The organism is Bacillus sp. DNRA2 (assembly GCF_012843265.1).
In the GTDB taxonomy this organism is placed as follows: Bacteria; Bacillota; Bacilli; order Bacillales; family Cytobacillaceae; genus Bacillus_BU.
In genome coordinates, this window is the sequence record NZ_JABAIT010000002.1 from 115,344 (window position 1) to 173,014 (window position 57,671).

The following is a 57,671-nucleotide window of genomic DNA, read 5'->3' on the forward strand; positions in this document are numbered from 1 at the left end:
AATAGCAAGTTTACGTTCAAGGTGAAGAACATTTTCATATACCTGACGCAGCTTACTTATCGGGTCGATCAACGCCCCTTCGTCAAGAAGGGTCACCTTCAAATAATCATCGCATTTTTGTTTTTCATAAAAACTCGGATCAAGCAATTCGTCGAGATGACCTTCAATCTCACGCATATCAAATTTCGGTGTTAACGAACGATATCGCTGAGTAAATTGCCCCAACTCGTTCATCTCAATTATTGAAATTGATTTTTGCTGTTTCGCTTCTGAAAAGGAATACTTCAGTAACGAACCTGAATATTTCACGGTATCATGACGAATCGCATCTGGGCTATGTAAATGGCCTAATGCTGTATAGGAAAACGGGGCAAATAACTCCGCACCAATACAACCTGATCCACCGACTGACAACGTCCGTTCTGAATCAGAGGTTTGTCCGCCTAATACAAAGGCATGTCCAACGAAAACATTCGGTTCATGGGGATTCATATTTTTCTCAATTTGATCGATGATAGCACGCATCGCTTCTTGATGCGAATGGATTCGATCATCATTTAATAACTGCCTTACAATTCCTGGCTCCGCGTATGGAACTAAATAAAAATTAACACCATTTATACGAACAGGCCGAAAATCATTCGCCAATTTACCTGTTAAGTAAAAATGGCTGTTTCGATACCATGAACTACCGAATGAAAGGCGTTCCGCACTATCATGGTTTCCAGCAATGGCAACAACCGGTGTATTTAATTCAACATTGAGTTTATATAGTACTTCATCTAGTAGGTCAACCGCTTCTGTTGGTGGCACTGAGCGGTCGTATAAATCACCAGCGATGATGATGGCATCAGGCTTTTCTTCCGCTACAAGTTCTATGAATTCATCCAGAACAATTTTTTGGTCCTCGGTCATATACTTGCCATGCACAAGCTTACCCAAATGCCAATCAGCAGTATGAATAAATTTCATGCCTATCAACCCTTTCTCGTAAACAATATGGAGCTTGCTTACTCGCTAAGTTCCATTATAGCAAACATCTATTCGTAATGATTTTTAAAAGTGGAGGATTTTCATGAAATTTTCTTTATTAGAAATGATTTGGAAGAGTAGCTACCTTCAATAAAATTTTTCGTCAAATTTCGCTATTTTAAGATAATGTTCGAATGTTTTGATCAGTCCTAAATGGCTGTTTTTATCATGAATGTTGATTTCCGCTCCAGGCACTTCGCTTTCCGCGGGGCGGGCGGTGAGCCTCCTCGGCGCATAGGCGCCTGTGGGGTCTCACCTGTCCCGCTGCTCCCGCAGGAGTCTTCGTGCCTTCCGCTTCAATCAACTAGGGAAAAGTCATTAGTCGATATACACAACAAACACAATAAAAAAACAGCTCAACCGATATGGGGTTGAGCTGTTTGGAATGTGTGAATTAGATTATTTCTTTTGAACGTTTGCAGCTTGTGGTCCACGAGCACCTTCAACAACTTCGAAAGATACTTCTTGACCTTCTTCTAATGTTTTGAAGCCTTCTGTTTGGATAGCAGAGTAATGAACGAAAACGTCATTTCCGTCTTCAGCTTCGATGAATCCGAAACCTTTTTCTGAGTTGAACCATTTAACTTTACCGTTTTTCATGTAAAAAAATCCTCCTATTGGCTGGTCTTCTTAGGAGAGACCATTTGTAAATTCACCAATTAACAACGTAGATAGCTTTACCTTCATTACTCATCCAAACGTATTTAATTAACATTAGAACAAGCTTTTACCATAAATCTAACACGGTGCAACGGCTAGGATAAATATAACATTTTTTCCCCAGAATGTCAATATTCTCAACGGTTTACAATCCCTCTTTCATGCGGTCTGGAAGGCTTTGAATCGATAGTACTACGGTATCTAATTTCGCTTCAATGCGATGCAATAAATACAAAGTGACTACGATGGGAAAGCCGACGTCGCTAATGAAAGGTATGAGTTGCTCCACAAGAAATCGCTCCTTTCTAAGTTGATCCTGTTCAAATCAAATTATTTTGTTGATATAATATCTCACTCGTAAAACAAGACCGGAATCATCATTGAAACCGGTCTTGTTTCTGAACATATTAAAGCTCGTATTCAGTCACGTTGCGATCAACTACTCTGGCGCCACTAATTTGTGCTAAATTTCCATTAGCTGTATAAAATGCATCTGTCGCGATAATTTGCTCCATCGCCTGTTTCACAGCAACTGGATCAATCGGTTCAATTGGACTTTCAAACGATAGTTTAGCGCTCTTGCCAATATCGGTAACGAATACTAGTTCCAAAGTTTTAGCCATCCTTTACACCTCCTCAAATTGAATTTGTTTAACCGAATTAGCCAATTACATCAAAGCTGTTATTTCGCTCAACTGTTGCTAGCGGATAGGAGCATAATGACGAAATCGCCAATGCCACTTGATAAAGATCGTCAACAGTCGCCTCCTTTTTCACATTGTTAAATGTTTTAGCTTTAAAAATTGGTTCTCCTTTTTCGTTCAGTCCCGTTTCAAACATTAAACGTAATTGTGTTTCTTTTAACATTTCCTGTGCCATGTTCCCTTCACCTCCTTTCACCCCTTATATAGAGAGTTAGGACGAAAAAAGACATGGTCATTTTTGTTTTTTTATGACAACCTTGTGAACGTCATCATAATCGATAGGTTCCTCACAAGTTTTTCCTATTTTTAAGGAATTAATGGTAGAATACCAAGAGAAACCCATCATAATTTGGATAGGGTTTTGTAAAAATAACAATTGTTGTTTGATTTCTAACAAAGGGAGCTGGTCTATTTGAGATGGCACAAAAGGGTATTATCCTTAATTCAGGAGCGTCAGGCGAGGAAAATTGCCTTAGCGATTGATACTTCGTCCGACCAAGTAAATACGATTTTAATTAATAATATTGTGAAATTATTTGAGCAACTTAAGCCTGATACGCTGCTGGTTCAGGCAGATTACAAAATCCGTAGTATTACGCCAATCAAATCTGATACCGTAAAATATTACAGCCATGGTAAATCATCTTATACATTGGTACTGGAATGGGCCAAAACTGAAGAGATTGATACATTATTCTATATTACAGATGTAACAGGGCATTTTTATGAGGACATGGAGAAGTTAAACTTTGATGTATTTTGGCTTGTTCCAAATGACTTTGTTCCAAAGGTGCCGTTTGGCAAAGCAATCAAGGTGGCCTAAAGGTCGCCTCTCTCACTAGTAATTATTTTAATCAGGATAGATACTAGTCCAATCCACTTCACCTCTCTTCCATATCATGCTAGTAGAATGATTGGAGGTGAATAAATTGGACCTACTAAATGCTTTAAATGAGAATTATTTAATGCTCGTTCCAGCGTTATGGGTGTTAGGTTTTGCGCTAAAACAAACACCAAAAGTTCCAAACTGGTCAATTATTTGGATTATAACAATCTTATCACTCGGCTTAGCTGCCTATTCCTATGGTTTTAGTATTGATGCAATTGTGAATGGGCTTGTTGCTGCCGGTATTTCAGTTTATGGTCACCAGCTCGTGAAGCATTCTTTTTTTTCAAAAGAAAAATAGTAGAATGAACAACCCCCGTTACAAGTTATGCTCATACAGAAACAATCAATACTAAAAAAAGAACGAGGCTAGATAATCTGCCTCGTTCTCTCCGTTTTGGGAAATTTCACTATGAATTGAGTGCCATGGTTTGGCCTGCTAATGATGTCAATTGTACCATTCATCGCTCTAATAATACTATGAACCACCATCATCCCAAGACCCGTACCGTTCCCTTCGTTGATATAATAAAAAGGTTCACCCAGTCGTTTTAAAATTTCCTCTGACATGCCCAAGCCTGTATCTGATATGGAAATGATGACTGACCCTTTTCGATCATAGGTTTGAATCGTCAGTGTTCCGCCTCCAGGCATTGATTCGATGCTGTTTTTAAGTAAATTATAGAAACAACGGTGCAGCATTTCTTTATCACCGGACAGTGTATGTTTCGAAGTGAACTTTTTTTCAATCTTAATATTCGTGTTTTCTAGAAACATCGATAAGTCCGTTAACACTTGAAGGAAAATCCAGTTTGCATTTATGTCCTCAATTTTTTCAAGGGAAGGCTTTGCAAAGGTCAAATAGTTTCCAATTACTTCCTCGGCTTGATCCAATTCAGAAATTGCTATATCAATATATGTTTTCTGAGATGCATCTAGGTTATTGCTCTCATTAAGAAATTGCAAAAATCCGCGTGCTGATGTTAAAGGATTTCGGATTTCATGTGAAATCGCAGCTCCCATTTGACTCACTGCTTCAATCCGCTTTGATTTCAGCAATTGTTCTCGTAATTTCATATTTGCGTGCATCGCTTCAATTGAATAGGAAATGATTCCGGTTCCCAGCGCAGCAATAATAAAATATGGAATCCAAACATCTATTCCGTAGTCTAATTGTGGAAATACTGTAGCGATTAGGAAAAAAATCATCGATGCGGTAATACTTAGAATAACCGAAACAAAGATTCTACTTTTTGAAGAAAGTTTCAAGAAAAATGGTTTTGCCAATAATAATAAGAGCGCGACAGAGAGATTTAAGTATATCGAGACCAAAAAGCCGGAGTCGATTCCAATCATGGCCCGAACGATAATGGCAACAACCGCGAATAGGAAACTCGATCCTAAGTACAAACCAGAAATGATTAAGGGTACTAATCTTAAATCAATTCGTAGGCCAGGATTTAAATATCTAGAAAAAATTATACAGAGGATAATTGCAAAGATACCGTAGACATAAGCAGCGACATTCGGCTTTTTACTAATAAAATTTTGATGAAACCACATTTGCATAAAAAACAATAATACCAAAAGTAACGACAAATTAAAAAGCAAATGCTTTGTCATTTCCAACTGAACTGATCACCACCAAACATAGACGCTGTTAAAATTTTAAAATATTTCCATCAGAATGGCAATGAAAAACAGCTGGAATTTTTATATAAATATAACTTTTCGACTGGTGAAAACGAGAAATTTCACAAAAAATTAAAACTATCCAAGTTAAGGATAGTTTTTCGAAATGAGTGAACAATTAAATTTTTTAAGTAGCCTAGCAAGGACTTGCCGTTCTTCTTCGGGCCAGTCGCTCAAAACCTCGTTGATAGCTTTTAACCGATTATTTCGATATAAGTTGAATTCTTTGACTCCTTGCTCGGTAATATGCAAAGTATAGGCTCTTCCATCAGATGGATCGGGCTTTCTAACTATGAATCCTTTATTCTCAAGCGCACTAGCTTGGCGACTTACCGTCGAAATATCCAAATGAAATTCATTTGCCAACTGTTTCACTCCGACAGTCCCGTGTGAAGTAAGTTGATGCAATAACAGAAAACCCGAGCGATCAATATTCCCAAACTTTTGTTTATTAGATACATATGTAATGCTTCGAATTAACACAGCCAATTCTAAGCTAATTAATTCTAAACCATCCTGTTCCATAACAATCCAACCTCACAATGCCGTAATATTGTTATGCTCATCATAGCATGGAGTCTTGAATTTTTGTATGATTTTTCGGATAAATGCCACAAATTAACCAACCTAAAAAATACTTGTATGACACAATTAGTTACATAGGTTAAAATAAAAGTAAATGATATTAAAAATAGGCTATGTTAATTCTGAATGTTGTTTTTTGGAAGTTGATTGAAGTGGAAGGCGCGAAGACTCCTGCGGGAGCAGCGGGACAGGTGAGACCCCACAGGCGCTATTGCGCCGAGGAGGCTCACCGCCCGCCCCTAAGGTGCGCGAAGCGCCTGGAACGGAAATCAACTGACACGTTTAACATAGACTCAAGATAAGGTGATAAAGTTTGAAAGCACATGAAATGATGATTCGTGAGGTTTACAAAGTAAAAGAAGATGATACTGTTAAAACAGTGATTGAAAAATTTATAAAGTATCGCATAAGCGGTCTACCTGTCGTAAATGACCGAAATGAAATAGTCGGCTATATTAGTGACGGTGATGTGATGCGTTACATTGGTAAACGCAAGGATATTTATTTAGATAACATCTATTATTCTTTTGTCATAAAAGACGATATGGAGGATTTTGAAGAACGCGAGCGGAGATTACTCGAGCTAAATGTCCTCGAAATCGCCAGAAAGAAAATCGTTACAGTTGATTGGCAGGAAACTATTGAGGAAATCGCTGCATTATTAGGAAACAGACAAATAAAAAAAGTACCCGTCATTCGGAAAGGTGTTTTGGTTGGAATTATCAGTCGTGGTGACATCATCAGGCACGCATTTAAATCATTAATTTAACGATCAATTCTCAAAAGAGGACCTGTCATATGAAAATCCGTCCTCTTTTGAAGTACCCGCAGGAGTCTTCGCACCTTCCACTCCAATCAATCGTACGATAATTTTACAATCGCGCCCGATCGTTGAACATTTATCTAAAACTACATTGAAGTACTATCAATACCCCAAAATTCAAAATCCCCATTTAAGTCTTTAGTATACAGAGCAACATTAATTCAAATTCATTCGTCCGATTATGGAAGGTCATTACTCAAACCTTATATGACACCCTTTACTTGTATATTGAAGAAGAACCCATTTATTGCATATTATTTCTCTCAAAGTAAATATTAGATTTATAACCCATGATAAGGAAAGTTATATGACTGATAAGTTTAGAAGCTATTCTGTGGAGTATAGCTCTACCAGGCTTTGCTCAATTATTAAATGTCATATTGGTTGGAAATTTTATAAAGTGTATATTAGCCCGTATTAAGGTTCAATGAAAATGGTAATTATTTGAGGAAATAAAAGATGGAGGCAAATATTATGACTCAAAAACATGCTTTAAGTTCGAGTGAATTAGGAACATTATGGATGACCTATCAGGAAAAAACAATGATACAAAGAATACTTGAATATTTTATAGAACAAGCAGATGACAATCGAGCGAAAGAGATAATGCAAAATACACATATGAAAATTATTAACTATCTTGAAGATATAAAAGGCATCTTTAAAAATGAGGGTGCTGTCATTCCTGTTGGATACACGGAACAAGATGTGAATGTTGGGGTGCCTAAGCTGTATGACAACATGTTTGATATTATGTTTCTTCGACTGCTCCAAGAAATAAGCATGGGGTTACATACTCTCCATTTATATATGGCATATCGTAAAGATATCGTACTTCTCTATAAGGAATTAACTGCATTTACTCAAAATGTTTACGATGAATGCGTGGATTATCTACAAGAAAAAGATGTTTTACCACGTCCTCCTGCAGTAACCATGCCAAAGTCTGTGGAGTTTGTAGAGGGAACCAATTATATGAGTGGTTTTAACTTATTTTCAGAAAAACGAGCATTGAATACAGTGGAAGTATCACATTTACATCATGCAATTGAATCAAATATTATTGGTATGCAATTAATTACGGGGTTCGCACAAGTGGCAAATGAATCCGAAGTAAAAAAATACTTCATAAAAGGTAAAGAATTGGCGAAAAAAATTGTAAGTGATAATACTCAATTATTTCTTCAAAGTGATATTCAACCGCCTTCAACATGGGGGGCAAATGCAACAGATTCTAAGGTGGCTCCTTTTTCAGATAAGCTGATGATGTACTGTACCAGCCTGTTTTGTAGCTTTGGTTTAGGAAGCAATGCATTAGGAACAGCATTTAGTTTACGAAGTGACCTCCCATTAAAAATGGTTAATGAAGCAAAAGACATACTAACTTATGGGTCGGAGGGCGGAAAACTCATGGCGAAAAATGGATGGCTTGAAGAGCCTCCACAAATGCAGGATCGGAATCAATTAACAAAATAATCAAGATGCAATACTGAAATAATACAAGCTCTCTCGAATTATTGGGATTTCTTGTATTATTTTGCTTAGAATAAATTCCATATATTGAATTGAGGTTTTGTCTATATTGAACTAATCTTAATCACAAGCACCTCACAAGGAGATGCTTGAATATCAAAAAACAATTACCTTTGTACGCAATCGCCCTAGTTAGAGTAATAATATAGGATTATTTAATTCTTTTTATTAAAACCTCATACCCATAAATAATTAAAGAGAAAGTAATAAATGAAAAAAATATGTGTTTAGGTCGAAAGTTAACTAGCTTAAAAAGTTTTAACTTTTGATATAGAAAGCTCAGCGGGAAAGAAAAAAGGGTATCCATCAGTAAGTTAACCCCAAAATAACGTTTTAAATTTCCAAAGGTTATATGAAAAATCCATAATGTTCCTATAAAGAAAGGGCCAAAAATAAAGCTACCATCGTTTAAAAGTTTAGCTTTCCATCCCCCTTTAACAACCCACCACTTATATGGGACAGCTAACAAACATATTCCTGTAACAAGTAATGAGGCAAAAAAGAGAAACAGGTAAATAATGTTTAAATGACTTTTTTGGAAGAAAAACGATAGAAATCCAAGGCAATATCAGCTGAATGATTCTAATTATATTAGGCATATAAATAATTTCCCCTTTTTATCTTAATTTTCCCTTTTAATTAGGAATAATTCACGGGGAAATCACTTAAATTCTGAGTTGCTTATCAAACTAACACCTATCAGTTTAAGCGAATTACTTCACAAACTTCGCCCTGCTGTTTATACAAATATTCATTTTTACTTGAGGGCTTATCCATGAAATGATTTCTGATTAAGATAAAAAAATGGACTGCAAAATTAACAGTCCAGTAAAACATTTTCGCGCCTGATTGCTGCATAATGAATAAATTAAAAGAGTTTTCCAAACTAATCTATCAAGGCTTCGGATTTATGCTTACCCAAGATAGCCCAATCATTAAAAATGTAAATAATAAGATAAACAAACTAATCCCAATTCCCCAAAGGGCATATATTCTCGATTTTTTAGATGTTATCAACCCAAGCAGCCCGAGGAAAAAACCAGCAATCGGCAAGGTGACGAGAAACGTTTTCGGAAAATCATCGATATCCATTAATAATGTAATATTTAAACCTGTCAGTGCAATCAGAGAAATCAGAAAGGATAAGAAACCTGAAATGGTTGGTAGTTTTCTTTGCTTTTCCTCGTTCTTATTGTTCACTTCCAGTTCCATAGCTTTACTTCCCCCACCTTCATCACTCTGATTTGATCATGATCCTTCAGTTTTCTTAATTCCTGAGTTGGTCCGGTAACAACTGCTCCATAGACTTGGATTCCATTTTTCTCGATATAGTGGATTCTATCTTTTAACACTAAAGATCTTGCCCGCGCTATTTGCTCGGCTGTTTTTTCATCCTTGGCCAGGAATTTTAAAATATCTAAAAATACTTTCTCGTTTGTCTGGTCTCTACCATTAAACGGTGACCATGTCGTGTCATCAACCTGCAGCGGATAGCCGATTGGTGCAATCGAGTAGCCTGCTTCATATATTTTTTTAGCCTCAATCCCCGTATCAACTGCGACCCATCTTACCTCCAATTTGTTCCCAAGCTGCTTTTCAAGCTCCTCTGGCTTCAGTAATTGATTCAAAGAAAGATAGATTTCCCCCACGGTCCCATCTGGGAGGTAATCAAGAATATCCCAATCAGATGCAACTGTTTTACCAAATGGACCGTCTGGATGATAAAGCATGTCCGTCTCCATGTCGCCCACCATCGGAAGCGGCCTTTCAAGCTTCATATCACGCTCGGGAAAATTTGGCTTGTCCAACACAAAATTAACCGAGTACTCCCCTGCTTGATAATCCTCTTTTCCAATCCGCTTAAACACATCAAAATATAAATTCATATTAAAAAAGCCAATATCCTCTTCAAGCTCCATCTCTTCCAAGCTCATGTTCGGCTCAGTCACATAAATGGTTTTTGTTGCAATCTCAATTAAACGGTTCGCTTTTCCACCAATCGCATAATACAAATAGCTGCTTAATGTCAGCACTGGCACAATAAGCAATATGACAGCCAGACTGATCATAATATTTGTCCTTAATGCATGATTTCTGCTTGCTTGAATCAGTCCTGTTTGATTTTTTTCCGGTACATATGCTTCAAACGCCTCATCTAAATCCATCGTGTTCCCCCCTTCACCCTATCCACGAAATCACAAGATATGTGGAAAAACTTCTCAATAATATTACTAAATACCAAATATCAATGTAGTACTAACTATGTAAATAAAAGGAAATAACAATAATGTTGCATTAACAATTATTGCACCTAGTGTCAAAGTACTTTTCTGTTTCTGATAAGCGCTTGATGCTAAATAAAGACCAAAAGAACAAAAAATCAAAGGAAAAAATATAGGTAACCCTTGAAGCTTTTCAAATGTAATAATATCAAACAAAAAATTCACAATAAATATTAGTGGAACAAGGAATAAAAAATAGGAAATAATTATAAATATTTTCTGCATAACATGGTTCCCCCTTTATAATTACACTTTAATACTAACATAATATTTGGCTTTAATGGTTTTTATTTCCATTACATTTCAAACAAATCTGACCGTTATTTTTAATTTAATATTTCATAATTTCTTTTAAAGGTAACATCGAGATCAGATTTCCCCTTAAAGAGTTACTGGCAATCTGATCCAAACATGAAAAGGGCGCAACCATATCGATGATTGCACCCTTCGTATTGAGTAACTAAACAATGTCATTTTTGCATAAAATCATTTAATGGTTCGTCAACTAACGTCAGTTTGCACAATTTGAGTATTAGTTTTGATAGCAAGTCTCATACTCGTCTTTCATTAAAAAACTTTTACAAGCCAAACCGTTTTCGTGATAAATTTCTTTCCCTATCTTTAATGCAATACTTCTATTCGAATTTGGATAATCTGGTTCGTCATTTAGAATGTAAAGTGTATCTTCATCCAACCATTCCATAGAAAAGTTACTTTTTGCATCACTATAATAAACAGTTTTAACTTTATTATTCTCATTATTGTTTGTGATTTCAACCCATACGTTAACACCGCCTGCTGCACCGCCATATGGTTCGTAATAAGCATTAGCTGTATATTTTTCAGTGGGTGATGATATAGGTCCAGGCCCCTTTTGGATAAATTCTCTATCAATATCACTAAATGTATAAAAGTACGTTTCATATATATAAATAGAAGAAAACAGAACCACTCCAGACAACGTTGCAATAAGTATTTTTTTCGGAAAGGGTTTCTTGTTGATGATAGAGTTTATTATCTTAACGCATAAAATCAAAAATAATATAACGGTAATGAAAGATACAAAGAAACCGAATAAAATTAAAATCATAATCCCCCCATTACAAGTACAGTAACATCATCTCAAAAAATGGAAATTATACATTACGCTTCCTCAACTCTACTCCCCTTTATTTAATTAGGCTGTTTTAAAGCTTAGTGTTGATTTGTTGCAAGTTGATTGGAACGGAAGGCACGAAGACTCCTGCGGGAGTAGCTGGTATGGGAGACCCCACAGGCGCGAATGCGCCGAGGAGGCTCCCAACTAGCCCCTAAGGTGCGCGAAGTGCCTGCAGCGGAAATCAACATTTATGTTTAACACAGCCTTTAATTAATGGCCAAGAAAAATGGACTGCTAAATATAACTGTCCAAGTTGTTGCATTTTTGCGCCCGTTACATCATTTAGAAAATTCTATTTTAATACCTTTCTATTATTATTAAATCATTAGATGGGGTAAGATCCTCTTTTTCCTCTATGGAAAAATCAGATTGTTGGCGATTTATTTCTGCATATTGAACAACCTTACTATCGCTAAGGAAAACCAATAGGTATATATCATCTCTCATATCCATATTACTTGGGTCTTTAAAATCAACACCTAAAAGTTCATTTATTTCTTCTTGCGTAGTATAAGGTTCAAAGAGTATTGCTTTGTCCCAATTAAAATTTGCCAAAGATTTTATACTTACCTCACTATTATTTTTGTTTTCAACAATCGAATAAAAAGATTCCTCTAATTCTGTATTATGTTGAACACTACTTTGATTACACCCTACTAATAATAGCAAAGAAAAGATGAAAATCGATAATGGTTTCATCTTACACCCCCCTAAACAAATTTTACCATATTTCACCAACCTTCTTTTTAACAAAGTAAATAAAAAAAAATGGACTGCTCTATAATTAACAGTCCATGTTGCATTATTTTTCGCGTTCGATTGGGAATAATCAACTTCAATACCTTTTCAATTGAATAAATCAAATAAAAAGTCAACCATATCAAATCAACTCCAACGGTAACATATAACTATTACCTTTCATATTCAAAGCTTTACCCGGAATATTTTTAAAGGAAAAATAAAACAACCTAATAGAAGAGAAATGCAACAATTTATAAACATAAATATACACTGCTTTTCACTTGTAATAATTTAATTGTAGCATACTAAATATTTAAGGAATTAAATAGAAAAATTAAACATAATTGTAATTTCTTATTACACTAAACTGATCCGCTAATTTAAGTATATTTCTTTACAATCTTTCCAACACAATTAACATTGTTATTCAACAATCTGGCCTAAAAAGAAAATTGAGCGTAGATCCTTTGCAGGAAATGCGCCCTTCGTATTGAAGATCGAACAACAATAATTTTATAAGTATATAGAAGCTTATAAAATGCGTAAAAACATCCGTAGGCTCATTTCATTTCAACTAACTTATTTCCTTTTATTTCACGGATTCAGTAAAAGAGGTTTTAGTGGATACAGGATACTCCCTCGAACTGTCGATCATTCTGTAAGTAAATGCTGCAACAATTGAACCAATTATCGGTCCTATAAAATAGATAGCAAGTTGACTCCAGTTGATGTTTCCATCTAATACACTGTTAACCAAGTAAGGTCCAAATGCTCTTGCTGGATTAAACGCGGCGCCAGTTGCACCACCTGCCAACATGATTATTCCCCCAGCCATTAAGCCGATAGCAATGCCTTCCAATCCTTTATACGCCCTTTGATCTACTGCAGTTCCCATTATGACAAACATTAAAATGAAAGTTGCGATTGCTTCAACCGCTATTCCTTGAAGATAACCCGTTGTCATTCCAAGCCCAGGTGCACCTAAATTACCCAAAATTACGCCGTCCAAACCTAAAATAACTACAATTCCATAGGCCCCTGCAATACTGCCTGCAAATTGTGCAATTAGATACGCAGGTACTTCTTTCCAGGGGAATTTGCCGATTGATGCTAAACCAATTGTCACGGCTGGATTAATATGTGCTCCCGTAAATTTACCAATTGTATAAATCATCCCCATAATTGTAATTGCATGAGCAAACGCAACAATCCCTGCATCAGCTAAAGTTGCCGCACTTCCGTGAGCAGTAATAATTCCGTTATATGCAGCTGTTCCTGCACCAATAAGGATCAATAAAGCAGTACCAATTCCTTCGGCAATACTTCTTTTTAACAGATTTGTTTTTTCCATTACTGTCCTCCTAACTACCACTTACCAATTTCGATTTTGCTATGACCTGAGATATGGAAGATAGACTTTTCATTTTCGCAGAACAATAACCACAAATATTAAACTTTTTGCAACTACAGTAGCAACAATAAACAACTTTGCTGGCCTAACAGACAAACGGTTATGTTAAACCATTGAAATATAATTACCTCCCTTCTTGAACTAGATTAACAGTCATTTCTGAAATTTTTGTGAAAAATTGTAATATTTACAATATTTTTACATTAAATAGAACAGACAAATCAGAAAACGAGACGGCTACTACCATCTCGTCACAATAAGAAGTTAAATTTGTCCTAAAATAATCAAGCGCCATTTCAAAGTACGTTCATTCCGCAAAATAGCTCAATAACAAACAAATATATCAAATAACCCCAATCGTTGAACAAAGCTAAACCATGTTACTTCTACAAACTTGCCTTTTAGTCGACAAAAAAGGCTGCCGCAGCAGCCTTTCTTAGTCACATGATAGGTCCTCAAAATTCTAGTGAATATCACGCTTTTTAAAGCGTCCACCTCTTACCTCAGTGATATCAGCAATCGCTAAAAATGCGGTTGGATCAATTTCCTCGACAATGGATTTTAACTTGGATTCCTCAAGTCGAGTGATGATGGAAAAGACCACTTTCTTTTCATCCCCGGTAAAGGCCCCTTCACCTTTTAAGTAAGTAACACCACGCCCTAAGCGGGCATTGACCACTTCACCGATTTTGTCGGCATCGTCGCTAATGATCCAAACCGACTTCGATTCCTCTAAGCCTGCTACAACGGTATCAATCGCTTTTGCGGCAATGACATAGGCCAGCAACGAATACATGGCTCTGTCCCATCCAAACACAAATCCGGCTGTTCCGAGAATAAATACATTAATAAACATGATGATTTCGCCAACTGAAAATGGTACCTTCTTGTTGATTAAAATTGAAAGAATCTCTGTACCATCGAGTGCACCACCATTACGAATCACAAGGCCTACTCCGACCCCGAGAATGATTCCGCCAAACACTGTTGCTAAAAGAATATCGTCAGTGAAAGCCGGTACCGGATGGAAAAGAGTAGTGAAAACCGATAACACAATAATCCCAAACACGGTCGAGATGGCAAAGGTTTTCCCCATTTGTTTAAACCCTAAATACACAAACGGTAAGTTTAATAGGAAAAGAAAGATTCCTAGTGCCACGCCTGTTAAATGTGAAAGCATGATGGATATCCCGGTAATTCCGCCATCAATAACATGGTTTGGAACTAAAAATATTTCTAATCCAGTAGCCATTAAAATGGCTCCAAGGGTAATCCCTATGGTTCTCATAATCTTTTTTCTTGCTGTAAGTTTTCGGTGCCCGACCGTAACACCAGCTAATTCTACCGTCTTTGTCAGTTCTGTCACATAACCACCTCTTATAAAAATAATCCGAACACATTTTATTATATCAAAATATACATACCCCATGTTAATTGACGATTCACTTTTCAAATAATTTAATTAGCAATCATTTATAAAAATGGGTCGTATTTCCACTTCAACAAAAGCCCTTCACATTCCAAGAGTGCAAAGGGCCCGTTTGTTTCATTGATTATATTTTTGCTAAAGCTTGAGCTAAATCCTCTTGAATATCCTCGGAAGCCTCTAAGCCAACCGATAATCGCAATAAGCTATCACTAATTCCCATTTTTTCACGTTCCTGTTTTGGAACAACCGCATGAGTCATCGTTGCTGGATGCTGGATCAATGTTTCTGCATCCCCTAAACTAACTGCAAGCTTGATTAACTTTAATTGGTTCATAAAATATTGAGCTGTTTGCTTTGTCCCTTTTAGACAAAAAGAAATCAATCCCCCCGCCTGCTTCATTTGCTTCCTCATTATATGATAATCAGGATGTTTTATATCACCTGGATAGTAAACAGCGGCAATTTTCGGATGCTCCCGTAAAAACTTGAACAGTTTTGCAGCATTCTCACAATGACGATCGAGCCTGACCGGAAGGGTTTTGAGTCCTCTGAGCAATAACCAAGCATCAAATGGCGACATCGTGCCACCGACATCCTTTTGCGTAGTTCTCGATACTTTATCGATAAATGATTTTTTGCCTACAACCAAACCAGCGATGACATCACCATGGCCACATATATATTTCGTCGCACTATGAATGACAATATCACAACCAAGCGTTAACGGTGTTTGTAAATAGGGAGAGCAAAACGTATTATCCACGATGATAGGAATTCTTTTTTGCTTAGCAACACGCGCGACCAGCTCTAAATCTATCAACTGCATCGTCGGATTAATCGGTGTTTCTATATAAATACAAACCGTGTTCGGGAGAATTTGTTTTTCCAATTCTTCTTTTGAATTCATTTGAGAAAAATCGTGAGCAATTTGATATTTTTCTTTTAACAACTGCAATAAGCCAAACGTACAGCCGTAGATTCCTTTTGAAACCAGAATGTGGTCACCAGTCTTTGTTAACGCTAGTAACACTGCCGAAACCGCAGCCATGCCTGACGAGAACGCTAAACCCGCTTCGCCTTTTTCCAAAGCCGCAATTCGGTCCTCCAAAATTTGCACCGTCGGATTCCCGAGCCGCGAGTAAACAAAGCCCGCTTCTTCACCAGCAAAACGTTTTTCACCCTGCTCACTCGATGAAAACGTGAAGGTCGAGCTTTGGTAAAGCGGCGGAACCAAACTATCCTGATGAGCATCAGGGTCGTAGCCAGCATGAATTACCTCTGTTTCAAATCGGACCTGTTTTTCTTCCATTCGTGGCGCACTCCTTTGCAACCATTTAGGCGATTCCCTATAGTATATGAGTGAACGTTTGGAATGAACTATACAGGACCAAACTTCGATAAAAAATTATTATGCCTTTTTCAGTTCCACCATTAGGAAATGTGAGGTTTTATGAGCGTTAATGACAATTTCCTCTTCGACAATTTCGAGTGAATCCCTCATCGCAAGCTCCACTTGATTAATCGTTGAACTTCCTTCAATTTGCACTAAATATGCTTGGCGATCTTCTCTAACCGCGAAGGATATTTCATGGCCCGCATCAAGCGCTAACGAGTAAATATTGGCATCCTGATTTATTTTTATTGGTGCATCGCCTGCTTTACTTGATACCATATGAAGCCATTGGTTTGAGCGCTCGTTCCAATCAAATCGATAATCTCCATAATTCGGAGTGTAGCCTGACCTGTCTGGCATAATCCAGATTTGTAAAAATCGTAACGTCGAATCGCCATAATTATACTCACTGTGATAAACGCCAGTACCAGCACTCATATATTGAACATGGCCGCGGCTAACAGTATTGTTATTCCCCATGCTATCACCATGAGTAAGTTTCCCGTCGACTACGTATGAAATAATCTCCATGTCTTTATGCGGATGGAGCCCAAAGCCTTTGCCAGCTTCAACTAAATCGTCATTGATCACTCGTAGTTTCCCAAAGTGGATATTTTCCGGATTATAATAATCGGCAAACGAAAAGTGAAAAATACTTTTCAACCAACCATGATTCCCTGTACCCATATTTTTATGATCAAGTTTCTTTAACATATTCATGTCCCCCTTATGTTCCACAGTATTCGTAAAATCAAAACAGGTCATTCTTTCAAAACATGACCGTAGAGAATTATCTCTAATTAAAATATCTCGAACTAAGGATAATATATTATATTTGTTGTGAGCTGTCAAATGGTGGTGTTAAGAAATGATGAAAAACAAGATTTTGCCCTTCAATTAATAATTAATCAGCCTTCCTCCCACCATAAATAAAATGGGGATCATACCGATTAAAATAATTCCCATGATAACTGATGAGATTGTGATTTCTTTAAGAGTAATCACGTTTGATGCATGCAATTTATAGAGAATAACGGTGTTGATAGGTAAATTAAGAAATAGAGCTGTTGCTAACCCAGGTGCATACGTATCCATTAAAATTGTAACGATTAAATGTGGAAATATTGCGTTAAGTACCATCGAGCCTAAAAAACCAATGAATGCCCATTTTAATATTTTTGATTTTGAAAAACTTAAATACAGAAAGGACACGAAATAAGCAAGTGCGGTAATCATCAATACAGCAAAATGAAATTCATTTGACGATACAGGCTTTTGAAAGGGTGATTCTAGCTGAGACCATTTTGGTAGCCAAAGAGCTTCTTCTAAATTATGTAAGGTTATTGCTAAGCAAAAGAATAAAACATAATAACTTTTCACGTAATCCCTCCTTTTGACACATATGTTCATATACAATTATTTCAAACAGTTAAAATTTATCAATAATTCATTCGCGCATTTTCTTCGAAAAAAAATAAAGTCTCTGACCTGAAAGGACAAAGACTTTGTTTTTTGGGCTGTGTTAAAGATGAAAGTTGATTCACTTTGATTGTAAAATAAGCGGAAAAATTCCGTTTAAGTTGGGAAATACCTACATTTCCTTAATAATAAACGGAGTTTTTCCGCTTATATGATCAAAATCTATAAATTTTTGCTCTATTTAGAACTCTTAAGCGGAATCTCTCCGCTTATTTGGGCTATTTGAAGCACCTTCATTTACATTAGCCGGAAATTCTCCGCTAATGAATTCTCATAACTACAGGAAAATCAACGATGAAGAATAACAGCGCCTTTTATTTAGGTGTCGTGCCTGCATTTAATCTATTACGTTTTTTACATTTTACAAATAAAAAGGATACTGGGGGTTTGTTCTCATTTTCCTTATTTGGCTCGACCATTTCTGTATACTCTTCCAATCCGTAATTTCCAAATTCTTGGTTTATGGAATCAGAATCATAAAAGAACATTTTTACGCCTTCCATGATCTCATAGTAGTCTTCGGCCAATTGTTTGCCCTTACCGAACATGGGGGCATTTTTTGATACAGTTGTAAAAATCAGATATCCATCAGGCTTTAATTGATCATAGCAAGCCTTAATAAACGCTTCTCTATCCTGTTTATTTAATAAATGAAGGAGCGCATGGCTAAATATACCATCATAGAGTTCCTGATTAAAAGGCATGTCCGTTACAGAGCCGTGAAATATCGGAATATGGATCCCATTTTGCCGCGCTAAATCAATCGCTGTTTTTGAAATCTCAATACCCTTAACATTCATTCCTGCGTCAATAAAAACCTTTGCGTTTCTTCCGTATCCAATCCCAGGTATCAAAATGTCCTTCAGCTTCTTTTCAAGAAAGAAATCCTTAGCTTTGATTGCGGAGTCTGTAGGTTCAAAGCCCCACATCGTTTGTTTTTCGATAAAACTGGATTCCCAAAACTCCATAATTTTTGTCTCCTTTAGTTAATTTTCTTTATACATGCTTGGAAATGCCATTTTTAAGAAGATATGGCCTTGATAGGAACTACTTTTTTGGGCCTATCCTGAAAAATATAGCTCCAATGACCTCGATTGGAGCTACTTTTTTGAAGCATATCGTGAAAATATAGCACCAATGACCCTTATTGGCGCTACTTTTTTGGGCGAATCAGTGAAAATATAGCGCCAATGACACACATTGGCGCTACTTTCATCGGTCTAACATATAATACATAGCTCCAATGAGTACAAATCAAGGTTCCGTATTATTCATATCGTAAAGATTCAATCGGATCTAGTTTTGCGGCTTTGGAGGATGGTAATAATCCGGCAATGATACTAATAATCGTACTAACTCCAATACCAAACAGGATATTCCCCAAGGAAAGGTTTATCAACTCTGCACCAAAACTGTCCACAAGGACTCTGTTTAAGATCGCACCGATGGCCACCGCAGCCACGACACCAATCAATCCGCTTAATAGCCCCAATAATGCCGATTCGGAAAAGAAGATGCGTTTAATATCCTTCTTGCGGGCACCTATCGCTCGCAAAATACCAATTTCTCTTGTACGCTCTACCACACTAATATAAAGCACGACTAAAATCATGATTCCAGAGACAATTAATGAAATACCGGCAATACCAGCTAAAACGAAGGTGGCCATGTCTAAATAATTCGTTACTTGCTTTAACAATTTTTCTAAATTCGCACTAGAATAACCTACTTTTTCGATATCCGCTTTAATACCTTCTACATATTTTTTGTCAGTTGCATAGACATTTAATTGCATCGGTTCAAGTGTCTTTCCGCTGCCCTCATACATGTTATCCAAGGTATTATACGGAACATAAGCGATATTAGCATTGGCGACGTTGGCATTTTCAATTTCAGCTATGCCTGAAACTGTCAGTTCTTTTTCTAAAATGATGGGCTTATTGTCAGCATCAATTTCATTTACATAAAACATTAATTTTTTGCCAACCAGCTTTTTAAACGTCTTGTCACTTGTTAATGCCTTTGCTTGTGAAGCTGTTAAGACAATTTCATTGGATGTCGGGAATTTACCTGCAACCAAAATTTCTTCATCCGTATCCTTCGTTAGCGTAGACAGCCGACTAATTTCTGTTCTTTTTGTATCATAAACGACACTGCTTTGCTGAATGAGCGCCGCAACCGTATCCACGCTTTCAACATGCTCCATTGCCTTTATTTTATCAATATCAGCCTGATCAAACGGAAGCTGGGTTTGCTGTACGGCTGCTCCAGGATGGGCTTGTTCTTTAGGTGCCTTATTATCTGGTTTGGTTACATCAATCATCAAAGGATTGAGACTGGAATTAATCTCATCATTTATATATTTGGTCACACCACTTCCCAGGCTTAACATCAAAATGACGCTCAAGATTCCAATTGAACTTCCTAATGCCACTAATAAATTACGGCTAGCCTTTAAGCGCATATTTCGTAATGCCAGCTTAAAGGAGGCACTTAAGCTGAATGACTTAGCTTTATTATGTATTTTTTCGGGAACGGTATGATAGCGTTCCTTTAGTTTTATATCCTCTTTGATTTTTCCGTCTTCCATTTTGACGATTCGACTGCTCTTATCTGCTACTCTTTGTGAGTGCGTGACGGTAATGATCAGAATCCCTTTTTGCGCGATGCTATCAAGCAGACTTAAGATTTGATCACTTGTTTCCTGATCGAGTGCCCCTGTTGGTTCGTCGGCCAAAATGATTTCCGGATCGTTAGCTAACGCCCTAGCAATGGCGACACGCTGCTTTTGACCACCCGACAGTTGATTCGGTTTTTTTGTTACTTGATCTGCTAAGCCAAGCTCTACTAATATTTGTTTAGCTCGTTGATTTCTTTCCTTTTCACTTGTATCAGTCATTTGCATGGCGATGGTCACGTTTTCCAACACGGTCAAATGTGGAATTAAGTTAAAGGCCTGGAACACAAATCCAATTTTACTTTTACGGTAATCATCAATTTCCCGTTCCTTCATGCTCTTCATGCTTTTTCCTTGTATCAGGATATCTCCTTCAAAATCGGAATCCATTCCGCCGATAATATTCATTAGCGTTGATTTACCGCACCCAGATTCACCAAGGATCGAGACAAATTCACCTGTTTCAAAGTTCAAATTCAAGTCGTGGAGAATCTGAACCCGCTCTTTATCATACAACGTGTATGACTTATTAATACTTTTTAATTCTAGCAATTTCATCGAACTATCCCCTTGTAAGTAGCATGAGGTGTTGATCTTGTTTGTTTTCAACTATATTAAATTATAGCACTCATGGAGATTGGAATTTTTGACAAAATATTGTCACATCTCGCAATAGATGAATAAAAGGCCATGCTTGAACATGACCTTTCATTCATTGGCTATTAAATTCAACCATTGCGATACTCCCGAAATGTTTATTTTTAAAACAATTTAGACGTCATGTGTCATCGAATGTTTGTTTAAAATAAAACGTATGCAGTGATGTGCGTCTTTTCGATCCGCAAAATAGGTTCTAAGCTCTTCTACAACAATCGGAATCGGATTCATGGAATAGCTGCTGATAGCAGTGCTGACATCGATTAACATGCCACGGTAGAATTCAAGATCTTCAGGTTTGTCTCCGCATGAGCATTTTCCTTTTTTCAAATCCTTTTTTAAATTGTAATATGCCTGACCTAATTCGTAGCGCACTAAGCCCAGTATTTCAAAGGACCAAGCTTCATTCATGAGAATCGATAGAGCCTTGAGAGCATGCTCGTGTGCCAATTTACCAGTATTCTTTTTCATCATAAAACCTCCCTAAAATGTTCGTTATTGAGCATACTCTTATACAAGTCACACACCATGAGGGGCAAAGATGCCTTGCATTTATTACAGAAGATTCCGTAATCGCGTGAATATAACGTTAATTCGGAATTTTCTGAAAATATATTTGTATTAAATATACACGATTTTTCTTAAAATTGTCAACAACTTCGTCTTTTTTTCACAAAATGGACAAAAATTCCCCAAACAAAAAAAGCAAGAGAATAACTCCCTCGCCCTAGAAACTCACACAATTTCGTCCGCTATCTTTAGATTGATATAATGCTTGGTCTGCTAACTGAATTAATTCGGAAACATCATTTATCGGAGAAGGAATTAATGTTGCCACGCCAATACTACAGGTGACAAAATTACTCACATCCGATTTGGCATGTGGTATTTGTAGCAATTCGATTGCCTCGCTGATCTTTTCAGCAAGCTGCAACCCACCTTCTTGATGGGTTTCTGGCAATACTACCGCAAATTCTTCACCACCATATCGGCAGACAAAATCAGACGGCCTGCGCAACGATTCCTTAATTGTTCTAGCAACCACCTTGAGACATTGGTCCCCGCTCTGGTGACCATAGTTATCATTAAAATCTTTAAAACAATCAATATCGAGCATAATTAATGAAAGTGGCTGAATATTCCTAGAGCACCGTTTCCATTCAACTTGTATGTTCTCATCAAAATAACGACGATTAAAAATACTCGTAAGTCCATCGAGAATCGACGCTTCAGTTAGTTTTTGCTCAATCTCCTTTTGCTTGGTAATATCATTGAACAGCCATAAATATCCATCAAACTGATTATTGGTGAAGATTGGAATAGCGTCACGACTAATGATGCGTCCATCTTTTAATAACCATTCTTCACCGAGAACTTTTGAGCGTTCTCTAATAATTTCCTTGGTCCTTGATTTGATCAACGAATAATCACCACAAAGTTCATGGTGCCACTTAAGAAAATCAATATGCTTTTGCCCATTAATATTCAAAGCCTTTGGCAGTTTGAATATTTCCTTAAATCTTTGATTTGACAAAATGAGTTGACTATTATGGTCCTCAGCGAGAATCCCGTAATGCATATGGGAGATTAATGCTTCAAGTCGAGCTGAGAGAAGCCTGTACTTTGCCTCACTTTCTTGAAGCAGTGTCCCATCTTGATTTAGCTTGATTGCCCCGCCTATACCAGCAGCGGCAGCAAGTAAAATACTTTCCTCATTTTTGGTCCAGTATCTTTCATTATCGTAATCATCAAAACCGATAAAACCCCATAATTTTTCTAGGATAAAAATTGGAACAATGATAACTGACTTCCTTGGGTGATTTTCCAAAAAGGCTTGTTCGTTTTCAGGGAACGTTTTAAGCGGACCGTGAATGGTTCGACCGGCAGAAAGTTCATGGTACCATCTTCCCTCCCCTATTTTCTGATAGGGGAAATTTTGAAGGTTTGGCGCAAACCTGTGGGCAATCTTTTCAGAGATTCCCCACTCATAACGTTTGCTCATCACCATTTGATCTAGATAAAGGTGATTCTCATAAATATATACACGCTCAACTTGAACAGCCCTACCAATGATTTCTATGGCATCATAGATAGCGACATGATTGTCTTCATTGGTCAATAGACAATTCAGCGCTTCTGCGACACCATTTAGAAGACGACCCTGTTTTTGAATTAATGCCTCAGACTCCATTCTCTCTGTAATATCACGGACATTAGCTAAAATAAAACTATTATCTTCTAAATGAATAACTGAACCACTTACCTCAACAAGAATCAAACTATTGTCTTTACATCGATACAATTTATCTCCTATAAAAAACCGTTCCTTTTGGAACACTTTATATATATTTTCATCGATTTCATTACTATCACTGACAATAAAATCAGATATTGTCAGCTTTAAAAGCTCGTGTTCTTCATAGCCGAGCATATGACAAAATCGTTCATTTGTTTCAACGACCGCTTTTGTGAGTGGATTGAACGCAAATATCCCATCTGATGATTGTTTGACCATCGCTTTAAAACGTGCCTCATTTTCAAATAGCTTACTTTGTAACTGGGTAACACGCGTTAGCTCATTCGTTAGTTGGCTCCGGATAGAATCTGAATACATTGCTTTATAGATCACTAATCCACCAAAAATGATAGAGAATAGAAGAAATTGAGGAATGTCATTCATTTTGACCATAGTCAACTCTGTGATAAATATAATGGAAATAAGGTACAGAGTGTATTTAGGAAATTGAAGTTTAGGAATATAGTACGTAATCAATAGCATTGGAGGAAGTGCAGTGATGACTAGAGCTTGCGCCATTGAAGTATTATCTAAAAATAGAAAAGCGGTTAATCCTATGAAAAATAAGATCCAATACATCTTTACCATCAACTGATTTCGATGTCTAATTAAATCAAGATCACTCATAGTGCCCCCTTTCTCCTATATTTTATATTTTACTATAAATTCCATAAAATTCCCACCGAAATTACTATTTTAATAAAATTTTCCGTCTATTATATTTCTCCTAAAATAAAAAAGCTTACTCCCATTTACTAGAATGGAAATAAGCTCTTGCTGATAAAATTATTCAATAATTCGAACGACCCGGCCATTAAAGGTATCAGCCCAATAGCCGCCTGACATATTGGCGATTGCCACGCCTGTTGAAGATTGTGAACCAATAAATTGTCCACCACCTAAATAGATTCCAACATGCCCGTCTGTTTTATAAGTATCGAAAAACACTAAGTCACCAGGTCTCATTTCACTTGTTGAAACTCTGCGACCACTACCTTTTAAGCTATCAGTACTTGAACCAATACCGATTCCTGCTTGAGAATATGCCCAATGAACAAAGCCTGAACAATCAAAGCGACCATTTTCAATATCGTAAGCAGATCTACCGCCACCAAATACATAAACGGAATTACCAATATAACGTTTACCAACATTTGTAACTATTTGGATTTTCTCACTAGCAGATGCTGATGTTACATAAGACGGAACAGCAGTGCTAAATTTCTTGCTAGCTGTTGTAGTAGTAACAGGCGCTTGTTGGGCAGCTAAACTGCGATCCTGCTGTTGCAACGATGCCTTCGTCGAAATACCTGCTGCTTCTTTCTCCTTTAACTCTGCACGCAATTGATCATTTTGTGACTTTTGCTCAAGAATCTGAGCACGCATTCCTTCTAGTTCCGCTTTCTGATCATTAAGACTACCAAGCTTTTCCTTTACTGATGCTTGCTTTGTTTCAACTGCCTTCACATCAGCTTCATGCTTGTCCCGTAATTCTTTGTCTGCATTAATGATGGTAGCAACGGCATCCATTCGATCGATGAAATCACCAAAGTTTTTTGATCCTAGAATGACATCTACATATTGAATGTTACCCGTCTCTTGATACGAGCGAGCACGTTCCTTTAAGACTTCATTACGTTTAGCAATAGCGTCTTGTAAACTAGCAATCTCTGCTTCCAATTTTTGGACTTCAAGATTCGCAGCATCAATATCGCTTTGCGTTTTCTTCATCATATTTTCATTATCACTAATCGCTTGTTCAACACGATTGATTTGTTCATTAAGTTTGGAAAGTTCGTCTTGAACAGCTGAAATTTGCTGATTTGCCTGAGAAATTTGAGATTGAATACTGGATCGTTGTGCCGAAATGGAATCCGCATGTGCAACAGGAAGCGAGAAAACACTTCCTAAACCAATCAACATCGTTGTATTTAGCACTAGGAGCTTCTTCTTAATCATTATTTCCCTGCTTTCTATTCATTCTATTTATGTATAGTCGATACACATATTTAATGTTTAAATGTTTTGAAATTTTATCATATGAAACAACGTTGAAAACCTTAACCTTCAACGCACATTTTGAAGTATAGCATTGTAATTTGTCAGTCTTGTTATAAAAACATTACAATTATATTTCAATTGCTACATAATACGACATTTTCCACAAATCGTTCACAATTACATGGCTTTTTTTGCGTCTTTTTCATAAAAAAAGACAACTTCCATTGTAAAAATGAAAATTGTCCTTTGTAATTATTTTTGACGCCGTTAAAAAGGAATGTTGATTTTCGCTTCAGGCACTTCGCTCCAATCAACATGCAAAAGTCAACAATTATTTACTTTTTTTCTGTTTTGTTTGGTGTTTTTGGATATTTTCTTCTACTCTAAACTGAACGATTTTCTGAATTGTTTTTAATGGCAGCGGTTGATCCAATGGAAATTGGACTGCTCCCTTTGAGCTTTTGTATTCATTTAGAAGTGCTTCGAAATTGGATATCCCACTTGGTGCTGGATAAAAACCAATATGCTTTTTTTGTACAGCAAAATGAACTAAATTTCCATGAAGATAAAAAGTAGGCATTTGATAGCTAATTTTTTCTGTAGCAGCTGGTGCCGCTTCCTTGATTACCGTTCTTAATGCCTGAAGCTTTTCTTGAATATCAGGCGTAAATTGCGAAATGTACTCATCAATTACTGATAACATTTGATTTTTTTCTTCCATCGGCATCTCCTCAAATGAGCAGTTTTGATTTTATTTTATCAAAATACCGTTCTTAAAGCTTGTTTAAATTTCCGAACTCTTTCGGCTTCCGTCATATATTGTTACCCCAACAGGGTCATGCTCCCACAATTTCTCTTTTACAAAAAGAGCCTGGTAATTGTCGTTGCAGTGTATCATCAAAAAAACTTCAGTATCAGCCTTGATCTGGTTATTTCTATAATCTTTACGCTTTATCCTTAAAGAGTCAATCAAAAAACCTAGACCCATACCTGAGACCAAGCCAATAATTGCCCAAAATATTGGACCCCAATCAAGCACAAAGCCGTAAATCGTACCAAGCAACATCAAAATCATTCCAATAATCGGTGCTGATTCAAAAATCATATTTTGTTTATCATAATGGTATTTCCGGTCAAACTTTGTTTCTAATGGTAATGCTAAAATAGAGCTGCTCCCTATCCCAAGCTGCTCTAATTCGGCTAATGCCCTTTCTAGTTGTTTATTTAATTTAAAGGATGCAATAACATTCATTGATCTGATTTCTCCTTTAAATGATTAAAAAAGCCCATGGAAAAATCCTGATTTTGATAGTTTCTCTCAAGGGTATGTTTCAGCTGCAATTTGTAAATCTGATTATTTGCCAGGCTGTTTACATATGCGTCATACATCATAAAGCCGTACAATGATGGTAAATGTAAAATCCATTGTGGGTCAATGGTGAGCATCGCATGTTGAAAATCGCCAAGTAATGCGTGGTGTATGGATGGAAGTAAATTGGATAAATGTACAACCAGAATAAACCATGGTACTAAAATGATAACTGGTAGCCGATTGATATAAACATGGCCTATCCCCGGCACCAAAAGCGACCAAATGACGGCAAGAATCGGTTTTTTATTGTCTAGCTTGTTTATTCCGAAAAAGGAATATGATTTGGAAACAATTGCATAGCCTTTACGCACTGCATTCCGATAGTCCTCATTCAATTGAATGGTGCGAAAGTAGCTATCGTAAATCGCAAATATATAAGGACAAATATAGGCAATAATCCATTTCTTATTTAGGATCTGTTTAGCCATCTCAATATCACCTGTCAGGGAATGAAAGATGGCCGAATTTAAACCAGTCAATGTATTTAAGATGATTTCATGGATAATTAAAATTATCCCAATTGGATAATGGCCCAAAATCATATGACCAAAACCTGGAGAAGCTGCAGACCACCAAGCAATAATTCCAGGTTTAACAATTCCAATCGAATTGATGGAAAATGGATTGATGTATGCAACAACATTATGTTTATCGGACCGTTTGAAGCCAGAACCGCTCAATAAAAATCATCCTTGTTTTATTCATAATGCTTGTATTATTTGAAATCTCAGCCGAAATATACATAATCTGGCATCGAAATTAATTATTATCATCTCAATGTTTTTTTGTGCTTTACGATATGTTAATATACAGATATTATGCTTAAAATTGGAGAGGTTGATTGGATTGTTTTATAGAGTTGCGATAACGGCCGTAAGAATTTTCTTAAATATTCGATTTAAAGTGAAAGTGACTGGTTTAGAAAATATTCCTGAAGGTGCGACGATTTTAGCGATGAATCATACTAGTAATTTTGATGCACCAATGGCTGGCGTCTACACCCCAAGAAAAATGTATATTATGGGAAAAGAGGAGCTGTTTCGCAATAAGTTCTTTAGCTCGCTCATTACTGAGTTAGGCTGTTTCCCGATTAAACGGGGTCAAGCTGATATCAAGTCTCTTAAACATACATTAAGACTATTAAAAGATGGAAATATTTTCTCTATTTTTATAGAAGGAACTCGGTCTAAAACTGGAGAAATGCAAGAAGCAAAAAAAGGAATCGGCTTTATTGTCGCAAAAAGTAAAGCCCCTGTTGTGCCTACCTTTATTTATGGTACAAGATCAGGCTGGTTTAAACCTGCGGGGATTATTTTTGGAAAGCCAATAGTTTTAGAGGATGGCTTAGACCATGAAGAAATTGCTAATAAAATCGCCGAAGAAATTAAGAAGCTCAAACCCTAAATAACAACATAAAACACCGCACCGGTATTTACCAGTGCGGTGTTTTTTATTGGCTAGCGTAAAGCGCCTTCGGCACGAGCTCATAAGCTGTAATCTGGTGCCATGTACTTTTCTTATATTTACATTGCTTTTTCTTGTTTGAATTCGACCACTGTTTCTTTCTTCTTTTTCATCGCATATAATCCGAACAATAACACAAACCAAAGCGGTGTAAGCAATAGAGCCGTTCGCGTTTCTTCAGCAAACAACATGACAATCAATAGAAATGCGAAAAATGCGAGCACAACATAGTTGATAAATGGTGTAAGTGGTGCCTTAAAGCTTGATTTTTCGCGTAAATCTGGACGGGTTTTCATATAACGAATATGTGAAACGAGGATAATACCCCAAACCCAAATGAAACAAATCGCACTAATCGTTGTCACAATTCCAAATGCTTGACCAGGTATCAACTTACTTAAGAGCGCTCCAATTGAAATGACAATGGTTGAAGTAAATAAGGCATTACTCGGAACATGATTTTTATTTAACTTAGAAAACAGGCTTGGCCCTTGCCCGTTTTGACTTAAATTATAAAGAATCCGGCTTGTTGAAAATAAACCGCTGTTGCAGGCCGAGGCTGCTGAGGTTAATACAACAAAGTTAATAATTCCAGCTGCTACAGGAATACCGACTAGCCCAAATACTTGCACAAACGGACTGCTCGTTGCATTCAATTTCTCCCATGGATTTATCGTTAAAATAACCAAGATGGCGCCAACGTAGAAAAACAGAATCCGCAATGGAATTTTGTTGATTGCCGATGGAATGTTTTTCTGAGGGTCTGAGGTTTCTGCCGCTGACACTCCAACCAGTTCAACCCCAACGAACGCGAACAATACCATTTGAAATGATAGTAAGAAACCGCCGATTCCATTTGGAAATAGACCGCCATAGTTCCATAAGTTCGTTACTGTAACTGCACCTGCATCAGTCTTAAAGCCCATTATTAATAAAACTACGCCGATGGCAATTAACGCTAAAATGGTGATGACTTTAATTAAGGCAAACCAAAATTCCAATTCACCAAACAGCTTTACCGTCAACAGATTTAGCCCTAATAAAATAACTAAACACACTACAGCCGGAACCCACTGTGGAATATCGAACCAATATTGAACATACATTCCAACTGCAATAATATCGGCCATACCGATCATAATCCAGCAAAACCAATACGTCCAACCTGTCACATAACCGGCCCACGGTCCAATATAATCTGCTGCAAAATCAGTAAACGACTGATAGCCTGCGTTCGATAACAGCAGTTCACCTAAAGCTCTCATCACAAAGAATACCATGATACCAATAATTAAATACGAAAAGATAATGGACGGTCCAGCTAGTGAAATCGCTTTCCCCGAGCCTAGAAAAAGGCCTGTTCCAATTGTTCCACCGATGGCAATCAATTGTACGTGGCGATTTTTCAGGTCTTTCTTTAATTCCTTCTGCTCCATAATGAATTCCCCCAATTTGTTACTCTTGTATTCTTTTTTGAAAAATAAAAAGAGACTGGAATTGCTCCAATCTCATTGTTTGACAGAATAACAAATAGATTTGTCCCCTATTTGGGAAAACAAACGAATTCGATACTCTTCTGTCCTTTTGCCTGAGATTGTGAACCCTTCGGCGCCGCAACAGGTTGCGGTCTCTCCAGAAGCTGCTCCTGCTATAGTGTGACCCATAGCAATCATAGCCCGCTATTCAATTTTCATTATGCACCGTCCTAGTCGCCCAACAAGTTATTGTGCAATAATTTTAAATTTTATCAGTATTACTTATTTTGGTCAATACCATCTCTTAATAGTTTGCTAGATTACACATAATTATATATAATTTGGTCAAAATTCTATTTAAAGTAGTGATTATGGATGATGGGTTCCAGGAAAACAGTTCAATCCCGCTCGCAACGGGTCATTTATTTTATCGCAATCATCATCACGATTTTGTTAGGACTGGCTTCTCGCCAATACGCGGCAATGCTACCGTTTTTTGTCGCAGAACATGCCGGCGATGCACTGTGGGGGATGATGGTTTATTTTGGATTCCGTTTTTTACTGATTTCTAAAAAGGTTGGATGGTCATTTTTGTTCAGTATAATATTTAGCTTCGCAATAGAATTTAGCCAACTATACCAGGCGGAATGGCTCAATGACATTCGCGCGACAGTTCTCGGAGCATTAATATGGGGGAAAGGTTTTCTGTTCATCGATCTAGTTCGTTATACGACTGGGATCTTGATTGGCGCTGGAATTGATAAGCTATTAAAAAAAGGTTAACCATTTTTTGGTTAACCTTTTTCATTATGTTACTTGTTAAGTAATTCTGCGTACGGTGTTAAATCTACACCTTTTGCTTTTAATAGCTTAACAGCGCGCTCTTGCATATCACCAGGTGAACCCGCAAGATAGCCTTTAACAACATCGTCTTTTGTTACAATACTGCCGCTGACGCCTGCTAAGATTGTATTTTCGATTTTTTTCTTTGCCATTGGGCGAACAAAAACCGGAATAGGTGAAACTAATTCTTCTAATAAATCCTTTGCATCTTGATTCCATTCCATAATATTCAATACCTTCCTTATTTTAAAAATATACAAAAGTATTATACACCTTTATTCCTATATACACCATAACAACATATTATTCCCAATCAAAAATTCCACCCTTCCCCTAATCAGTTTGTCCAACCAAATTGGCCAAGTGTGAATATATTGATGTTAGGAATGTAGAAGGGGGGGATATTATTGAACAATCCTTGGTTTTCAGGCAATAACAAAGGTTTTAACAAAGGCTCCAACAAAAGTGACAACAAATCCTACAGCGACAGCGATTCCAAAGCAAAGTCCGATTTAGATTTTGATAATGAATTCGATACAGATAGCGAGAGTAAATCCAAAAACAAAAACAGCGCCGTCGCAAAAGTATTCAAAAGTGGTAACTCCAATGTCTATGTTGATGCAAAAGTGTACTCCGATACGAATGCTAAAGTTCGTGCTCGTGCTGAATCTGATCAGGATCAAGATCAATATCAAAATCAGAAACAACAACAAAAAAGCAAACAAAACGATCATTTTTTCGGCAAACAAAGTCAAGAAAAAGACCATGATCAAAATTCGAAACACAAGTATTAATTTATAAGGGGATCAGCGTATCCCCTTCTTAAACATGATGAATAGAAATGAGGTAATCCTTTTGAAGAGTGAAGATTTAAAAGTCACGAGCCGTTTTTTTGATGATTTAATGCTAGTAAAAGACAGAACAATTAATGAAGTGAAAGCAGACGTCTCATCTGCCGTTAATCACAGCGGTAATTCCGATGTTGATGTGAAGGTTCACGTGAATTTAGATACGATGCCGATCGCACTTGCCTTATTATGCTTATCATATGCAAACAAACAAATTACTCAGCAGCAATTTTCGGAAGCTGTTGAAAAATTGATGGACGTTCATCATCATTATCAATCTAAATACGAAACAAACCCTGGTGATTCTAAAGTTAAATTAATGAACACCAACAAGGACAGTAAAGTTTGGGGAAGATAGTTAACAGATATCTTCCCTGTTTTATTGCTAAGTGATTACATCCAGGTGGCTTTTGTTTCTTTTACCAATTAGTTATATTAAAATAACGAATGAAGAGATTGACGCAGTTTAGGAGGGAATGGTATGCAGGATTTTGTGTTTCAAAATCGAACAAAGATTATCTTTGGAAAAAATAAAGAGCAGCTTGTTGGTGAAGAATGTGCCAGCTACGGCAAAAAGCTCCTACTTCATTTTGGTGGCGGAAGTATTAAAGCAACTGGATTGTACCAAAAGATCATTCATTCACTGCATGAGCAAGGAATTGAAATTTTTGAATTAGGTGGAGTGAAGCCGAATCCAAGAGTTAGCTTGGTACGTGAAGGTGTTAAACTTTGCAAAGAGCAAAATATTCAATTCATCCTTGCAGTTGGTGGAGGCAGTGTCATCGATTCTGCTAAAGCAATCGCGATTGGCGCTACATACGATGGAGATGTTTGGGATTTCTTTGATGGAAAGAAAGAAGTGACTGAATCGCTCCCACTTGGAGTCGTATTAACAATTCCTGCAGCAGGCAGTGAGTCGAGCAGCGGGTCTGTGATTACCAATGAAGATGGCTGGTATAAGCGGTCAACGGGTCATGACATCATGCGACCAGTATTTGCCATTTTAAATCCTGAGCTATCCTATAGCTTGCCAGCTTATCAAACAGCCTGCGGGATTACAGATATGATGGCGCATATTTTGGAAAGATATTTTACGAACGAAAAAAATGTTGAGTTAACCGATCGTTTATGTGAAGCTTCCCTTAAAACGATTATCAATCATGCCCATCTTGTCCTAGATGACCCGACCAACTATCAGTCTCGCGCAGAGATTATGTGGTCAGGCACGCTTGCTCATAATGATTTGTTAGGTACTGGCCGTGTCGGTGATTGGGGAAGTCACGATATTGAGCATGAAATTAGCGGGATTTATGATATCGCTCACGGTGCCGGGTTGGCGATTATTTTTCCAGCTTGGATGAAATATGTATACAAACATGATATCAATCGATTTGCTCAATTTGCTCATCGTGTTTGGGATGTCGAGATTGATTTGAATAATCTTGAGAGAACTGCGAAACGAGGCATCCTCAAAACCGAACAGTTCTTCCGCTCTATCGGCATGCCAGTTCGCCTGTCTGAAGCAAACATTAGTGATGAGCACTTTGCGGAAATGGCCAAGAAAGGCACAGAACGTGGTCCGCTTGGAAATTTTGTCAAATTGCACGAAGCAGATTTATTAGAAATCTTTAACATAGCAAAATAATCGACTCTAACGCATATTAAAAAGTGCCCTTTCGCATCGTCGAAAAGGCACTTTTTTATGAAGGGAACGAGTTTCACAGTGAAGAAGTAAACCCGCTCTTTCTACTTACTCTACTCTTTTATTTCTTGATTTTATCTAAATTATTAAGCGCTGTGTCGATGTCTTCATCTGCTAACGGTGCAAAGCCAGTTTCCTTGGCAACAGCTTGAGCATTTTTCATTGTATATTTCGCATAATCTAGCACTTGTGGCTTATCTTTAGCATGTTGAATGTTTAGGTAAGTGAATACTGGACGAGTGAATGGTGCATAATCACCATCTTCAGCAATTGTGTCAAGTGTTGGTGCTACAGGACCATTACCGAAGTCAACTTTAACAGCTGTTAGTTTATCAGTGTTGCTTGCATAATAACCATAACCGAAGAATCCGATCGCATTTTTATCCTTTGAAACTAAATCCACTAATGTTGAATAATCCTGTTGTAAATTAATGCCTTTTACTAAATCTTGCTCACCTAAAATTGTTTCATAAAAGAATTCATATGTGCCGTGGTTTTCGTTTGGTCCGTAAGTTTTAATAGGTTGTTTAGGGAAGTCAGGACGAACGTCAGACCAGTTTTTCTTACCTTTGCTATCTAAGAAAATATCAACAATTTCTTCTTTTGTTAACTTAGTTGCCCAATCATTATCTTTGTTAATAACAATCGTGATTCCATCTAAAGCTACTTTTAATTCTTGTACGTCCATTCCTAATTTTTCAGCTTCTGCTTTTTCTTCGTCTTTAATTGTGCGAGATGCATTATTAAAATCAGTACCATTTTCTACTAGGAACTTTTTGAAACCAGCTGAAGTACCAGCACGGCTAACTTCTACAGACACGCCTTCTTGTTCATTTGTCATATAATTTTCTGCCATTTTAGCCATAAACGGATAAACCGTACCTGAACCGTCAATTACAACTTCGCCATCTAATTCTGCTTTATTTTTATCTGCTTTTCCGTTTGCTGAATCTTTGCCCCCACATGCAGCTGTGAACATCATGATTGCCGCAATTAAAAGTAGTAGGCTCCATTTTTTCGTGCTTTTCATTTACTTGTTCCCCCTAGAGATTAGTTTGTCATTTGTTCTACAAGTTAAAATATACAAGCTTACTATTAATCTAGTTTGAATAAATTGTAAATTTAAGTAAACGATTAATGGATTATTTGTAAAGGTTCTCTATCTCGCTGATCAATATGCCTAATATATGTACAATTTTTTCCCATAAATAGGCGTTTGTCTCTAACCATTTTTCACTTTCATCAATTTACTATAGTGTATAGACATTTTAAGAAAGGAGCGTATCACAAGTGCCCCCTAAACCTCCAAAACCATCTTATAATGCAAATCACTCAAACCAGAACAAGCCTTTAAGAGTGATCCCATCTGTAAGGAGATTTTTTTTCATTTGTGAGGAAGACATCCAGCTTACCGAAGATCATTTTCTTCCAGCGAATAAGTTTGTAAGCGACCAAGGAAATTTGATAACTGGCTTTCCTTATCAGAAACAAAATGGCTATATCAATTTATATATTAATGGTGTCATGCAGCAGAGTAGCATTTATTCTCTATCAACTAAAGGTTTAACAATCAAAAATGTTGGCGGTACTATTTATACCGCCACCCCTATTATTATCGAAATAGTAGAATTCTTTTTTAAACGTTAAGATAAAACGGGTCTTAAATCTGACCCGTTTTGGAGGTAATTCATTAAGTTGTAACTGTATTTTGTGAATCTGGAGTGAAGTTAACGACCTCAAGAACAATCGGCGTGTTTAGTGGAATACCCTGACCAACTGCTGGAACAGCAATCTCAAGTGAACCAACTCCAGTAGCACCAGCGGTGTAAGTTGAAATACCAGACATCTGTAAGACAGCATTGACGTAAACATTGAAATAGCTATTGTTCAATTCAAGGTCAGGTAAAGAAACGACATTGTTCCCATCATCCATTAGGAAATCAGCTGCATCAATCGTTAAAGTTGAACCAGCACCAACAGGCGCAAGCGTTGTATAGAAGAATCTTGTATCTGCAGGGCCTGCAGTCGTTGTTGTCGTAACACCTACGAATAGCTTCATTAATTGAAGTGCCATGTAAATCCCCCCTTTCAAACGAATCTGTTATAGTTTATTCATCATCGTTTCTAGTGCTTGGACTAATATTCGTAATCCGTAATTTTCTCTCGAAATTTACTAGAGTTTAAATGTTTCCTTACGCTAAACGAATGATGGTGAGTGCTGCCCCAGTTGCGCCACCGCCAATTAATGTAACAGATCCAAGCAATCCAAACAGCTGCAGTGTAATCGTATCCCCAGCGTTAAGAGGTACAATCATACTATTGTTAAACACTGCGAGACTAAGAACCGGGTCAATAATTGAGCCTGGAATCGGTGTAGCGCCGTTAAGTATTATCCTAGTATTTACCAACAAGGCCGTAGTAGTATTTACTTGGTATGAAATTAAATATCGACCCGTCATTGGCACTGTAAATGTGTCATTAGCACCATTGACAGTAAAACTACTTAAATTTTGATTATTTGCAAGTGGGATATTAGTTCCGCCTAAAATCGTCGCAATCGTCGGACCTGTTGTATTAGATGCATACATCGAGTCTTCAGTTGCATCAACAGCCTTTTGCAAATCTAGACTCATCAGAAAGCCCTCCTTTTTTAATAAACTTCAAATGGGGTAGTTTCCATATCGGAAACTACCCCATTTTTATCCAGTTTTTTCAAATAATATTATTTACTCTTCAGTTGGTTCTTCGCCGTATGCTTCATACGTCCTTTCGCGACAGTCCCAACACTCACAGCGATTTCGCTCCATTCTACAGAGTTCAGTTCCACAGGAAATACATCTTTCCATGATCAATTCCCCCTTTTCTATTTACAAAAGTTTATTGATCTCTTACATTAATATGCCTGTGGAGATGGAAACATTCCTAGGGGTATACCATTTTACGGAAATTTAGTTTTTTATTGCCAACAATGGACTAATGGACAAGAAAACAGGAGTCACATGACGCGACTCCTGCTGGATGATGATGTTTCGTTTAGTTTTCGCTGATTAAGCGAGTAAATTCTATTACGTCTTTTTCCATTAACTGTATTCCCGCTTCCCAAAATGCCGTGGTAGTTAAGTCGACATTTAAGTGGTTCATGGCAAGCTCTTCTACCTTCATTGAGCCTGTATCGCGCAATAAGGCAATATATTTTTCCTCGAAGCCTTCTGGATTTTTCAAAAATTCCGCATAGATTCCCAAGCTGAACAAATAGCCAAAGGTATATGGGAAATTGTAAAACGGAATATCATCAATAAAGAAATGAAGTTTACTGCACCAGAAATGCGGGTGGTAGGTTGATAAGCTATCACCATAGGCTTCTTTCTGGGCGTTAACCATAAGTTCGTTCAATCGTTGCTGGGATACGATTCCATTCGTACGTTCTTCATAATAGTTATTTTCAAAAATAAAACGGGCATGAATATTCAAGAACATCGCTGTTGCGTTCCCTAATTTTGCATCAAGCAGGGAAATCTTCTCTTCCTTCGATTTGGCATTGGCCACGGTCGCATTGCCGATAATCGTTTCAGCAAAAGTACTCGCTGTTTCCGCAACATTCATTGCATAGCGGCGATTCAGTGCCGGCAAATCTCGCATCACATAGCTATGAAACGCATGCCCCAATTCGTGTGCAAGTGTGCTCGTATCCGACGGAGAACCAGTGAAGGTCATAAAAATCCGCGATTCCTCCGCTTCCGGAAGACTGGTACAATATCCGCCTGGGCGCTTATTCGGACGATCCTCCGCCTCCACCCATCGATTGGTCAGGGCATGTTTAGCGAAAGCTGAAATCTGCTCACCAAAGCTAGCAAAATTTTCGACGATGAAATCACATGCTTCATCGTATGTGAAGCGCAGTGGTTTAAAATCACCTAATGCAACCGGAGCATCGACGTCCTGCCAGCCTAATTTTTCCATTCCTAAGATTTTGGCCTTTTGATTAAGGAAATCTATGAAAGGTTGTTTATTTTGCGCGACGGCAGTCCACATCGCATCAAGCGTTTCTTTGGACATTCGGTTATATTCTAACGGCTCATCCAAAAAGTGCTCACGGTCATGTGCTTTTTGTAGGGTTATTCGGTACCCGTCTAAATGATTTAAAGTATCGGCGAAAATCGGAGCATATTTGCTCCAGGCCGCTTCCCAATTTTCAAATAATTGCTGGCGCACCTCAGGATCTGGGTCTGCATACATTCGATTCATCGCTTGACCAACGGAATACTCTGTTGTTTTTCCTTGTTTATCTGTGAATGGAATGGTCATGATTGATACAACGGTATCGTATAAATGGCTCCAAGCGGTGATTCCATCCTTACTTAGGTCGGTGATCAATTTTTCTTCTGCTTCTGATAACAATCGCTTGCCTTGATCGCGAATTTCGGATAAGGCAAAGGAAATTTGCTTTAATTGTGGGGCTTCCAAGAGCTCTGGCCAAGCTTCATCGGGAATCGCTACCAGCTTTTTCGTGAAAATCGTTGAGAGATTTTCAATTTGGCTGCCTAAGTCGATGACTTGTCCCTTTACGACATTGGCATGTTCATCATTTGTATGGGCATCGTGATACATATGGACGAAAGTCCCCGCCTGGCCAAGACCTTTGCTGATTTCCTCTTGCTTGTCTAATATCGCTAGTAACGGTGCTGCGGTTTGGTCTTCGCTGAAATCCCAGGCATGGATTAAATTCTGTAAGGATTGAATTTCCGTTTGGATTTGCTGCAATTTTGTTTGTAATTGAGGCGATTTTGTCCCACCAGGGAAAATCGCGTCTAAATCCCAAGTATCAGTATATTTCATTTAGCACACTCCTTATTTTGACTGAATTGGATGGAAAATGAAGCTAATACTTTTTATTATACTGCATTGGTGCTGTAAATTTCATTTGGTGAGGTTGATGTAGGTGTCAATCATGTAAATATTGCTTCAAATGCTCTAGCATTTGCGTATTTAATGGTTCGCTTTTTTGGCTAGTAAAATCAAACGCAACTAAGACCACTTCGCCGGTTGCGATGACCACTTCAGTTGTTTGGTCGACAATCTTATGTTTTAACGTGACACTGGAGTTGCCAAGCCTACTCACCCATGTTTTCACGATAAGATTTTGATTCACATATGCTTGGCTAACATAGTCGCAGTGGGCAGAAGCAACGACGAAATTCCAGTCTTCTATGTTTTTAAACCTACCAGTGTCGATAAAGAAATCGACGCGGGCTTGTTCAAGATAAATGAAATAACTTACATTATTGACATGACCAAAGTCATCCGTTTCACAATATCTCGTTTTGATATATGTATTGTGTTCCATTGCTTCCCCTTCTTTCTTTTAAAAATAGTAAACAAATGGCTTGAACTTAGCTCAAGCCATTTGTCGTTTATCTATTAGTCTATCACCCTGGCTCAACATACAGCCATGAACCAAAAGTTTCATATTTAGCTTTGTAACATTCGGCGAAGGATTTTTCCGGTTGTATTTTTCGGCAATTCATCGACAAACACAATCGATTTGGGGATTTTATACTTTGCAATTTTACCGCTACAGTAATCAATCAAATCAGCTTCAGTCAATGACACCCCTTCACAAACGACAAATGCTTTAACGGCTTCCCCATATTCTGGATCAGGGACACCGATGACGGCCGTTTCAACAATTGCTGGGTGTTCATAGAGAACTTCTTCGACCTCGCGCGGATAGACATTATATCCACCAACTAGAATCATATCCTTCTTGCGATCCACAATATACAGGTAACCGTCTTCATCCATTCTCGCCATATCACCAGTGTAGAGCCAGCCGTCACGCAAAGCGATTTCGGTAGCCTCAGGCATTCCTAAGTAGCCTTTCATCACGTTCGGCCCTTGAACAATCAGCTCGCCGATTTCACCGCGTGGCACTTCCTGACCATATGGGTCGACAACTTTGTTGGTGACGTACGGAATATCAATCCCGATTGAGCCAGGCTTACGAACACCATGAATCGGATTAAACGCCGTCACAGGTGATGCCTCAGATAAACCATAGCCTTCCATAATTTTCACCTGATACTTTTGCTCGAATTTATGCAGCAAAGCGACTGGCAGCGGTGCACCACCTGAGACACAGCTACGAATGGATTGAAAATCCTCAAGTGTTGCATTCGGAACTTGAAGCAGGAAATTGTACATCGTTGGTACACCGACGAAAATCGTTGCTTGTTGTTCCTTAATGGTTTTGACTACTTCAGTCGGGCTGAATTTTGGCATAAGCACCATGGTTGCACTGCAGGTAATCGTTGCATTCATGCAAACCGTCATGCAAAACACGTGAAAGATTGGCAACACCGTTATAATTCGATCCTCATGGGTCAACTCAAACAATTTCGTACAGGCTTGGGCGTTCGACCCCATATTCAAGTGAGTCAGCATCGCTCCTTTAGGATCTCCTGTCGTCCCTGAAGTATAAAGAATAACCGCCAGATCATCCTTTTCGATTACAGGGCTGATAAAATTAAGATTGGCAATGCGGACAAATTGGTCAAAATTCCATTCCGAATCAAGCTGATCGGTATACACGACGAGCCCCAGGTGATTCAATTTCTGCTTTAACGCAGACAGTACGAGTTGTAGTTGGGGAATAGAGATTACCGCTTTCGCTTCACTATTCACCAAAATATACTCGATCTCTCGCGGACTAAAAATCGGATTAATTGGTACGGCAGCAGCTCCTGACCTTAGAATTCCGTAGTAAGCAATGACAAAATGCGGCGTATTTCCAAGCAATAAAGCAACGGCGTCCCCTTTACCGATACCTTCTTTAGCCAGCGCCGCAGCAAATCGATCAACTAAGAAGTCTAATTCGGCATACGTGGTGCTCTGATCCATAAATTGATACACAATTCGATCTGGGAAACCATTTGCTATCCTTTTTAAATTCTCGCTTAAGTTCCAGCTCAAGTGCCCTGCCTCCTATCAGAATGATAAATTATATTAGTGAATCTCTTAATCTTTCAGCCACAGATGATGAAACTAGGCAAGATATTTTTCGGCTTCGATAATATGTGAAGCAATATCACGTTTTAAGGAAATCGTATTACTAGGCGTAAAGCGGGTTAGTTTTTTCAAAATCGACAATTGCATGCTGAGCATTTCGTCCGTTTCGATTGCGGCTAATGTTGACTTTGTCTTTTCCTCAATCGTGTTAAACGCTTCTTGGCAGTAGACTTGGGTCATCTTTAATTTATGTTGCGCTTTGGCTAGTCCTTCTGTCTCGATCGATTTTTTCGTCCTTAAAATTGCACTTTCTATGGCGAAAATTTCAATGATCATATCAGCAAGTGCCTCAAGCACTTCCTGTTCACGCTCTAACTTTTGCTGATATTTCATCACAGCGCTACCACCGACCATCAAGAATATTTTCTTGGCAGCTTGTAACATTGCTGATTCTTTCGCTAACATTTCGTCATCGACGATGGTTGGCATATAAGCGATTAACTCTTTTTGAAGCTTTTGCGCTTCTTGTAATAGTGGCAGTTCACCTTTCATCGCTTTCTTTAAAAGTGTTCCCGGAATTAGCAGGCGATTGATTTCATTGGTTCCTTCGAAAATCCGGTTAATTCTAGAATCACGGTAGATTCGTTCGATTGGATATTCCTGTGTAAATCCATAGCCACCATGAATTTGCAAACCTTCATCCGCGACAAAATCAAGACATTCTGAGCCAAATACTTTGTTAATGGAGCATTCTATCGCATATTCCTCAACCGCTTTGGCAATCTCCCGCCCATAAGTCGGTGAATTTTTATCAATCGCCTCCATCGCTTGATCAATCAGTCCTGTCGTGCGGTAAACTAGGCTTTCTGCGACATACGTACGAATTGCCATCTCCGCAATTTTCTTCTGAATGAGCGGGAAATTAGTAAGCGACTTGCCAAATTGCTGACGATTCCTGCCATATTTGACTGCGAGTTCTAGCCCCCACTTCGAAGAACCAACCGTTCCAACTGCCAGCTTGTACCGGCCAATATTTAAAATATTAAACGCAATTACATGACCTCTACCCACTTCACCCAAAACATTTTCGACAGGTACCTGGCACCCTTCTAAAATGAGGGTTCGGGTTGAGGAGCCTTTGATGCCCATTTTCTTTTCTTCCACACCAGTTGACACACCTAGGTATCCTTTTTCAACGATAAACGCGGTGAATTTTTCACCGTCAACTTTCGCGTAGACTATAAATACATCAGCAAAGCCGGCGTTTGTAATAAACTGCTTTGTTCCGTTTAGAACATAATGCGACCCTTCCTCATTTAAGACTGCAGTCGTTTTCGCACCTAAGGCATCTGAGCCAGAAGCTGGTTCAGTCAAACAATAGGCAGCAAGCTTCTCGCCAGTAGCAAGGCTTGGTAGATATTTATGCTTCTGCTCTTCGTTTCCAAACAGGACAATCGGGAGACTACCGATACCGACATGAGCGCCATGGCTTAATGCGAACGAAGAGCCTCTTACCATATTTTCAGTAATCATTGATGAACTAACTTTATCAAGACCTGTGCCGCCATAAGCCTCGGGGACGTCAGCTCCAAGCAGGCCAAGCTCTCCAGCTTGCTTTAGGAGGCGAACTGTCAGGTCAAGGTTTTGCTTTTCAATTTCTTCATCATGCGGAAAAACTTCGCCTTCGATAAAGTCAGCTGTCATTTTCGCAATCATTTTGTGCTCATCTGAAAGGTCCTCAGGTGTGAAAATGGTTTCTGGCTTTGTTTCACCTAGTAAAAAGCTACCACCGCGAATGAATTCTTGTTTAACAGTCATATTCAGTTCCTCCATTTTTTTATTTTTTTAAACAAAACTTATCTTTCTATCAAAAGTAGAATTATCGATTCGGAAATTCGAATACTCCCGCTGCTCCCATTCCGCCACCGATACACATCGACACCACGCCGTATTTACTCTGACGCCTGCGTGCTTCGTGCATGAGTGAGACGGTAAGTTTTGCACCAGTACAGCCTAATGGATGCCCTAAAGCAATCGCTCCTCCATTCACGTTTACCTTTTCCTCAGCCAATTCCAAATAATCGATAACATATTTGCACTGGGAGGCAAACGCTTCATTTATTTCAAATAAATCAACCTGTTCCTTAGTGATTCCAGCCATTTGCAACGCTTTTGGAATGGCTACAACAGGACCGATTCCCATCACATCGGGTTCAACACCCCCGACTGCAAACGAGCGGAATATCGCCAGTGGTGTGAGTCCCAATGACTCGGCCTTTTCCCTAGACATGACCACTACCGCTGCTGCTCCATCACTTGTTTGCGAGGAATTTCCTGCCGTCACACTGCCCTGAACATGAAACGCCGGCTTTAATTTCGCAAGCGACTCAAGATTTGTCCCTGGGCGAACCCCTTCATCTGTATCAAAAATAATGCTTTCTTCAACGATTTGACCTTCCGCATTCGGATAACGATTGGTCACTTCGACCGGGAAGATCTCCTCCTTAAACCTACCCTCAGCAATGGCACGTGCAGCCTTTTCGTGACTTTTTACAGCAAAACGGTCCTGCTCCTCGCGTGACACCCCGAAACGTTGTGCGACCTGCTCCGCTGTATGACCCATTGAGCAGTAGATTTCAGGTGCATGCTCCACCAGATAAGGATTCGGTAATGGTTTATAGCCTGACATTGGTACATGGCTCATGCTTTCGACACCGCCAGCTACAATGCAATCTGCAAATCCAGCCATAATTCTCTCCGCTGCAATCGCAATCGCTTGTAAGCCGGAGGAACAAAATCGATTAATCACATAACCAGGTACAGACGATGGTAGACCCGCACGTAAGGCAACAATCCTCCCTAAATTTAACCCCTGCTCTCCTTCCGGCATCGCACAGCCAATAATGACATCTTCTACCTCTTCGGGATTCAGTCCAGCTGCTCTGTTGATGCTCTCTTTTACAACAATTCCACCTAAATCTTCTGGTCTCACAAACCGCAGCGTCCCCTTCCCTGACTTTCCAACTGCTGTTCTTACTCCTGCGACGATTACTGCTTCTCTCAAATGATTTACCTCCTTTTACGAGCTGTTTGGTGGCTTTTTAGAGTCACTCTCAATTTCTATTAAAATTTGACTAGATCTAGTTCCTTAACGGCTTGCCCTTTAGCAACATGTGCTGTATTCTTTGTTGCGTTTTAATTTCACCGCACAAGCTGATAAACGCTTCTCGCTCTAAATCAAGCAAATATTGTTCAGTCACATAAGAATTGGCTGCAATATCTCCACCTGCGAGAACGTGTGCCAGTTTTTTCGCAATCTTTTCATCATGCTCGCTGATATAACCGCTGCACTTCATTTGGTAGATGCCAAGCTTCATTACTGCCTCACCAGGTGCTCCAACCACGCGAATCTTCTTTGGCTGCCTTGGCTTAAATCCGCTTGCACTTAGCGCTAGCACATTCTGTTTCGCATCATATAATAGATGTTCTTTGTTGACCGATGTCCGATCTTTGTATGTTAAAATCCCTAATGATTTGGCATCCTTAGCGCTCGTTGATACTTTTGCCATTCCTATTGCCTCAAAAGTTCGGTTCACAAATGGTTGCAAATCCACGACTCCATCCACATCGACGGATTCAATATTTCGAAGCAGTAATTCTTTATTACCGCCACCACCTGGAATTAAGCCGACACCCACTTCAACAAGCCCCATATAAGTTTCGGCTGCTGCTTGGATGCTTGCGGTTGGCAAGCATATTTCCGTTCCCCCACCAAGCGTCATCGCAAATGGCGCGGCAACGACAGGCTTTTCAAAATACTTGACTGCCATCGTCATATCTTGGAACGCTTTGACAATTTGTTCAATTTCAAACCAGTTTTCATCCTGTGCTTCCATTAGGAGCATCATCAGATTTGCTCCGACACAGAAGTTCTTACCTTGGTTACCAATGACAAGTCCACGATAATTTTTTGACACTTCATCCAGGGAGCGATTCACCATCTGGATAATGTCTGCTCCAATCGCATTATTAGGTGAATGAAATTCTAGGCAGGCCACGTCATCACCGATATCGATTAGAGAGGCACCGCTGTTTTTGAAAATGATGTTGTTTTGTTCTTTTAACTTTGCTAAATGAATAATTTTTTCAGATTCTTGAATTGAGGACATATCACCACTTAAGGTAATGTAGAAGGTTTGCTGTTTTTCTTTTGTATAAAATGAAGCTTGTCCAGATTCGAGCATTGCGTCAACCCATGTCGGAATGACTTCGCCTTCTTGCTTCATTCTTGCAACTGACTCTCGAACACCTAGCGCATCCCATAACTCAAACGGACCCAATTCCCAGTTGAAGCCCCATTTCATCGCTTGGTCAATAGCGACAAGATCATCAGCAATTTCCGGTATTTTGTTTGCAGAATAAAGCAGAACTCTCTTCGTAATTGCCCAGGCAAATTCTCCGGCAACATCCTTGGTAAATAGCAGGGTGCGAATTTTCTCTGGTAATTTTTTCATACTCTTCGCCTGCTCTAGCGAAGGAAATGATGGTTTCAATTTTGAGCGATATTGTAGTTCGTTGTAATCAAGGACCTGAATGTCAGTGCCCTTTTCATTCCTTATTTTTTGATAAAATCCACGGCGCGTTTTATCTCCTAACATTCGCGCTTTAACCATTTGCTGCAGAAAGTCTGGAACCTGAAAGACTGCTTTCTCCGCTTCATCTGCAACATTTTCGTAAACATTATTCGCGACACTAACAAATGTATCTAACCCGACCATATCCAACGTCCGGAACGTGGCGCTTTTTGGACGACCGAGCACGGTGCCAGTGAGTTCATCAACTTGCTCCACTGTGAGTTCACGCTTCAACATTTCCTCGATGGTGACCATTAAGCCGTAAGTCCCTATCCGATTGGCGATAAAGTTCGGGGTGTCCTTTGCTATCACAACGCCTCTACCTAACTTCGTTTCACTAAATTCTTTCATAAAGGATATAATCTGTGGCTCTGTGTCTGGATGTGGAATGATTTCGAGTAGTTTCATGTACCTGGGTGGATTGAAAAAGTGTGTCCCTAGAAAACATTTCCGAAACGGCTCTTGGCACTGCTCCACCATTGCTTCAATTGAAACACCTGAAGTGTTTGAACTAACAATCGTTCCCGGATTCCAATACTGCTCGATTTTACGAAAAAGTTCCTGTTTCGCTTGAAGATTTTCGACGATGACCTCAATGATCCAATCCGCATCAGAAATCTGGCTCAGATGATCGTCAATATTTCCAACACTGATTAAATCGATATCTTCCCGACTATAAAGCGGGCTTGGCTTAGCCTTCAGCATGCTCTCCTTTGCTGTTCGTGCAAATTTATTGCGAAAAGATAGGCTGTCCTCTGTCAAACCTTTCTTACGGTCGTCTTCAGTTAAGACGTGCGGAACGATATCTAACAGCAGCGTTTTAATTCCGACATTGGCCAGGTGCGCTGCAATGCCAGAACCCATGACGCCAGAACCAATAACAACGGCTTTACGAATGTTGGTCATGATAATCCTCCAATTCACTATATTTTCAATTGACTTAATTTTAAAATCAGGCAGTTATCGCAGTTTTTTTGGATGCGCTTTCATTACCTCCTTTAATATTTATTTGAATTTTCTAAATTAATTGTACAATTCACTTTTTTTAAAGTAAAATTAATAAAAATAATAATTCCTTTAGCCAAACTAATATAAAGGGGAGATTTTTATCAACCTTGAACAATTGGAATATATCGTTGCAGTAGCAAAAACAGGTTCTCTTTCAACGGCGTCACAGCAGCTTCATGTTACCCAATCAGCTATCAGTCAATCGATTACCAATTTTGAAACAGAATTAGGGGTAAAAATTTTCCGGCGTTCTCGACTCGGCGCAGAGCCAACGGCTGAAGGAAAACCTATTATCCGTAAGGCATATGAGGTGTTAAGTAAAATAGGGGAACTGAAAGAAGAAGCAGAAGTCCATTCTAATTTTATAAGTGGCGAATTGCGAGTAGCAACGGTTCCTGGCACGATGACCTTCTTAGTAAAAGCATTATCTACTTTTAAAATAAGCTATCCAAATGTACGCGTTGAAATGACCGAAAAAAGCTCAAGAGAAATTATCGAGGAAATCAAGCAAAATAAACTGGACATTGGTGTAATTAGTATAAAAGAGGACAAGCTCAATGCCGTGACAGTCGATATTGAGGTTTTAATGAAAGGGAAAATGATCGTTGCTGTAAGTAGGCATTCACCACTTGCACTTTATGAATCACTGTCAGAACAGGAATTGCACCATCATGCTTTTGTGTTATATCAAGAGGACTCAGTGCGATGGTTCATTGATGACCTTACTTCCAAATACGGTCCGGTAGATATATTGTTTTGGACAAATAATCTTGATGCGATTAGAAGCGCTGTTCGGGAAGGTTTAGCGATTACAGTCGGCTCTGAATTCATTATCAAAAACGACCCTTATATCCTTCAGGGCGAAGGTGTTCCAATTGAAATTACTGGTTATGACAATACAAATTGCCTCGGTTTAGTTCGTTCTGAGAAAAAACAACTATCGCTGATCACAAAAAATTTTGTTAGAGAGCTTAAGTCTGAGCTGTTTAGAAGTTAGTAAAGGAACAAATACTAACAAAAACATGACGGAGTGTTATTGATGCGATCCAAAAAATCACGAAATAAATACCCTTATATTATTTTAGGCGTCATCCAATTCGTTCTATTAGTTCTCTCATTTTATAAAAGTACCGATAGAAAAAAGCATTTAGTCCTCTTCTTTAATTATGTAGGGATTGCATATATTTTCGAATACTTTGTCGTGCCTCTTTTCAATGGCTATGTTTATAAACCAAAATTCTTTAAGGATAAAATGGTAGATAGTATATTTGGTGCAGTCTGGTCCCAAGCTTTTTATGTTCCTGTCGCTGCTTTATTTATTACTGTTTTTGGCTTAAGCTGGAAGATTAAATTGTTATTTAGCACCTATTTCATATTGATTGAGCGATTATTTATTTATTTAGGTGTCTATAAAAATAACTGGTGGAAAACAGTATATACATTTGTGTTTACATTTATCTCCTTTTTAATTAATGATATATGGGACAAACAACTTGAAAAAAGGAACAAGTTTTTTTTATTTTTATCACATTTCAATATCATTCAGATGACAGGGAATAACCTCGCCTATGTCCTTGCCCTGATGAAAAAAATACGTTATGGTTTACCTCCGATCTTGAGTTGGAAAGAGCATTTTAAACTCTCACCTTTTTGGGTGTATATTGTTTCAACTTTTACAGCATGGTGGATGAAGGATGCCGGAATCCTCCCTAAACTTAAATCTTTACTTGTCATGATGATGACCGACCTCGTTTTCATAAAAAGCAAATTGTTAAAAGTAAAGCAATTTCGATATTTGCTTGTCATGTATTTCATTATCATACAATCAGCTAGTTTTTCTCGGAAATTAGTTTACGATCGAATTCGTAAAGACGACAAAAGTCTCACCCCTAAAACAAACTAGGGCTGAGACTTCATCCATTCAAAATATGAAAGCTTATACTCTAACTGCTTCAATTTTCGCTTGTTCTTCTAAATCACCCTTCGGTCCAAAGAACTCGAAGTGAATGTGGTCATCGCTTGCACCTAACGCCTTCAAGGATTGATTGATGGCTTTCATAAACGGTAATGGTCCGCAAAAATAAAATTCTGCTTCTTTTACTGCCAGATTTTTCTCAAGCCAAGCTTGTGTAACATAGCCTTCAACATCAAAGCGATTGTTACTGCGGTCGTCATCCGTTGGTGCAGCATAAAATACGAACGATTTCAGGTTTTCGTGTACTGACAATGCTTCCACTTCTTCTCTCAGTGCATGGACATTTCCATTTTCACAAGCATGGATGAACGTAACACGTCGGTCTGGCTGAGTGGAAACAACTGTTTTTAACATACTCATCATCGGAGTTAAACCAACCCCACCGCTTAACAGCACAATCGGAGTATTACGAATTGTATCAAGTACGAAATCACCTGCTGGTGCGCTAATCTTTAACACATCCCCTGCTTTTACCTGATCATGAAGGTAGTTTGATACTTTTCCATCAGGGTTGACAGTCCCACCTTCACGCTTGACGCTGATGCGGTAATAATCTTGCCCTGAGGCATCGGATAAACTATATTGACGGATATGCGTATACTCTTCGCCTTCCATTTCCATTTTCACACTAATGTATTGACCAGGTAAAAATGAAGCAATCTCTTTGCCGTCGACAGGTTTTAAATAAAACGAAGTAATAACGTCACTTTCTTTCACTTTCTTATCAACTACAAACTCACGGAAACCGTCCCAGCCGCCGACCCCGCTTGCAGCTGCTTCGTACATCTCGGCTTCTACACCAATAAACGCATCGGCAATGACACCATAGGCTTGTCCCCACGCATCGATGATTTCATCGGTTGCTGCTTCTCCTAAAACATCCTTAATCGCAAGCAATAGATGCTCTCCGACAATTGGGTAATGTTCTGGTTTAATTCCAAGACTTCTATGTTTATGACCAATTTGCTTTACGGCTGGAATGATCGCTTCTAAGTTATCAATATATACCGCAGCAGCGTAAACGGCACTCGCTAGGGCCTTTTGCTGCCTACCTTGTTTTTGATTTGCATGATTAAAAATATTTAATAGTTCAGGATGATTGCCAAACAATAATTGATAGAAACGTGTTGTGATCGCCTCACCATGCTGTTCTAAAACTGGTACTGTTGATTTAATAATGCTAATTGTCTGTTGATTCAACAAATTATAACACCCCTTATGTAATAATCATTATTTCGATAGTGATTATATGATAAAAATAACAACAGATTAGTGATATAAATCACACCTTCTTCCAAAATAATAATAATAAAGCAATGAAAAAAGCAGGGTTCATCACTATACTCGTGATGAGCCCTGCTTTTTTTGCTGCCCCTGCCAAGGAATTACATTATAACATATTTTAGTGCTTCTTTAAGAATTCCCCCTATGAAACTCCCGAACTATTAAACTTCCTGCTTAATAAATCAAACAAATTTTCAACAATTTTACGCTAAAATCTTGGCCACGTTCTTCCACTTATACATTTGTGCTTGATAAAGGTTGCTTACAGTATTATAATTTTATTGTTTTTGTAGCAAAAAAAGGCAATATTCGACCCTAAAATGTGAAGGGATTTGTGTGAATGAGAAGTAGAGTAAAATCAACTAAAAAACGGAAATGGATTCGATATTCTTTAAGTATCTTGGGAGTTATAATAATAGGTTTATCTGCGTATCTATATAACGTATATTCTAATATTGCTAGTGCAGTTGACACTATGAATAAGCCAATTAATCGGAAGGTTTCTGACAAGCGTGAAGATGAAATAAAGTTTAATCGAAAAGATCCAATTTCCATTTTATTAGTTGGAGTGGACGAACGTGATGGTGATTCAGGTCGTACTGACTCCATGCTGGTATTAACCTTAAATCCTAAATTAAAAACCAGTAAACTAATTAGTATTGCACGGGATACTCGCGCTGAGCTAATTGATGAAGATGGAAAAACTTATTCTTACGATAAAATGAATCATTCATACGCCTTTGGTGGCATTGAAATGACGATTAATTCAATCGAGAACTTCTTAAATATTCCAATTGATTATTATGTTGAAGTCAACATGGAAGGTTTTAGAGATATTGTTGATGCCGTTGGTGGAATTGATGTTAACAATAAATACGAATTTGATTTAGATGGAGTACATCTTACAGAAGGTGAACAACATTTAGATGGCAATGAAGCACTTATGTATTCTCGGATGCGTAAACAAGACCCTCGTGGTGACTTTGGTCGCCAAGAACGGCAACGAGAGGTTATTTCCAAGGTTATTGAAAAGGGAACATCACTCAAAGCTTTAACAAAATACAATGACATTCTTAAAGCATTAGAAAATAATATCAAAACAAACCTAACCCTTGACGACATGCTTGGTATCCAAAAAATCTACAAACCAGCAGCTGAAACAATCGAAAAAATCGAGATTAAAGGTACAGGTGGTCTCTTCTTTACCGGAAAACAAAATGTATATTACTACATCGTCGAAGACGAAACAAGACAAGAACTATCTGATTTATTGCGTGAACACCTAGGGCTTTCTTTAACAAAAATTAAGCCAAATACGTCTAAAAACAAGGTTGAAAGCAAGACCACAACACAAACAAATACGGAAACCAATACACAAGAAACCAAAGAAACGACTACCACCCAGCCAAAGACCCAAAATTCAACAGGTCAAAGTAGCAGTGGTACGAGCAATCAGCCACCACAGGGACAAACTGGTACTGGTACTGATACTGGTGGTGGCACTGGCACTGGTGGTGGCACTGGTACTGGCGGTGGCACCGGTACTGGTGGTGGCACTGGTACTGGCGGTGGTACTGATACTGGCGGTGGTACTGATACTGGCGGTGGTGCTGATACTGGCACTGGCACTGATTCAACCGGTAGTGAACAACCTACACCAAATCCAAGCGGAAATTAAGGCAATCGAATGACTAACAATCAAAAAACTCAATTCCTCCCCGTCATAGGAGAAATTGAGTTTTTTTCATTGTTGAACTGGATATTCTTCGGAGGTGTCTGCTTTTTTCCTTTTAAAAAGTGAAATTCCTAATAACAAAAACGGAAGCGGATATAGAACAATCATGTATGTATAGGCAATGATTCCTCGATCAACACGGAAGTGCTCTTTAGCAATAAAATAGGATCCGACCAACGCAATAACGGCTAATAGAGCAAATGTCGAGCGTTTGATGAGTTTTGATGCGGTATTCTTGACCCCCACATCAAATGCCAATCGTAAATAAAGACTGCAACGAATATAAGATCCAAATGTCATGACGATTAGTGCATATACATCGACACGATCGATGATACCTAAATTGATGAGTCGAATAATTTCTAACGCAGGATAGACAAAATTATCTGCCTGTCTTAATCCAAAGATTGTTATCGCACCTGTTGCAGTCGACAGCATTAAAATGGCGTTTATACTAATTCCAACTACCCAAAATATATAAAGTCGTTTTACATGGATATTTTCAATTGGTATACATAATAACAACAGTAATTCCATCCAAACACTAACTAGAATAAGAGTACCCAACAATACAGGATTCCAGCCATATTCTACTAACGGCTTCAGCTGAGCCCAATGTTTAAGAAAAGTGGCCATAAACGATATGAATGGACCTATCACCGCGGAAATCAATGCTAACAGACACGCGGTTAAAGCAATCCGTTTGATCCCTTTTGACGCTGCATAAACGACAAAAGCCCAAAACCAAACTAAAGTAAATGCACGGGGTGTGCTTGGTAGAAAAGCAATATAGATCAGATCGACTAAGCAGGCAAACGAAAGAATTGTTAAAAACATAAAATACAGCATCATGATGAGTTGAACACCTTTACCTAGCCATTTCCCTAACAATTGGACGAGGATTTCTGTTATGTTCATAGTTGGGAATTGAAGCCTTAGCTTATAAATCACTAAAGCGAAAATCAGTGCCGCTGGAAGTGAAAGTAATACAGAAATCCAAGCATCCCTTCCAACTACGTCAATTAACAGCGGAAGAATCACAACATGACTCATGATCGGAATGGTCATAAATAGTAAAACGAATGTTTCCCACTTGGTTAACAAAATTTCTTCACCATCCCAAAAAAGTCTTGATAAACCGGTAAGGATTGTTACTTGGTCTCTTCTGCTCAAAATGAAAACTTTCGTTGATCATCCCTCGATGATTGATGTTGACATCAACATCAATCTTCACGTCGGCATTAGCGTAGAGTTGATCCCAATTGGCTTTAACCTTTTTCCATTCTTTAGGATTGTTCCGACGGAGGTTCAATTCAAAATCAGTAATGTCTGTTTCTAGCTTTTTTAGCTTCTTCAAGCTCGAAAACATGAGCCTTTCAACTTCACTGCCGATTTTTGTTTCTGCATTATTGAAAAATGCCCGATCAACTTTCTGTCTTGACATATTATCTGCAAGTGTTGCCTCAACCTTCGTATGAATATCCACCTTCAGTTGATTTCCATCTAAATATGGTTTAATTTTAGTTTCAGCGTTTCTTACTTCAATCGATAACCTACTTGGTTTAGGATCAGTGAATACAACCGTGACACTACCACCCTTTACTTGATTTAAAAGCCAATTAAGTCCAGCTGATTCTTTTATGTTCAGCTTCCCCACCATTCTATTGTTTTTTATAACTGCAGTACCAGTTATTTCCGTCACTTTTTGATGACCATCACTTTTTTTAATCGAAATAATTGGTATATAGGCTTTGGTATGATGATCTTTGAGAAATCGAAAAAATTCATAATGGAATATAGGTAAATATTCCGTAATAAATTTCGTTTGCTCAATTACAGATGCAAGCTCATTTGAGGTGAGACTTTTATACAAAGTGGGGGTATTAAAAATTTCCACCGGATTTTTGTCTGAAATAAACAGATAGCTATTTAAGCGAAACATTGTATCACGACGTATTAGGTCAAGTTCTAACGGAAATTCTGTTTCTCGTGCCAGTTTTTCACTAATGATATATATCTGAGTATGAGTGAAATCCATCCGCCTTTTTGCGGTTCTAATCATCCCACGAAATGCTTCTAATAACGTGTCCGCTTCTTTTTGGAAAATGATATGCTGTGCGCCACTCTGTCCAGATGAAGCCCCTTCAGTTCCACCTGATGGTTTCGTAATTTCAGCAATAACATTAATCTTATTGTCAGCTTTATCTAAACCCACCCCTTGAACAAAGGCAGCTTCCTCAAACTCTTGATTATCCCAGCAACCTGTTAACAAGAGTTGTATCAATACCATCAATAGAATGGTTACCTTCATTGTTTTTCACCTGTATCCGGCAAAGACTGAATTTTAATATCTTTTTTATTTGGCACTGATCTGCGGCGATTTTTCAACAATCTTGTTGGAAAACGAATGAAGGTATCCTTAAAATCAGTTAGGATTGCGGGTGCCAATGGTGACATATAAGGAACATTTAGAGAAGTCAATGACACCATATGAGTAAGCAACCCCAGTATTGTTACAATTAACCCAAATGGTCCTAATATCATACTAGCTATCAGCAACCCAATCCGGACTAATGATACGATTTCCATCATTGGTGTCAAAACGAAGGCAGATATGTATGTAATCGAAATTACAACAATTGTCGGTGCACCGACAATGCCAGCAGATACAGCTACTTGCCCCAGAATTAAGGCTCCAACTATACTCAAAGCGGCTCCTACTTGCTGAGGAAGTCTAACCCCTGCCTCACGAACTACTTCAAACATTCCGATCATAAAGAACAACTCCATCCAAAGCGAAAAAGGAACCATTTCCCGCGCTTGAATAATCGGTACTAGCAGATCAGACGGAATAAGTTCTTTATTAAAATTAAGCGCTGACAAGTATAAAGCAGGTAGAGTTGTGCTGATTAACATCGCTGCAAAACGTAATAAGCGAACGAACGAGCTAAAATACGGCCTGGAATAGTAATCTTCAATCGCTTTCGTATTATCCATGAAAAGTGTAGGGATAAACAAACTGACTGGATCCCCATCACAGAAAATCAATATTCTTCCTTCTAATAGTAAAAATGCTCCTTTATCAGGCCTTTCGGTATTTCCGATTGTCGGAAAAATTGAATAGGGATGGTCCTCAATGAGCTGTTCAATTTCCCCTCCATTATTAATCGCATCCACTTTAATTTGGTTTAACCTGCCCTTTATTCGATTGAGTAGGGCTTGATCACAAATACCGTCTACATATGCGATCACGATAGTGGTTTGGCTGATTTCTCCAAGCTTCAAGACATCAAACTTTAAAGATGGATGGGAAATCCTCCGGCGCAGTAAGGAAATATTGGCTGATGCAGATTCAATAAACCCGTCACGCGCTCCACGAACGTTTTTCTCTGAAGTAGGCTCTTCAACGGCACGAAGAAACTCGAATGCTTCAACATGAATGATTAAGCCCTTATCAATCCCATCTACGATTAACAAGACTTTTCCTTTATACATTTGCTGAATCGCTGTTGATAGATTATTTTCCTCTGTTATCCTTTTAGTAGAAAGTCGTTCTTGGATTTGGCCTAAAGTCTGCAGATTATCCTTTTGTAATGGCTTATCATCCACAAGGGGTTTTATGACACTTTCTCGAATCGCTGCTTCAAGAACCAATCCATCTAGGTATACGATTAGCGCTTGCTGCGTGTCACCATCCGCAAAATGGATTGGGAAGTTCCGGAAAATCAAATCTGGACTTTTTCCCAACAATTGTTTCAGCTCTTGTTCATTTTTGTTAAGCTCAGTGGAAAATGGTAATGAGGTTTCAATGAATTCAGTTTCTGTTCCACTATTTTTTTCTTTAAAATGCTTAAGAATTTTTTTGATTTTAGATTGCTGATTCAACTGAATTCCCCCCTTTTCAATACTTTTCTATAGCATTGGTATTTTTGGAGAAAATATGTAATCCCTCTGTTAAAATAGGAGATTTCCCATTCAACATGACTAGTAAATTTGTTAGTTAAAATCTTTCTTTTTGTCTCCCTTGTTTTGTTTCGCATGATTCAAAAGTAAACGGAATTCCGACCATTTTAGCTGTTAGTTCATCATAGGAAACCAAATCGCGTTTTGACAATTCAGTTAATGAACGTTTTCCCATTGCCCTTAATCCAGTTTTTATTTCCTCTGTGCTGGCAGTTAAAAATCTTTCTGCAGCTTTCACACCTTTGTCAATCTTAAATTTGTCCTTAAACTTGCCGTCATACCAAATCGCTTGAGTAGGCGGTTCAAATGGAATCGCATTTAAAACTTGATCATGTGCCAGGGCAAATAAAATGGCTGAACCCAAATATACTGCATCAGCTCCAAGGGCAAGTGCTTTTAAAAAATGGCCTGGAACCAAAAGCCCTCCAGAAACGATTAAACTAATCTCCCCCTTCAGCTTTCTTTTTTCTAAATAATTTACTGCCCTAACGATTGCGTGAAGGGTGGGAATTCCAAAGTCATCAAATAAAATTGGTGCAGTACCAACCATGGCTGCTTGTCCACCGTCAATCACGATAAAATCTGGTCCTAGATAAAGTAAATTTTCAATATCTTCTTCAATTTTGCCACCCGCACCAATTTTCACCCCAATCGGAACTCCACCTGATAATTCACGGAGCTCCTCGACCAGTTGTTTCAAATCATCTAATGATTGATTTTCAAAAAAATTCTCACTGATGATAGCATCCTCATTAGCCTTAAGTCCCATAATATCGCGGGCCCGCCCTTTTAAATTCTTGGGTAAGACTTTCTTCCCCATTCCTGCTGTTGCACCCTGTCCGAGCCTAATTTCGATCATATCCGCACGTTTAATAAGCTCCTCATCCTTCCCCCATTCTGTTTTCGAAAATTGTAAGATGTATTTTCCGGCAGCACTTAGTTCTTCAGGTAATATCCCGCCTTGTCCTGAGTTAAGTGCTGTTCCGACATTTTTAGTCGCTTGTGCTAGGGCTAGTCTTGCTTGCTCGCTTAGGGAAAGGCCATATCCCATTCCGCTAATCATTAAGGGAATGTTTATTTTCATCGGTTTTTTTGCCCTTGGACCAATGGTTACTGAGACATCAATATCAACATCACTATCAGTTGGAAACGGTGTTGTTTGAGCAGGGATAAAGGTGATCGAATCAAAATGCGGCCACTTCTTGGCAGAACCGCCAAGCGGACGGTCTAGGAGAATTCCTGTATGGGCGCGCATCGTATTCTCGAGAACATTTTGTAATCCAACATGCCTAAGTCCTGGCAACATTTCCATAATATTTTCTTGATATTCGTCCGTTAAGATGATTTTTCCAACTCGTCTTACGATGATTTTGGCAATCAAACGCCAGCCAACTAGCATTGATAAAAAGCCTAAAAATAATATGATGATCATGCCAAAATTCAAATAAAGAATCACATTGTTCATATGTTTTTGTCCCCTCTTATCGAAATCGGAGTACACTCCAACGGTTCAAAAGAAAAAGGAATTCCAATCATCCTGGCTGTCAATCGATCATGAGATACTAAATCTTTGTTCGATAACTCTTTTAATGAGCGCTTACCCATTGCTCTTAAGGCTGTTTTGATCTCTTCTGTACTCGATGTTAAGAATTTTTCTACTGCTTTTGCTCCTTCTGCCACTACAAATTGGTCCTTCATTTTTCCATCTTCCCAAACAATTTGTGTCGGAGGCTCGAATGGAAATGTTTGGAGGTTTTGTTTATGGGAGACAGCAAATAAGATGCTAGAGCCTAAATAAACAGCATCAGCACCAAGCGCAAGCATTTTTAAAAAGTGGCCTGGAGTATAAAGTCCTGCTGACGAAATTAAACTTATTTCTTCCTTCATTTTTCGCTTTTTGAGGTGATGAGCTGCCCGGACAATTCCATGTAAGGTAGGAATTCCCATATCATCTGATAACAGAGGCGGCGCACCGTAAGAGCCGCCTTGCCCACCATCGATCGCAATGAAATCAACACCAAGCTCCATTACATGGTCGATATCTTCTTCAATTTTTCCGCCAGCGCCAATTTTCACACCAATCGGAACACCGCCTGATAAATGTCGAAGCTCATCAACCAACTCTTTCAGTTCGGCTATGGTTTGATTTTCAAAAAAGGTTTCATGAATGACAGCGTCTTCATGTATCTGAAGGCCTAGTACCTTACTAACTTGAGCTGTTAAAGATGAACTCGGTATTTTCCAGCCCATCCCAGCCACTGCACCTTGCCCCAGTTTAATTTCAATCATATTAGCTCGTTTGATAAGCTCTACATCTTTTGCCCATGCTGTACGTGAAAATTGTAAAATATACTTTCCTGCCTTTAGTAATTCCGCCGCTAAAATTCCACCTTCACCTGAATTTATCGCAGTTCCAGCTTTTTTTGCACCTTCGACCATTGCATATCTTACCTGCTCACTAACAGCGATTCCATAGCCCATTCCACTTATCATCATTGGAATATTAATTTTCAACGGTTTCTTCGCTTTTGGGCCAATTGTAACAGTCACATCAACCTCTTCCTTGCTGTCAATCGGAAAAGGAGATGTTTGGGCTGGAATAAATGTAATTGAATCAAGGTGTGGCCATTTCTTGGAAGACCCCAGTGGACGATGGAGCAACATTCCTGATTGTGCTCTGAAATTATTTTCAAGCGCATTTTGGAATCCCATATGTCTTAATCCGGGAATCAACTCTGCAATATTTTCAGGGTAACTGTCCGTTAATAAGATTTTTCCGATTTGTTTAGAAAAGTGTTTGATTAACCATCGCCTGCAAGAAAGAAGAACAACAAGCATGACAAAAATTATTGTGAGGATGACAAAACTTGAATAATAAACAATTGTATCCATACGATAGACCTCACGATCATTTTCAATAGCA

The 57,671-nt window shown here is 38.4% G+C and carries 53 protein-coding genes, 1 pseudogene and 1 riboswitch (1 of these 55 only partly in view); of the genes and pseudogenes, 13 read left to right on the forward strand and 41 right to left on the reverse strand.

The window, feature by feature from the left end; translation table 11 throughout:
• The 5 genes from HHO41_RS03015 to HHO41_RS03035 form a co-directional block, all read right to left on the reverse strand.
• Positions 1-972: the 5' portion of an exonuclease SbcCD subunit D gene (locus tag HHO41_RS03015; RefSeq protein ID WP_169095363.1), read on the reverse strand. Its footprint begins 171 nt before the window's first position; the window shows 972 of its 1,143 coding nt (coding positions 1-972); its start codon is at positions 970-972; the stop codon falls past the left edge of the window.
• 459 nt (positions 973-1,431) lie between these two features.
• Positions 1,432-1,632, reverse strand: a complete 201-nt coding sequence (locus HHO41_RS03020) for a cold-shock protein (protein ID WP_169095364.1) — start codon at positions 1,630-1,632, stop codon at positions 1,432-1,434.
• A gap of 205 nt (positions 1,633-1,837) precedes the next feature.
• The gene (locus tag HHO41_RS22295) at positions 1,838-1,981 is read right to left on the reverse strand and encodes a YvrJ family protein (protein WP_169095365.1); all 144 of its coding nucleotides are present in this window, start codon (positions 1,979-1,981) and stop codon (positions 1,838-1,840) included.
• 118 nt (positions 1,982-2,099) lie between these two features.
• Positions 2,100-2,315 carry a DUF2922 domain-containing protein gene (locus HHO41_RS03030; RefSeq protein ID WP_169095366.1) on the reverse strand — a complete coding sequence of 72 codons (216 nt, stop codon included), beginning with the start codon at positions 2,313-2,315 and terminating at the stop codon, positions 2,100-2,102.
• A gap of 37 nt (positions 2,316-2,352) precedes the next feature.
• Entirely contained in the window at positions 2,353-2,571 is a 219-nt protein-coding gene (locus HHO41_RS03035; RefSeq protein ID WP_169095367.1) for a DUF1659 domain-containing protein, read from the reverse strand.
• 237 nt (positions 2,572-2,808) lie between these two features.
• Here HHO41_RS03035 and HHO41_RS03040 point away from each other — a divergent pair, with 237 nt between their 5' ends.
• Positions 2,809-3,219: a VWA-like domain-containing protein gene (locus tag HHO41_RS03040; protein WP_169095368.1), complete on the forward strand. Its 411-nt coding sequence runs from the start codon at positions 2,809-2,811 to the stop codon at positions 3,217-3,219.
• A gap of 97 nt (positions 3,220-3,316) precedes the next feature.
• Positions 3,317-3,583 carry a phage holin family protein gene (locus HHO41_RS03045; RefSeq protein ID WP_348981213.1) on the forward strand — a complete coding sequence of 89 codons (267 nt, stop codon included), beginning with the start codon at positions 3,317-3,319 and terminating at the stop codon, positions 3,581-3,583.
• A gap of 68 nt (positions 3,584-3,651) precedes the next feature.
• Here the strand turns inward: HHO41_RS03045 and HHO41_RS03050 are convergent, their stop codons facing one another.
• Positions 3,652-4,905, reverse strand: a complete 1,254-nt coding sequence (locus tag HHO41_RS03050; RefSeq protein WP_248278356.1) for a sensor histidine kinase — start codon at positions 4,903-4,905, stop codon at positions 3,652-3,654.
• Between the two features lie 156 nt (positions 4,906-5,061).
• Positions 5,062-5,499 carry a MarR family winged helix-turn-helix transcriptional regulator gene (locus HHO41_RS03055; RefSeq protein ID WP_169095371.1) on the reverse strand — a complete coding sequence of 146 codons (438 nt, stop codon included), beginning with the start codon at positions 5,497-5,499 and terminating at the stop codon, positions 5,062-5,064.
• Positions 5,500-5,872: 373 nt separating this feature from the next.
• On the opposite strand from HHO41_RS03055, the gene HHO41_RS03060 reads away from it, so the two are divergent.
• Together HHO41_RS03060 and HHO41_RS03065 are read left to right on the forward strand one after the other, a co-directional pair.
• Positions 5,873-6,328, forward strand: a complete 456-nt coding sequence (locus HHO41_RS03060; RefSeq protein ID WP_169095372.1) for a CBS domain-containing protein — start codon at positions 5,873-5,875, stop codon at positions 6,326-6,328.
• 528 nt (positions 6,329-6,856) lie between these two features.
• Complete coding sequence (locus HHO41_RS03065; protein ID WP_169095373.1) at positions 6,857-7,858, forward strand: DUF3231 family protein; 1,002 nt, start codon at positions 6,857-6,859, stop codon at positions 7,856-7,858.
• A 951-nt stretch (positions 7,859-8,809) separates the two neighbouring features.
• On the opposite strand, the gene HHO41_RS03075 is transcribed toward HHO41_RS03065, so the two are convergent.
• From HHO41_RS03075 to HHO41_RS03155, 17 genes are all read right to left on the reverse strand, one after another.
• Complete coding sequence (locus tag HHO41_RS03075) at positions 8,810-9,127, reverse strand: hypothetical protein (RefSeq protein WP_169095374.1); 318 nt, start codon at positions 9,125-9,127, stop codon at positions 8,810-8,812.
• Positions 9,112-10,080: an anti-sigma factor gene (locus HHO41_RS03080; protein WP_169095375.1), complete on the reverse strand. Its 969-nt coding sequence runs from the start codon at positions 10,078-10,080 to the stop codon at positions 9,112-9,114. Before HHO41_RS03080 ends, HHO41_RS03075 begins: the two co-directional genes overlap by 16 nt.
• Positions 10,081-10,729: 649 nt before the next feature.
• Complete coding sequence (locus HHO41_RS03085; RefSeq protein ID WP_169095376.1) at positions 10,730-11,287, reverse strand: DUF5412 family protein; 558 nt, start codon at positions 11,285-11,287, stop codon at positions 10,730-10,732.
• A 366-nt stretch (positions 11,288-11,653) separates the two neighbouring features.
• Positions 11,654-12,055, reverse strand: coding sequence for a hypothetical protein (locus HHO41_RS03090; protein ID WP_169095377.1), 402 nt, complete (start codon positions 12,053-12,055; stop codon positions 11,654-11,656).
• Between the two features lie 631 nt (positions 12,056-12,686).
• A complete protein-coding gene (locus HHO41_RS03095) occupies positions 12,687-13,448 on the reverse strand; it encodes an MIP/aquaporin family protein (protein WP_169095378.1) in 762 nt (253 codons plus the stop codon).
• Between the two features lie 523 nt (positions 13,449-13,971).
• Positions 13,972-14,796, reverse strand: a complete 825-nt coding sequence (locus tag HHO41_RS03100; protein WP_248278357.1) for a YitT family protein — start codon at positions 14,794-14,796, stop codon at positions 13,972-13,974.
• 265 nt (positions 14,797-15,061) lie between these two features.
• Positions 15,062-16,246, reverse strand: a complete 1,185-nt coding sequence (gene megL, locus HHO41_RS03105; protein ID WP_169095380.1) for a methionine gamma-lyase — start codon at positions 16,244-16,246, stop codon at positions 15,062-15,064.
• A gap of 99 nt (positions 16,247-16,345) precedes the next feature.
• A complete protein-coding gene (locus HHO41_RS03110; RefSeq protein WP_169095381.1) occupies positions 16,346-17,044 on the reverse strand; it encodes a pirin family protein in 699 nt (232 codons plus the stop codon).
• 183 nt (positions 17,045-17,227) lie between these two features.
• Positions 17,228-17,710 carry an HXXEE domain-containing protein gene (locus tag HHO41_RS03115; protein ID WP_348981214.1) on the reverse strand — a complete coding sequence of 161 codons (483 nt, stop codon included), beginning with the start codon at positions 17,708-17,710 and terminating at the stop codon, positions 17,228-17,230.
• Positions 17,711-18,123: 413 nt separating this feature from the next.
• Complete coding sequence (locus tag HHO41_RS03120; RefSeq protein ID WP_211171017.1) at positions 18,124-18,777, reverse strand: class I SAM-dependent methyltransferase; 654 nt, start codon at positions 18,775-18,777, stop codon at positions 18,124-18,126.
• A gap of 299 nt (positions 18,778-19,076) precedes the next feature.
• On the reverse strand, positions 19,077-21,044 hold the full coding sequence (locus HHO41_RS03125) for an ABC transporter ATP-binding protein/permease (RefSeq protein ID WP_169095383.1): 1,968 nt from the start codon (positions 21,042-21,044) through the stop codon (positions 19,077-19,079).
• Between the two features lie 213 nt (positions 21,045-21,257).
• The gene (locus HHO41_RS03130) at positions 21,258-21,614 is read right to left on the reverse strand and encodes a hypothetical protein (protein WP_169095384.1); all 357 of its coding nucleotides are present in this window, start codon (positions 21,612-21,614) and stop codon (positions 21,258-21,260) included.
• A gap of 256 nt (positions 21,615-21,870) precedes the next feature.
• Positions 21,871-24,066 (reverse strand): diguanylate cyclase domain-containing protein, encoded by a 2,196-nt coding sequence (locus HHO41_RS03135; RefSeq protein ID WP_169095385.1) that lies wholly within the window; start codon positions 24,064-24,066, stop codon positions 21,871-21,873.
• Positions 24,067-24,225: 159 nt separating this feature from the next.
• On the reverse strand, positions 24,226-25,398 hold the full coding sequence (locus HHO41_RS03140; RefSeq protein WP_169095386.1) for a coiled-coil domain-containing protein: 1,173 nt from the start codon (positions 25,396-25,398) through the stop codon (positions 24,226-24,228).
• 373 nt (positions 25,399-25,771) lie between these two features.
• Complete coding sequence (locus HHO41_RS03145; RefSeq protein ID WP_169095387.1) at positions 25,772-26,161, reverse strand: iron chaperone; 390 nt, start codon at positions 26,159-26,161, stop codon at positions 25,772-25,774.
• A 63-nt stretch (positions 26,162-26,224) separates the two neighbouring features.
• Positions 26,225-26,692, reverse strand: coding sequence for a hypothetical protein (locus tag HHO41_RS03150; RefSeq protein ID WP_169095388.1), 468 nt, complete (start codon positions 26,690-26,692; stop codon positions 26,225-26,227).
• On the reverse strand, positions 26,689-27,492 hold the full coding sequence (locus HHO41_RS03155) for a hypothetical protein (protein ID WP_169095389.1): 804 nt from the start codon (positions 27,490-27,492) through the stop codon (positions 26,689-26,691). The genes HHO41_RS03150 and HHO41_RS03155 overlap by 4 nt, the downstream gene beginning before the upstream one ends.
• Before the next feature lie 166 nt (positions 27,493-27,658).
• Here HHO41_RS03155 and HHO41_RS03160 point away from each other — a divergent pair, with 166 nt between their 5' ends.
• Complete coding sequence (locus HHO41_RS03160) at positions 27,659-28,216, forward strand: lysophospholipid acyltransferase family protein (RefSeq protein ID WP_248278348.1); 558 nt, start codon at positions 27,659-27,661, stop codon at positions 28,214-28,216.
• Between the two features lie 119 nt (positions 28,217-28,335).
• Here the strand turns inward: HHO41_RS03160 and HHO41_RS03165 are convergent, their stop codons facing one another.
• Positions 28,336-29,712: an amino acid permease gene (locus tag HHO41_RS03165; RefSeq protein ID WP_169095391.1), complete on the reverse strand. Its 1,377-nt coding sequence runs from the start codon at positions 29,710-29,712 to the stop codon at positions 28,336-28,338.
• Between the two features lie 130 nt (positions 29,713-29,842).
• A riboswitch (glycine riboswitch) is annotated at positions 29,843-29,922 on the reverse strand.
• Positions 29,923-30,126: 204 nt separating this feature from the next.
• Between HHO41_RS03165 and HHO41_RS03170 the strand changes: the two genes are divergently transcribed.
• A complete protein-coding gene (locus HHO41_RS03170) occupies positions 30,127-30,534 on the forward strand; it encodes a ribosomal maturation YjgA family protein (RefSeq protein WP_248278349.1) in 408 nt (135 codons plus the stop codon).
• A gap of 29 nt (positions 30,535-30,563) precedes the next feature.
• On the opposite strand, the gene HHO41_RS03175 is transcribed toward HHO41_RS03170, so the two are convergent.
• Complete coding sequence (locus tag HHO41_RS03175; protein WP_169095392.1) at positions 30,564-30,818, reverse strand: DUF2621 family protein; 255 nt, start codon at positions 30,816-30,818, stop codon at positions 30,564-30,566.
• A 183-nt stretch (positions 30,819-31,001) separates the two neighbouring features.
• Here HHO41_RS03175 and HHO41_RS03180 point away from each other — a divergent pair, with 183 nt between their 5' ends.
• From HHO41_RS03180 to HHO41_RS03190, 3 genes are all read left to right on the forward strand, one after another.
• Positions 31,002-31,388 carry a hypothetical protein gene (locus HHO41_RS03180; RefSeq protein ID WP_169095393.1) on the forward strand — a complete coding sequence of 129 codons (387 nt, stop codon included), beginning with the start codon at positions 31,002-31,004 and terminating at the stop codon, positions 31,386-31,388.
• A gap of 61 nt (positions 31,389-31,449) precedes the next feature.
• A complete protein-coding gene (locus tag HHO41_RS03185; protein WP_169095394.1) occupies positions 31,450-31,800 on the forward strand; it encodes a hypothetical protein in 351 nt (116 codons plus the stop codon).
• 123 nt (positions 31,801-31,923) lie between these two features.
• Positions 31,924-33,087, forward strand: a complete 1,164-nt coding sequence (locus HHO41_RS03190; protein WP_169095395.1) for an iron-containing alcohol dehydrogenase — start codon at positions 31,924-31,926, stop codon at positions 33,085-33,087.
• 118 nt (positions 33,088-33,205) lie between these two features.
• Here the strand turns inward: HHO41_RS03190 and HHO41_RS03195 are convergent, their stop codons facing one another.
• Positions 33,206-34,174, reverse strand: coding sequence for a PstS family phosphate ABC transporter substrate-binding protein (locus tag HHO41_RS03195; RefSeq protein WP_169095397.1), 969 nt, complete (start codon positions 34,172-34,174; stop codon positions 33,206-33,208).
• 260 nt (positions 34,175-34,434) lie between these two features.
• On the opposite strand from HHO41_RS03195, the gene HHO41_RS22695 reads away from it, so the two are divergent.
• A complete protein-coding gene (locus tag HHO41_RS22695) occupies positions 34,435-34,791 on the forward strand; it encodes a DUF4183 domain-containing protein (protein WP_169095399.1) in 357 nt (118 codons plus the stop codon).
• Between the two features lie 43 nt (positions 34,792-34,834).
• Here HHO41_RS22695 and HHO41_RS03205 read toward each other — a convergent pair whose 3' ends face one another.
• The 8 genes from HHO41_RS03205 to HHO41_RS03240 form a co-directional block, all read right to left on the reverse strand.
• A complete protein-coding gene (locus HHO41_RS03205) occupies positions 34,835-35,218 on the reverse strand; it encodes a DUF4183 domain-containing protein (RefSeq protein ID WP_169095401.1) in 384 nt (127 codons plus the stop codon).
• 118 nt (positions 35,219-35,336) lie between these two features.
• Positions 35,337-35,777 (reverse strand): BclA C-terminal domain-containing protein, encoded by a 441-nt coding sequence (locus HHO41_RS03210; RefSeq protein WP_169095403.1) that lies wholly within the window; start codon positions 35,775-35,777, stop codon positions 35,337-35,339.
• 400 nt (positions 35,778-36,177) lie between these two features.
• Entirely contained in the window at positions 36,178-37,980 is a 1,803-nt protein-coding gene (locus HHO41_RS03215) for a M3 family oligoendopeptidase (protein ID WP_169095405.1), read from the reverse strand.
• Positions 37,981-38,086: 106 nt separating this feature from the next.
• Positions 38,087-38,488 (reverse strand): acyl-CoA thioesterase, encoded by a 402-nt coding sequence (locus HHO41_RS03220; RefSeq protein ID WP_169095408.1) that lies wholly within the window; start codon positions 38,486-38,488, stop codon positions 38,087-38,089.
• A gap of 125 nt (positions 38,489-38,613) precedes the next feature.
• Positions 38,614-40,113 (reverse strand): long-chain-fatty-acid--CoA ligase, encoded by a 1,500-nt coding sequence (locus HHO41_RS03225; RefSeq protein ID WP_169095410.1) that lies wholly within the window; start codon positions 40,111-40,113, stop codon positions 38,614-38,616.
• 72 nt (positions 40,114-40,185) lie between these two features.
• Positions 40,186-41,967: an acyl-CoA dehydrogenase family protein gene (locus tag HHO41_RS03230; protein ID WP_169095412.1), complete on the reverse strand. Its 1,782-nt coding sequence runs from the start codon at positions 41,965-41,967 to the stop codon at positions 40,186-40,188.
• 61 nt (positions 41,968-42,028) lie between these two features.
• On the reverse strand, positions 42,029-43,213 hold the full coding sequence (locus HHO41_RS03235) for an acetyl-CoA C-acyltransferase (protein ID WP_169095414.1): 1,185 nt from the start codon (positions 43,211-43,213) through the stop codon (positions 42,029-42,031).
• Between the two features lie 76 nt (positions 43,214-43,289).
• Positions 43,290-45,689: a 3-hydroxyacyl-CoA dehydrogenase/enoyl-CoA hydratase family protein gene (locus tag HHO41_RS03240; protein ID WP_211171018.1), complete on the reverse strand. Its 2,400-nt coding sequence runs from the start codon at positions 45,687-45,689 to the stop codon at positions 43,290-43,292.
• Positions 45,690-45,906: 217 nt separating this feature from the next.
• On the opposite strand from HHO41_RS03240, the gene HHO41_RS03245 reads away from it, so the two are divergent.
• Both HHO41_RS03245 and HHO41_RS03250 read left to right on the forward strand, forming a co-directional pair.
• Positions 45,907-46,788, forward strand: a complete 882-nt coding sequence (locus tag HHO41_RS03245; RefSeq protein ID WP_169095416.1) for a LysR family transcriptional regulator — start codon at positions 45,907-45,909, stop codon at positions 46,786-46,788.
• A 42-nt stretch (positions 46,789-46,830) separates the two neighbouring features.
• The gene (locus HHO41_RS03250) at positions 46,831-47,694 is read left to right on the forward strand and encodes a hypothetical protein (protein WP_169095417.1); all 864 of its coding nucleotides are present in this window, start codon (positions 46,831-46,833) and stop codon (positions 47,692-47,694) included.
• Positions 47,695-47,727: 33 nt separating this feature from the next.
• On the opposite strand, the gene hmpA is transcribed toward HHO41_RS03250, so the two are convergent.
• Entirely contained in the window at positions 47,728-48,969 is a 1,242-nt protein-coding gene (gene hmpA, locus HHO41_RS03255) for an NO-inducible flavohemoprotein (RefSeq protein WP_169095420.1), read from the reverse strand.
• A gap of 421 nt (positions 48,970-49,390) precedes the next feature.
• Here hmpA and HHO41_RS03260 point away from each other — a divergent pair.
• A pseudogene (locus HHO41_RS03260) lies at positions 49,391-50,344 on the forward strand (LCP family glycopolymer transferase); the annotation flags it as partial.
• Positions 50,345-50,794: 450 nt separating this feature from the next.
• Here the strand turns inward: HHO41_RS03260 and HHO41_RS03265 are convergent.
• From HHO41_RS03265 to HHO41_RS03285, 5 genes are all read right to left on the reverse strand, one after another.
• Positions 50,795-51,889: a GerAB/ArcD/ProY family transporter gene (locus HHO41_RS03265; protein WP_169095422.1), complete on the reverse strand. Its 1,095-nt coding sequence runs from the start codon at positions 51,887-51,889 to the stop codon at positions 50,795-50,797.
• Positions 51,890-51,896: 7 nt separating this feature from the next.
• Complete coding sequence (locus HHO41_RS03270) at positions 51,897-53,096, reverse strand: Ger(x)C family spore germination protein (protein WP_169095424.1); 1,200 nt, start codon at positions 53,094-53,096, stop codon at positions 51,897-51,899.
• Entirely contained in the window at positions 53,093-54,670 is a 1,578-nt protein-coding gene (locus HHO41_RS03275) for a spore germination protein (RefSeq protein ID WP_169095426.1), read from the reverse strand. Before HHO41_RS03275 ends, HHO41_RS03270 begins: the two co-directional genes overlap by 4 nt.
• Before the next feature lie 115 nt (positions 54,671-54,785).
• Positions 54,786-56,213 (reverse strand): FMN-binding glutamate synthase family protein, encoded by a 1,428-nt coding sequence (locus HHO41_RS03280; protein WP_169095428.1) that lies wholly within the window; start codon positions 56,211-56,213, stop codon positions 54,786-54,788.
• Positions 56,210-57,640, reverse strand: coding sequence for an FMN-binding glutamate synthase family protein (locus HHO41_RS03285; protein ID WP_169095618.1), 1,431 nt, complete (start codon positions 57,638-57,640; stop codon positions 56,210-56,212). The genes HHO41_RS03280 and HHO41_RS03285 overlap by 4 nt, the downstream gene beginning before the upstream one ends.
• Positions 57,641-57,671: the final 31 nt, after the last annotated feature.

Bases quoted from the DNA above. Each gene is read 5' to 3' on its own strand.
- HHO41_RS03020 (WP_169095364.1), bottom strand. From the start codon at position 1,632: ATGAAAAACGGTAAAGTTAAATGGTTCAACTCAGAAAAAGGTTTCGGA.
- HHO41_RS03030 (WP_169095366.1), bottom strand. From the start codon at position 2,315: ATGGCTAAAACTTTGGAACTAGTATTCGTTACCGATATTGGCAAGAGC.
- HHO41_RS03035 (WP_169095367.1), bottom strand. From the start codon at position 2,571: ATGGCACAGGAAATGTTAAAAGAAACACAATTACGTTTAATGTTTGAA.
- HHO41_RS03050 (WP_248278356.1), bottom strand. From the start codon at position 4,905: ATGACAAAGCATTTGCTTTTTAATTTGTCGTTACTTTTGGTATTATTG.
- HHO41_RS03055 (WP_169095371.1), bottom strand. From the start codon at position 5,499: ATGGAACAGGATGGTTTAGAATTAATTAGCTTAGAATTGGCTGTGTTA.
- HHO41_RS03065 (WP_169095373.1), top strand. From the start codon at position 6,857: ATGACTCAAAAACATGCTTTAAGTTCGAGTGAATTAGGAACATTATGG.
- HHO41_RS03075 (WP_169095374.1), bottom strand. From the start codon at position 9,127: ATGGAACTGGAAGTGAACAATAAGAACGAGGAAAAGCAAAGAAAACTA.
- HHO41_RS03080 (WP_169095375.1), bottom strand. From the start codon at position 10,080: ATGGATTTAGATGAGGCGTTTGAAGCATATGTACCGGAAAAAAATCAA.
- HHO41_RS03085 (WP_169095376.1), bottom strand. From the start codon at position 11,287: ATGATTTTAATTTTATTCGGTTTCTTTGTATCTTTCATTACCGTTATA.
- HHO41_RS03090 (WP_169095377.1), bottom strand. From the start codon at position 12,055: ATGAAACCATTATCGATTTTCATCTTTTCTTTGCTATTATTAGTAGGG.
- HHO41_RS03095 (WP_169095378.1), bottom strand. From the start codon at position 13,448: ATGGAAAAAACAAATCTGTTAAAAAGAAGTATTGCCGAAGGAATTGGT.
- HHO41_RS03100 (WP_248278357.1), bottom strand. From the start codon at position 14,796: ATGAGAACCATAGGGATTACCCTTGGAGCCATTTTAATGGCTACTGGA.
- megL (WP_169095380.1), bottom strand. From the start codon at position 16,246: ATGGAAGAAAAACAGGTCCGATTTGAAACAGAGGTAATTCATGCTGGC.
- HHO41_RS03110 (WP_169095381.1), bottom strand. From the start codon at position 17,044: ATGTTAAAGAAACTTGATCATAAAAATATGGGTACAGGGAATCATGGT.
- HHO41_RS03120 (WP_211171017.1), bottom strand. From the start codon at position 18,777: ATGGAGTTTTGGGAATCCAGTTTTATCGAAAAACAAACGATGTGGGGC.
- HHO41_RS03125 (WP_169095383.1), bottom strand. From the start codon at position 21,044: ATGAAATTGCTAGAATTAAAAAGTATTAATAAGTCATACACGTTGTAT.
- HHO41_RS03130 (WP_169095384.1), bottom strand. From the start codon at position 21,614: ATGAAAAAGAATACTGGTAAATTGGCACACGAGCATGCTCTCAAGGCT.
- HHO41_RS03135 (WP_169095385.1), bottom strand. From the start codon at position 24,066: ATGAGTGATCTTGATTTAATTAGACATCGAAATCAGTTGATGGTAAAG.
- HHO41_RS03140 (WP_169095386.1), bottom strand. From the start codon at position 25,398: ATGATTAAGAAGAAGCTCCTAGTGCTAAATACAACGATGTTGATTGGT.
- HHO41_RS03145 (WP_169095387.1), bottom strand. From the start codon at position 26,161: ATGGAAGAAAAAAATCAAATGTTATCAGTAATTGATGAGTACATTTCG.
- HHO41_RS03150 (WP_169095388.1), bottom strand. From the start codon at position 26,692: ATGAATGTTATTGCATCCTTTAAATTAAATAAACAACTAGAAAGGGCA.
- HHO41_RS03165 (WP_169095391.1), bottom strand. From the start codon at position 29,712: ATGGAGCAGAAGGAATTAAAGAAAGACCTGAAAAATCGCCACGTACAA.
- HHO41_RS03170 (WP_248278349.1), top strand. From the start codon at position 30,127: ATGATGGGTTCCAGGAAAACAGTTCAATCCCGCTCGCAACGGGTCATT.
- HHO41_RS03175 (WP_169095392.1), bottom strand. From the start codon at position 30,818: ATGGAATGGAATCAAGATGCAAAGGATTTATTAGAAGAATTAGTTTCA.
- HHO41_RS03190 (WP_169095395.1), top strand. From the start codon at position 31,924: ATGCAGGATTTTGTGTTTCAAAATCGAACAAAGATTATCTTTGGAAAA.
- HHO41_RS03195 (WP_169095397.1), bottom strand. From the start codon at position 34,174: ATGAAAAGCACGAAAAAATGGAGCCTACTACTTTTAATTGCGGCAATC.
- HHO41_RS03205 (WP_169095401.1), bottom strand. From the start codon at position 35,218: ATGGCACTTCAATTAATGAAGCTATTCGTAGGTGTTACGACAACAACG.
- HHO41_RS03210 (WP_169095403.1), bottom strand. From the start codon at position 35,777: ATGAGTCTAGATTTGCAAAAGGCTGTTGATGCAACTGAAGACTCGATG.
- HHO41_RS03215 (WP_169095405.1), bottom strand. From the start codon at position 37,980: ATGAAATATACTGATACTTGGGATTTAGACGCGATTTTCCCTGGTGGG.
- HHO41_RS03220 (WP_169095408.1), bottom strand. From the start codon at position 38,488: ATGGAACACAATACATATATCAAAACGAGATATTGTGAAACGGATGAC.
- HHO41_RS03230 (WP_169095412.1), bottom strand. From the start codon at position 41,967: ATGACTGTTAAACAAGAATTCATTCGCGGTGGTAGCTTTTTACTAGGT.
- HHO41_RS03240 (WP_211171018.1), bottom strand. From the start codon at position 45,689: ATGACCAACATTCGTAAAGCCGTTGTTATTGGTTCTGGCGTCATGGGT.
- HHO41_RS03250 (WP_169095417.1), top strand. From the start codon at position 46,831: ATGCGATCCAAAAAATCACGAAATAAATACCCTTATATTATTTTAGGC.
- HHO41_RS03270 (WP_169095424.1), bottom strand. From the start codon at position 53,096: ATGAAGGTAACCATTCTATTGATGGTATTGATACAACTCTTGTTAACA.
- HHO41_RS03280 (WP_169095428.1), bottom strand. From the start codon at position 56,213: ATGAACAATGTGATTCTTTATTTGAATTTTGGCATGATCATCATATTA.
- HHO41_RS03285 (WP_169095618.1), bottom strand. From the start codon at position 57,640: ATGGATACAATTGTTTATTATTCAAGTTTTGTCATCCTCACAATAATT.